Below are 56453 nucleotides of genomic sequence, written 5' to 3'. Positions count from 1 at the left end.
CACGTTCCATAATTTCTAATAAAGCCCGATAATCTTGCGTAATGATGTTCTTTTCGTTTTCTACTTGACTCAGTTTCTCTCGTAAGCTTTCATTTTCTTCTTTTAGTAGAACCGTTTCATCAAGTTTACTTTGTTTCTCTTTAAAACCCTTAAGAAATTCAATCACATCATCTAAGTTCGTCATTTCTAGAGAAGATACTTGTTCAGCTGCAACATCGTTTTCCTGTATCGGTTCGAGAGGTTGAGTAAGAGGTTCTCGGACCACCTGTGCTTTTGATTTTTCTCGCTTTATTGCCGTTCGCTTCTTCTTTGCTAAGTTTACCTCTGCTTCATATTTCTTTCGAATCGTTGAATTCCAACGAAAGCCACAGGCTGCACTTGTGCGGACCAACGCTTCTGCCACCTCTTCAAAAGCAGCCAACTGCGTACTGCCTTCCCGTATATGTCGAAGAACAGTTTCCGCAAGCAATAAGTCATCTTCATGTGACCATGCATCTTGGCGATTAGCCGTCATTGTTTAACCCCCTCTTCCTTATCCACTATTACCGTAGTAAAGTCTATGCACCTCATGAATTAAATAGACATTTATTCTATTAAAACAGAATGCCCAGCCTTGCTTTTTCTTATACAAAAAAAACAGAAAGCCTAATGGCTTTCTGTTTTATTTTGAAGCTACTTTTTCACCTTTGTACGTTCCACACTCTTTACATACACGGTGTGAAAGTTTGTACTCTCCACAATCCGGGCACTGAACCATGCCTGGAACCTCAAGCTTAAAGTGAGTACGGCGTTTGTTTTTTCTAGTCTTAGAAGTTCTTCTAAAAGGTACTGCCATTGATTACACCTCCTTCATCCATCATTTCATACGCTCTTATTCTTTATCAAAAAACTTCGCTAAATCAGCAAGTCTTGGATCAACCTGCTTTTGTTTAGCTTTGTCCGTAATCAGCTCCCAATCCTTTCCTGAAGGCGGGGCTAATACGTTAGATGGATTGTCCGCAAATACCTGGATCGGAATTTCAACAAGAATACGTTCTTGAAGAAGGTGCGACACATCTAGTTCTTCGCCAGAATAGCTGTAACAATCTTCTTCAACCAGTTCTACTGGACGAGTCTCCCCTTGAAGGACAAAGTGGGCCGTCCCTTCAATCTCAAATGGCCAATCTACATCTGCTAGCGTTCGCGAACACGGCAATGTCAATTTTCCACTAATGGTAAATTGAAATGTGTAAACGTTACGCTTAGCAACAATCGTCCCTTTAAATTGAATCGAACTTGAACCCCTTACATCTGGGTGTTCTGTCAATACCTCTTCCATCTCAACCAATTCATCGAAATGAATGGTTTCGTAGCGAGCTTGTTGAAGCTGCTGAATCGTCCATTTCATCTATAACTCACCTCTTAAGGCAACAAAAATCATTATAAAACTACAAGATTGGAATGTCAACCTTTTTTCTTTACACCAAATACTAACCCATTCCACACGCCTGTTTTATACGCTATACTAATTAGAAACAACGCTCTTATTTTAGCACGGAAAGACAATAAGTGCAAAGTGTTGAGGAGGTTCTAATTTGAAATCAGTCGGCTTAGTAGTTGAGTATAATCCTTTTCATAATGGTCATAAATATCACATTGATCAAGCCCGTATACAAACGAACGCAGAAATTGTTATTGCTGTAATGAGTGGTTCCTTTTTACAACGCGGCGAACCTGCGTTACTGGCAAAATGGCAACGTACAAAAATGGCGCTAAACGCTGGCGTTGATCTAGTGGTTGAGCTTCCTTATGCGTTCTCCGTGCAAACGGCTAAAACATTTGCCACAGGAGCCATACGAATTTTAACCGAACTTGGTTGCGATTCACTCCATTTTGGTAGCGAAGCAGGACAAATTGAACCGTTTAATACGCTTGTCCATTATATGAAGCAACATAAAACGGAATATGATTTATTTGTTCAAAAAGCTTTAAAACAGGGAATGTCTTACCCAGCGGCAAGTGCAGCTGCTTTTACACAATTAAATCAACTGGATCGCTTACTTCCTTTGTCCAAACCAAATAACATCCTTGGCTTCCACTATGTACAGGCAATCAATGAGCAACAAGCACCGCTCATACCCTACACCACAAAAAGACTTCACGCCGATTACCATGACGCAGAGATCGGTGCAGGTAGCATTGCAAGTGCAACCAGTATTCGTAATGCGATTGCTCAAGGAGATCCGTTCACACAGGTTGTTCCAGAAGAAACGGCTTTCTTGCTAAAAAAATATCAAGAAAAACACCACTTTTTCCATCAATGGGAAGCTTATTTTCCTTTCTTACAACATAAAGTGTTATCAAGTTCTTTAGCTGATATTAGCAAAATCGCTGAATGTGAGGAAGGTATTGAACACCGAGTGATTGAAACCGGCTTAACTGCTACCTCTGTGGAAGACTGGCTAACGAAATTAAAAACAAAACGCTATACACGAACACGTTTACAGCGCTTGTTTGCACACCTCTTAACGGGAACAACAAAAGAAGAACTTCAGCACATCCACAAGCAGGAACCGATGAACTATATTCGACTCTTAGGTATGACTGAATTAGGAAAAACTTACTTGAATCAGCATAAAAAGCAACTGACTGTTCCCCTCGTAACAAGACAGGCCGAACTCAAACAATATCATACTGCTGGTGCCTGTGATTTACGGACAAGTCAATGCTACTGGCTCGCTTCCAAACCAAAAGAACTAGCGACGCGGTTGCTAGACGAATACAAACAACCTCCGATCTATTTGAAAAAGCCGTGACATAGCGTCACGGCTTTTCTTCGCTTTCTTTTTGTGGAAGCCCCTTTAAGAACGCCAATGCCTCATCAAGTGTATCTATCGGAACAATAACCATATCTGTTCCAATCCGTTCAGCTGCTTCACTTGCTTCTTCAAAATTAGAGCCCGGCGCCCCAGCTTGATTTGGCACTAAAAAGAAATCGGCTCCTTCTCGATCAGCAGCGACGATTTTCTGATTTGCCCCGCCAATCGGACCGACTTGACCGTCTTCGTTGATTGTACCTGTACCAGCGATATTATACCCTTTTGTTAAATCAATTTCTTCTAATTGACTATAAATTTCAAGCGCAAACATTAAACCCGCTGATGGTCCTCCAATGGCACCTGCCGAAATGGTAACTGGAGGATTTAATTCAACAGAACGATTCGTTACAGGTCCGGAAATGCCGATACCAACCCGTCCTGCTTCAATCTGTTCCTGTTCAGGAAACTCAGAAAATGTTAATGTCCTGGTAAATCGTTCTTCCTCACGCTTAATCCCTAAGTCAACTTCATCGTCTAATTGAAACTCACTTAATTTTTGAAGCAAGTCTTCAGCTGTTTGAATCTCTTCCCCATTTACTTGCTCAATGATATCTCCTGGTTCAATCATTCCATCTGCGGACATACCATCAACAATTCCAGTCACGTATACGCCGTCGTACTCAATTGTGACATTGCCAATGTCTGCCGCTTGATAAGCTGCGATCTTCGCATCTTCTTGCGATCCAGTCATCAGCATCGTTTGTCTCATGTCGTACTCATCATCGGACATATTAGTTGGTGCTGGATAAAGCGAGCGGAAGTCGCTAAATAAAGACCAAAAAGCGAGGATCGGAGTCGCTTTAGCACTCCTGATTGTGGTTAACATAAATACCCCACTATCATCGTGAAATCCAGATTCAACTTCAACCATTCCATCAACCGTTTGTGCCATCCCTGGTTGACTATAGTAATAGGGCAACTCAAATCGTGCTAATAACAACACTACTAGAATGAGTACAAGCCATCGTTTCCATGCGAATCTTTTCTGTGGTTCCTCCATAGCCTACCTCCAATGGTCAATCATTTTCTTTATCTGTGGCAGCTGTTCTTTACATGCTTGAGCACCTTGTTCAATGAGCAGATGTGTTTCAGAAAAATCAAGAGGAGCTGAATGTTTAATAATCGGGCGAATTAAGATATCGCCTTGACTCTCTTGTTTTTTTGCGAGTTCTCGCCCCATTATATCCATTGTTTGCATGACGATTTCATGGATAGAGGGATTCACTAAATTTGATCGAAAAAAAGATACGTCTACGGCAATTACAAGGTCAGCACCCATTTCACGAACAACCGATATGGGCACCCGTTCGACAACACCACCGTCAACTAAAAGCTGTCCTTCCCTTTGCACTGGTACAAAAACACCTGGAATTGACATGCTAGCTCGAACCGCTTTTGCAATATCGCCGTCTTTTATAACCACTTTGTCACCCGTTAATAAATCAGTTGCTACAACTTGTACAGGGTAACTTAACTCAGCAAACGTTTTGCTCTTTGCGAGTAATCGTACTAGACTTTCAATTTTTTCGCCAGCAATCAACCCTTGCCTTGATACAGTAAAATCTAAATAAAACTTCCGTTTAAAAAGCTTTGCGAAAGTTTCTAATGTATCAATAGTGTGACCGACACCATACATTGTCGCAACTAAAGCGCCTATGCTGCTACCAGCTAAGTATGTAACTTCTATCCCTGCCTCTTCCAGTGTCCGAAGCACACCAATATGAGCAAACCCTCTAGCTCCTCCAGAGCCTAGGGCAAGTCCAATAACGGGTTCTTTTTGCCCCATAACTGGTCCCCCTTAATTGTACTTGTAGTTTAAATCTGTTTCAATCTTATGGTCTAAACAAACGGCTTATGCGTATATTTAAAAGGACATGCTTCAAGTTGATTGATTAGTTAGGAGGATTCCCATCATGAAAGAAGCTCGGGCTGCATCATATATTAAGACAGGCGCACTCGCATTTGCCGCTACCATCTTAGCTTTCTCACTCGTCCTTTTTCCCAAAGAAGCGCTTGAAGCATCTGGCAGAGGGCTTGACATGTGGTGGAATGTCGTTTTTCCATCTTTGTTGCCTTTTTTTATTGTATCTGAATTATTAATAGGCTTTGGTGTTGTTTCCTTTATCGGAGTGATCTTAGAACCATTAATGCGTCCCTTGTTCCGTGTCCCCGGACTTGGTGGCTTCGTCTGGGCAATGGGGTTAGCCAGCGGCAACCCTGCTGGAGCAAAACTAGCCGTACAGATGCGGCAACAAAAAAGAATTACTAGAATTGAAGGGGAGCGCTTAGCTGGTTTTACCAACTCTTCCAACCCACTTTTTATTTTCGGCGCAATCGCTGTAGGTTTTTTTTTCAACCCAGCTTTAGGAATGATTTTGGCGCTTTCCCACTACGCAGGGAATATTATGGTTGGTATCGTCCTTCGGTTTTATGGAAAAGAAGATCACCAAACCAAGTCATTGCTTCGAGAAACAAAAAAAACAACTCTCAGAGAAGCGTTTCACTCGTTGCATCAAGAACGACTAAAAGACGGGAGAAGTATCGGAAAACTATTAGGTGATGCCGTCAAATCGTCGATTCAAACCCTTCTTATGATCGGCGGGTTTATTATCTTATTTTCTGTTTTAAATAAGCTCCTTACATTAATTGGCGTGATTTCGCTACTTGCAGTCTTAATTGGCTTTTTATTTGGGATTTTTGGCTTATCGCCATCCTTAGCTGAACCTTTTATTGCTGGATTGTTTGAAATTACAATTGGGGCTCAGGCGATCAGTCAAACAACGGACTCAACTTTTCTTTCACAAATTGTCATTGTATCCTTTATCCTTGGGTTTGGCGGATTATCCATTCAAGCTCAAGTCGCAAGTATTTTAGCAGATTCTGACATTCGGTTCCGGCCCTTTTTTTATGCCAGAGTCCTTCACGGCGTATTTTCAGCTTGCTTAGCCGTTATCTTTTATAAGCTTTTTTACAACCCACAGTCAGCTGCGACAATAGCTACAGTCCATCCCTTTCCACACCCACTAATTGAAAGCTGGAACCTGTTTCAGCAACTAGCACCTTTAATCACATTTTTTGCTTTAATCAGCTATTTTATTCTTAAATGCAAATCTTTTAAAAGTGAGTTTAGTTAACGTTATAGGCTCTTTTTAAAGCTTTCTCCACACCTTTTGGGACTAAATCTTGAATACATGAACCATAACTAGCCGCTTCTTTTACGATAGAAGAACTGACAAAGGAATAGGCTGGTTTTGTCATCAAGAAAATGGTCTCAAGTTCTGGCACTAACTGTTTATTCATTGACGCGATATTGTTTTCATAGTCAAAATCAGTGCTTGACCGCAGACCTCTTACAATTGCATCAGCCTTTTGTTTTTTTGCATAGTCAACAAGCAAACCTTCAAATGTATCAATTCGCAGGTTTTTAATATGTGCTGTTGCTTCTACTAGTAGTTGCTTGCGTAAGTCGAGTGATAACAACGGTGTTTTTTTATTATTAATCGAAATCACAACAATGATCTCATCAAAGAGCTTTGAGGCTCGTTCAAATAGATCAATATGCCCGTTTGTGACTGGATCAAAGCTTCCGGAACTAATCGCTATTCTTGTCATCGTTATCCACCTTTTTATACAAGGTTATTTTTGTATCACCATACGTTTCTTCTCGTTCTTTTAGAATCGCGCCAATTGCACCCGGTAACAATGTACTTGTATCCGTTTCACATATAACAACGCCGCCGTCAGTCAATAGGTTGAAATCATGAATTAGAGCGAGAACTGTTTTTAGATGATCGCTTGCCTTTGCATAAGGTGGATCTAAAAATATCATCTGAAAGACTTGTTCTCTTTTAATTAATGCTTTTAATGCCCGAATACTATCATTGCGAAAAACACTTGCTCTTTTCGTTAGCGACGTATGGGCTAAATTAGCATGAATCGTTTGGATTGCTGCTGATTGAGAATCTACAAAAACACAGCTCGTTAACCCACGGCTGAGTGCCTCAATTCCAAGACCACCACTACCAGCATATAAATCTAGACCGTCTCCTCCATTAAAATAAGGTCCAATCATATTGAATAACGACTCTTTTACTTTATCTGTTGTTGGTCTTGTTTGTTTACCAGGTACAGCTTTTAAATGTAGACCACCTTGTTCTCCTGAAACAACTCGCACATTTTCACCTTCTTTACTATGTATAAAGCTTGATATGTTCGTACATACTTAGTTTAGCAGCACTGAACGTGTTGCGACAACCGCGGAGAAGACTTACATTTCCCCATAAGTTCTTCCTCCGGTTTCTCCTCTCCCATAGCCATGTGAAAATCATGGCAAGGCATTCTTCTTTTATTTAAAGAAGAATGCCTTTTTTTCTAGACAGGTCTGAATGGACATGCTATTCTTCAAGCATCTAGCTTAAAGGAGATTATGATGAATCAACGATTTATTAAACTGGGTCAAGGCTATGCTGATTTTTTTGAGTTGATGGAGCTCGCCTCCACTCAACAATCACGTATTCACGCTTTTATCAAGCTTCAAACAGATGATGAATTAATCTCACTCGCCATTGCTTTAAGACCAGCAGGCGAGAGTCGCTTTATGCCCATTTATATTTGTTTGGAAGGCATCCCTGTTCAGAGTAAGCGAATTGCACTATTTGATCAATTAGCCCAGTCAATGAACTACGAGACTCCCCCCTTACGTGTAAAAAGCTCAACGCAGTTTCATAATGAAGAACACTATTATCATTACCTATTAGGGTTATTGCGCCTGCAACGCATTCTTCCACCGATGAGCTAAAAATAAACCAGACATTTGTCTGGTTTAAATACCTAATTTATAATCGTATTCTTTCGCTTTGTCAGGCTTTGCGTTCTGATAGTCTGTACTTATAAAAGGGCGCATTGACGGTTGAACATCTGTAACAAAATGAAAGGAAGAAAGTTTTTTTATTAAATCCTCCACTTTGTCCTGATCACAATAAAAAACAACGTACTTCATTTTTTTTGATACATATTGAACATGTCCAAAACGTCGTAACTGCCTAGCGTATTTTAAAGAGGTCAACCACACAACGATTCCTTGACGATTTGGGTTATTCATCTATAAATTCCCCTTTTCTACTGTTCTCGTCTGTATTTTATCACAATTCTTTCTTTCCATGCAAAGTAATCAAAACCACCAGTGTGAACTGGTGGTTTGCTCTGCGGCTGGAAGCCTCTATTACCGGCCTTGGCCTCAAAGGCCCACTGAAATGGTTTCCCTCTTGCACCACATCTACTCACTGATTCTAAAGAATCTCTTATCTCTTCTTATTTTTTTTGGCCTGTAAAGGGATCATGCTCTTCAAACAAGGATAGCTGATCACTCATATAGTCTTCCTTCAGCTGATTTCGAATGTATTCTTGGATATGCTTTTTATTTCGGCCCACTGTATCAACATAGAAGCCTCGACACCAAAATTTACGGTTTCCATATTTATATTTCAAATTGGCATGTCGATCAAAAATCATTAAACTACTTTTCCCTTTTAAGTAGCCCATAAATTGAGACACATTTAATTTCGGTGGGATACTTACTAACATGTGTATATGATCAGGACACGCATTCGCTTCGTGTATCACAACTTCTTTTCGTTCGCATAAATCTCTTATTATTTTGCCGATACTTTCTTTGTATTTCCCATAAATAATTTGTCTTCTGTACTTCGGTGCGAACACGATGTGATACTTACAATTCCAAGTTGTGTGTGCTAAACTGTTCATGTCCTTCATAGGGCACGCCTCCTTCTATGATGAGATGTAGTGGTCGGGAAACCAACTCCATCTTATCACGTCGTGAGGCTTTTTTTATGACCACGCTAGAAGCTCTCTGGAACCCCCGGCAGAGCCAGGGGTTTTTAAAACCATTAAAAAAAGATGTAGCTGCTAGCCGCAACTACATCCTTTACCAGAACCACAACCCCCGCTACAGGACATTGAATCAAAGAATGGATTCCCTGTTGGAACTTTTATTGAAGTAGACACCATATGTGCTATCGTTGAACTTAACTCATTTAAGAGTGTTTCCAGTTCCGTTTCTGCTGACTTAAATGCTACAACGAATTCATCCATATCAAGTTCTCGCTTTGCTACTCTAATTTCACTTGAGATTGAGCGATAATCTGGATGATATTTTCCAAAACGCTGAACTTCTTCGTGAAGTAACTTTATGTTTTTAAACGTATCTATTTTTGCTTGTGATTCTTTGTTTTGATTCAATTGGTCGCGTGCAGCTCGATAGTTTTGAAAGATGTCTGATTGAATAACCATCTCTGCTAATTCATCTGAACCATCTAGTAAGTCCATCGTATCAATTGTTGCAATCATTGAAGCACCTCCCCTCCCCATTGTAGCACGTTCTTTTCAGATTCGATAGGGAAATTCAGATTGACATCTGCTAAAAACTTCACTATAATTCACTCGATTAGCGAGGAGGCATGTACCATGAATTTGGTTACATTTAATCCGTTCCGAACAATCGGCATTCCGGGCATTGATTATGTAAAACCGGAAAAGATGTTCGAGGAACGTCTTAAAATTGAACAAGCAGATCTTTGTTTATTTCCTGAAAATTGGCAAGCGACCAGTTTAACCTATGGCTTTAAGAAACAAATCTTTCCGAGTATAGAAAGTATTCAACTTGGTTATAGCAAAATTGAGATGACGCGAGCATTTTGGGCAGTTTGCGCAGACCATGTCCCAAAGACAGTTATCTTAGGTACAAGTAGACATACAATTGACCAAGTACTGCACTCATTTTCATTTCCTTTCGTTGCAAAGACTGTTAGGTCGTCAATGGGACAAGGCGTTTTCCTCATAAAAAACAAATCCGAATTTATCGAGTATGCGAAAAACCACGATGTTCTTTACGTTCAAGAATACATTGAAAATATTCGTGATTTGCGACTCTGTGTTATTGGCACCAAAGTCGTTACAAGTTATTGGAGAGAAAACAAGGCTTTTCATAATAATGTTGCCCAAGGTGGGGCTATTTCTTTTGACGACATCCCTCAAGAGGCAATCGATCTTGTTGAGGATATCGCCAAACAATTAAATATTAACCACGCTGGATTTGACATAATTGTCACTGATGACAAGCTTTATTTACTCGAATTTAATACGCTTTTTGGCAATCAAGGCTTTCACGAACAAGGATTACGAGCCGAAGACTTTATTTACACGTACATAAAAGAGTCTGTAACGAATTAATTCGTTACAGACTGCACGGTTTCTGTGACGGTGTTTTGCCCCATTTTTATCATTTCCATTAACATCATGGCCATACTAACATTGTTTTGCATTTTCTCGACACGTTGTGGAAACGTTCTTCCGTAGAAATACTTCGCTTCTTTCTCCATCTCATTTAACTTATCTGGCTGACGCGACAAATGGCGATACCACTCAGGATGATAGCGTAGAAACTCTCTTAATTCCGGTTGTTGAACTAGTTTCATCCGTATCTCTTCTCGCAAAATGAATTTCCTCCCTAATCTCTACGAAATGAAAATGGCGAATCGCTTTCAGGTCTACGTGTTTGTTCCTGTGGTTTTTGGAACGTCTGCATCAAGTTCTGAACATTTCCTAAAACGGAGCTAAACTGCGTTAAATGTGACTGTAAGTCTTGCACGTTCATTTTTTTTACTAAACCCATCATTTGTCCAAGAAATTCACTTGTGCCACCTGAAGTGCCTTCTTCACTTGTTGTTTGCCCTGCACCAGCTTGTTCATTTGTAGATGATTGCTCTGTCTCTTCAGTCTGCTGTTGATTTTCAGTTGGTCTTGAATACGCCTCCCATTGCTCATGAGCCGCGCCGAGAATTGACCACTCTTCATAGACATGTTGCAAAGTGCGTTTTCCACCCTGCACTTCTTTCATAATTCCAGGATGTTGTTTAACAAATTCCTTGAATTCTTTTACCGAAGGGTGCAGACTTGTTTGACTTTCCATCTGGACCATCCCCCACCTATTTAAGATCTATATAACAGTATATCGACTAGCCCAGTCCCACGTGCAACTTTTTTTGCCTTCTATGCTACACTTTTGATACACTTGTTTAGATGAATAGAATAGAGAGATGAAAAGGTGAATGACATTGAAAGTAGAAGAAAAAATCCGCCGCTATATAGAGCAGGCATCAGAGGAAGAAGCGGCTGTTTTAGAACAAATTGTTGACGGATTGCTCGCAAAACAAAAAAAAGAACAGCTTACCTACTTATCAGGCATTACTCATGCTGAAGCAAACATCCCATCGAAGGATATATTTTCTATACGCGTACCTATTACCCCACTCATCTACAATCCACTACAGATTGTTCACGGAGGAATGACTGCAACCTTACTCGATTCAGCAATGGGCGGAGCAGCAATGCAAGTATTATCAGATGACTTAACAGCGGTTACCTCACAGTTAAATATTCATTATCTACGTCCAGGGGTTGGCTCATTTTTAGAATGCCAAGCCTCCGTTGTACACGCAGGAAAACAACTGCTTGTTGTCGAAGGACATGCCTATGATGATAAGAAGCGTTTAATTGCAAAAGCAACGGGTACATTCTTTGTTATCCCGCGTAAATAAACGGTTAAAAAAGAACCCGCGCCACAAAAAAGTAGCGCGGGTTCTTCATGCTTACATTAAGGTTTAAGGAAATTCTGTGTATAGTATTCATCATAAACACCTACACCTAAGTAGTGATACTCTTGATGAAGGAGGTTGACGCGGTGACCTTCACTGTTTAACCAACCTTCTACAGCAGCCACACCATCAACATATTTCAAGGCAATGTTTTCACCTGCAACTTTAAATTCAACGGCTCCTTCATTGAAACGATCGGCAAGATTTCCCCGTCCCGGTGAAATATGGTCAAAAAACTGTTGGTCGTGCATATCAAGACTGTGGAGGTAAGCGACATTTGACACTTCTTCCGACCATTCAAAAGGATTGAGTTCGTGATGCTTGCGAATATGATTTGTGTGTTCAAAGATCTGTTGCTCATTCGCTTGTTCTACTTTCTTCTGCGCGTCTTCAGAAAGTACTGGTCGCTCAGGAATATTCCCGGTATAGCTTAAGGAATAGGGCTTCTGCATTAATAAGACATCCGCATTCATCAAACGTATCGTTGATAGCTCGTCTGTATGAACATCCATATACAGCTGTAACCAATAGTCCCCTACCTGCGTAAGCGGGCGCATTGACTGATCTTGATCAGTCAAACGAAAAGTAAATGTGCCGGCGCTAGTCTCAACAGGGACGTTGTCTTCAAACGTAAACAATGAAGACAATTCACTATAAGAAGCTCTTTCGTTTCCTAAAAATCCGCTAATCGGTGTTCCACTCGCAACGATTGAAACAACCTCACCTTGTTGAATCGCTACTTGAACATACCCATCCTCAAACTGATTGTATATCCATGATTCATAACCAAAAGCGGAAGGGTCTTTTCGATCAGGTTCACCGAGTGTTGCTCGAATTTCTTCACTTGTCCCTTCCATTAACGCTCCCAAATTTATCGTGGACTCAGCTGCGTGATCCGCATCATGTTCTTCTTTAATTGGTTCATCTTCTTCTGGTTGGCTCGTTTCTTCAGCATTCGCAAAACGATTAGGATATGTATAGCTTTCTTCTTTTAAACTCATAAATAAAGGAGATTGCTTTGCTGAAATAAATGTGCCGTTTACTGGTTTAGAAGGAATTTGATTATACTCATTAAATAACACGACCGATATGACAGAAAGTACGAGCAAGATCAGTATTCTTTTTATCAACTGCAGTAACCTCCATTCTCAGCTTAGTGATACATTCGAATGTAAACCAACGAAATCCTTTCACTAGTATTGCTGCTATCTGTCTTTTTTTGTCTTCGTGTGATGTGAAAAGATTGTCTTACCCGTTGCATACGAAAGCGTTTCATACTATGATTAAGAAGTGCGAAACAGTTAGTTGAGGAGGAAGATTTGTGAAATTTACTGAAACAGGACTTGAAGAAAACCAATTAAAGTTTTCCATTGTACACTACGCTGCAGAATCACTAGGTTTTGTTCATGCAGATCAATGGGATTACGAGCGGGCAATGTTCGATTACAAAATGGTTCACCATGAAGGTACTTTCTATCTTAGAGTCCCAGTTTATAGTGTCAAAGGGGACATCCCTACGCCTTCCACTATTGTTCAAATTATGAGCCCGATTGTAGGGAAGCACTATTACCCACATGGTGTTGAGTATGAGGGAGAAACTTTCCCACAAGCCATTATCGATAAATGTGAGAGTAAGCTTTCTTTACTTGCAAAAGCCGTTCAAAATGAACTTTAAAAAAAGAGCTGTCAATTGAGACGGCTCTTTTTTTATTGAACTAAAAGAGCGTAAACCTACTCATTTTTATTCGTTCGATCAATAATAGTGTATAAGCGAAAGGTATCATCTGAACCTTTTACAATATGAAAACGTACCGATCGCTCGATATCCTCCACTTCATCGCCTGTTAAAACCTGTACATGTTCGTCTGCATCGGCAAAGTAATCTTTTTCTTCCGGGTCAAACCACACATCATTCACTTCAAGTGAGACTAAGTTCTTCTGTGACCCCGCTTTTTGTAAATCCTCACGTAATCTGTGCAGAGCATGGTAAAAAGATGTATTTGGGATTAAATAAGTCTCTTCCAGTTCATCTGTCTTGTTTTCGTTAATAGCCAAGTGCATCGCTTGTTTGTATGCCTGAACAAAAGCAGTGATCTCCTCCACTAATGGCTCGTCCGTAACAGCTTCCAAATGATCTGGTTCACTCGGTCCACAGCTTGCTAACGTTACTATTAAAAACATCAAGCAGATGCTAACGATTACTTGTCGCAAATCTTTTCCTTTCTGTTACCTTCATCCTTTTTAAGTATAACGAACAGCTTTAAAAAGGGGAACCATTAATAGTAAGGTGAAATCAAGATGTAAACTAATACACCCGTAAAACTAACGTATAACCAAATTGGCATTGTCCACCTGGCAATACGCTTATGCCTTTCATTCTCCATGTTCCAGGCTCTCGCAACGCTCGTCAAAGCAAGAGGAACAATGGCTGCTGCAAGTACGATGTGTGTAATCAAAATGAAATAATAAAAATACATTCCAAAGCCACTACCACCGTATGCGGTCGAATCTGATAAGAAATGATGCCCAACATACGTAATTAAAAAGAATGTCGTTGTTACAAACGCCGCATAAATAAAACGACGATGTACCTTTACATTTCTTTTAAGAATAGCAATTAGCGCACCAACTAAAAATAAGAATGTAAACGTGTTAAAAATTGCATTCATTAATGGCAGGATCGTCACATCAAATGCATCAAACCCTTCAACTCCTGGTAAACCTGCTAAGACACCGATCGCACCAATCAGCACAACAGATATAATAATAATCGCAGGTTTATAATTTCGCTTTTTTACTTGTTGATTTGAACGTTCGTCCATTGTATTCACTCCTAAATCTTCTAACTAATGAACTTAGTATACTACAGTTTGCACCATTCCAACCTAGAGCACGTATTTACAATCCAGTGAACATTTTAAAAAGCTCCGCCGTTAAAGGCGGAGCTTTTGATGCTTAGTATTTAACGACACCGATCAATAACATTAGTGCAACAATTGTTGGTACAGTAACGAAAACTCCCGTAATCATAAAAACAGTTGCCCACGCATGATCTTTATCCTTCATGTGCATGAAGAACAGCAATTGTAAAAACAGCTGTACCACAGCAAGGATAAGAATAAATGGAACCGCAAAATTATTCGGAACTGCATCTGACGCAACTGCTGCAAACGCAAGAACGGTTAAGAATAGCAAGAGAACAAACACAACCATTTGTTTCTTAATATCTTTTTTCATGTCGCGCTTTTCAGCTTCTGTCATAGCACTTTTTTCAAACGGTTTGCTTAACTGATCGTCAGCCATTATTAATAACCTCCCGCTCCCATTAAGTAAACGACTGTAAAGATAAATACCCAAACAACGTCAATAAAATGCCAATATAAACTTGCAACATAGAACTTCGGAGCATTTGTTAACGTAATCCCTGCTTTTCTATTGCGGATTAATAGCAACGTAATCCAGCCTAGACCGAACAATACGTGCGCTCCATGAAGACCTACAAGTGTATAGAAAGCGGACGAAAAGGCACTTGTTGTAAACCCAAATCCATAATCATGTACGTAATGCTGGAATTCATAAATTTCAAGTCCAAGGAAGATGGCTCCAAGCGAAACCGTAATCCACATCCACACCATCATTTTCTTGAAATTGTTTTTCTTCATTGCAAACATCGCAAGCACACTTGTTAATGAACTCGTTAATAGAATCATTGTCATTAAGAAAACGAGTGGCAGTGTAAATAGCTCATTTGATGCAAGGCCATCGCCAACACCATTTCGTAAACCTAAGTAAGTTCCAAAGAAAGTGGCAAACATAATTGTTTCTCCGCCAAGGAAAAACCAAAATCCAAGAAACTTGTTTTTTCCTTCAAGCGTTGCCCGCTCCGGATGAGATGGCAATCCTTTAGTCGTATCAATTGCTCCGGCCATTATTTGCCACCCCCAAGCTTCTTAAGATCTTTTTCTACGACGCTTTTAGGAATATGATAGCCATGGTCATCTTTAAGTGAACGCATAGCCATTCCACCAAATGTTAATATACCACCAAGTCCAACAACGATCCAAGGACTAATAATCGGATTAGCCATTTCTAGCATAATTAAGCCAAATCCTAAGAAGTAGAGACCGATGGAAATAACAACTGGTAAAATTGATCCGTTTGGCATGTGAATCTCGCCAACTGGTTCCGCAGGCTTCATTGTTCCATCACCATGTACTTTTTCATAGAACAATGGATCAAGTGAACGTACCTGAGGTGTTTGCGCGAAATTGTATTCTGGAACTGGCGTTGGTGTTGCCCACTCCAATGTCCGAGCATCCCACGGATCATTAATTCCAATTACACGCTCACCTTTCATTGCTGAATAAACAATATTAATGACAAGTACAATTACGGCAGCTGACATAAAGAACGTACCAATTGTACTAATCATGTTAAATTCATCAAGTCCTTGACCACCAAGATATGTATACACACGACGTGGCATACCCATTAAGCCTAAGAAATGCTGAACAAAGAATGTTAAGTGGAATCCGATTGTAAACAAGATGAAGAAAATAACGCCCAACTTCTCATTCAACTTATGGTTGAACATTTTCGGATACCAGTAAAACAGACCTGCGAATAATGCAAGCACAATTCCTCCTACGATAATGTAGTGGAAATGGGCAACAACAAAGTACGTATCATGATAAAGATAATCAACAGGCGCCATTGCAAGCATAACTCCTGTTACCCCACCAAGTACAAATGTTGGTACAAAGGAAGACGCAAACAGCATCGCTGTATTAAACGTAATTTTTCCGCCCCACATCGTAAAGAGCCAGTTAAAGATCTTAATACCTGTTGGTACCGCAATGGTCATTGTTGCAATGGCAAAGATAGAATTCGCCACAGGTCCTATACCGACCGTGAACATGTGGTGAGCCCATACCATGAATCCTAAAAAGGCAATAATCATTGTTGCGAATACCATTGCTGTATATCCGAACAAGCGCTTTCTTGAAAACGCAGGAATAACTTCAGATATAATTCCAAACGCCGGTAAGACAAGAATGTATACTTCAGGGTGTCCGAAGATCCAGAAGATATGCTGCCAGATGACGACATTTCCTCCCGCAGCCGGGTTAAAGAACTGTGCATCAAAGATCCGCTCTAGCATCAGCAATGCCAAACCTGCCGCAAGCGGCGTAAACGCGAATAAGATTAATGTTGATGTAACAAATGATGTCCAAACAAATAGCGGCAAGCGCATCATTGTCATACCTGGAGCACGCATATTAATAATCGTTACAAGGAAGTTAATCGCTGAAATAAGCGTACCAATCCCCGATACTTGCAAACCAAGCACATAAAAATCTAGACCTAGTTGAGCTTCATTTAAAGAGAGTGGCACATATGCTGTCCAGCCCGCATCCGGTCCACCGCCAAAAAACCAGCTTGTAGAAAGCAATAAACCACCAGATAAGAAAATCCAGAAACCTAATGCATTTACAAATGGAAAGGCAACATCACGCGCACCGATTTGTAACGGTATAACAAAGTTCATAAAAGCAAATAGAAGTGGTGTCGCTGCCAAGAACAACATAATCGTTCCGTGCATGGTAATAAATTCATTAAACGTTTGTCCGCTTAAAAACGTATTTTCAGGCATAATGAGCTGGATTCGCATAAATACAGCCATTAAGCCCGCTTTTAAGAAGAAGAGCGTTCCGGCAATTAAATACATGATGCCGAGTTTTTTATGGTCAACCGTTGTTAGCCAGTCCCAAATAACGCCTTTCTCTTTCTTATAACTAGCCAATACAAGACCCTCCTTTACCCGATCTTACACTTAATAATCTGCGCCCTCTGGACGTACTTGAAGTGAACGTAAATAGTCAATTAAATCAGCCATGTCCTCATCGCTAATATCAGGGTGAGCTGGCATATTGTTTCCTTGCTTTAGTGATTGTGGATCTTTAATCCATTGTGCAAGTTTCTCATCATCATCAATGTCATAAACACCAGCAAACTTTTGACGATCCCCAAAGTTTGTTAAAGTAGGGCCTGTTGCCATTCCTTGACCACCAACAGCGTGACAAGCAATACAAGAATTCTCTTGGAACACTTCGTAGCCCGCTTCAGCGTTTGCAGCCGTTTCTTCTGCTTCAACTGCCGTCATGTCTTCTACCCACGCATCATAATCATCACGCTCAAGCGCAATAACTTTAAAATCCATTAAGGCGTGTGAAGGACCACATAATTCAGCACATTTCCCTAAATAAACGCCAGGTTCTTTTGCTTCAAGCCATAGCGCATTGGAAACACCAGGAATGTTGTCAATTTTTCCACCGAGAGCCGGTACCCAAAATGAGTGAATAACGTCCTCAGCATTTAATTCAAAAATTACGCGTTCTCCAACCGGAATATAAACTTCTTGTCCAGCTGTGAACCCTTCTTCGTAATCAAATTGCCACCAGTACTGGTGTCCGGTTACGTTTATGTATACAGAATCCTCATGTTCGCTTGGATCAGCATCAACATGAAAATCAAACGTTCCTGTAACCGTTGGTACAAATAAAATAACGAGTAAGAGAACAGGAATTACTGTCCATGTAATTTCCATTGCTGTGTTACCATGGACTTGTTTCGGTAATTCGTCATCGCCATCTTTACGACGGAATTTAACGACTATAATGAAGAAAATTGCAAACACAACAACCGATACAAACGTCATAATAACGAGTGAAAGTATCATGTTGTCATAAATCCATTGTGCCGCTTCCCCTTTTGGATCAAGCGCAGTTAGGTTCTCTTCACCAAAGCAGCCTGATAAAAAAACGAGTAAAAGAACTGCTGGTGTAAGGCGCCACATGTGGTTTTTAAACATTGTTGTTTTCCCTCACTTTCTGTGTCTTTTTGTTTTGGTCTTGTTCTACCAACGCGCGAGTAACATGCAATGAAACAAACGCTGACGAAAACGTATACATGATACGCGCGTCTCCCTTTTAGTTTCTGCTTAAACCAACTCAATATAAGCGTGAAATCCTCATTGCGTTAACCCTCATTACGATTATACCCGAAAATGTGGGCGGTTTCATCAAATTCCTTTTGTTCACATGATTTTCACATTCACAATCGTCAAAGAATGTTCGCAGCTGAAAAATTGACTTTACCCTGTTCATTTTCTTATCATGGAGGAAGTACGTTAAGACCCATACTCACTTTATCACACTTTTAAACAAGTTTATAGAAGGAAAGGTGAAACGATTGCATAAAGGATTGAAAAGGTTTGGTGTAATTTCATCCCTTGGCGTTCTTCTTGTTCTCATTCAAGGAGCCCTTGTCACCAATACCGGCTCTGGTGAAGGCTGTGGTCAAACATGGCCGCTTTGCTTTGGACAAGTGATTCCACTTGACCCTCCACCCGAAACCGTTATTGAATTTTCACACCGGCTTATCGCTGGTATTGTCGGAATGCTCGTTATAATGATGGCCATCTGGTCATGGAGAAAGTTGAAACATTTACCTGAAACAAAATTCCTATCGATTGTGTCTGTTTTTATGATCGTTTTTCAAGGTTTGCTAGGTGCAGGTGCTGTTGTGTTTGGACAGTCTGATCTCATTATGGCATTACATTTCGGTTTTTCAGCTCTTTCATTTGCCTCTGTCGTGTTGTTAACTCGACTGGCTTTTGAAGACAGTAACCCTAAAAAACAGTATGTACCAATAGTAACCAAACCATACAAATGGTTCGTTATCGGAACAACGATTTACTCCTATTTAGCGATCTATACAGGTGCTTATGTAAAACACACTGATTCAGCGCTTGCTTGCTCGGGATTCCCTCTATGTAACGGTGAGATCATTCCATCTATTTTTCATAGTGCAATTGCTGTTCAGTTGTTACATCGCAGTGCTGCCATGCTACTTGCTCTTTTACTCATTATCTTATTCATTTGGACATTAAAAACGTATCGTAAAAAAGCTGTATTAGTGACTTGTGCAAGTCTTGCTATTATTCTAGTTGCGGGACAAGCAGCATCCGGGATAGCTGTTGTGTTAACTGAAGCATCAACCATTACAATTAGTATCTTTCATGCTTTGTTAATTTCTTTACTATTCACTGTGCTTTGTTATATGGTAATGCTTGTATCACGTAATAAGAACCGTTAAAAAAAGTCCCGAAATCGGGACTTTTTTTTATTCAATTTCTATTAATAAATCTCCTGTTGCAATCGCATCTCCATCTTTCGCAAACACTTCTTTAACCGTACCGTTCTTCGCTGCTTGCACCGTTGTTTCCATTTTCATTGCTTCCGTAATCATTAAGTGATCACCTTTTTGCACCTTATCTCCAGGCGCAACAAGGGCTTTAACAACTGTACCAGGCATAGAAGCTCCAATATGATTTGGATTGTTTTTCTCAGCTTTTGGTCTTGTTACCGCAGTTGATTTAATATCCAAGTCTTGAATATTCACTTCTCGCGGTTGGCCGTTAAGTTCGAAATAAACAATCCTTGTTCCATCCAGCTGTGGATCAGAAATAGAGATGAGTTTAACAATTAATGTCTTTCCTTTTTCAATCTCAATTTCAATTTCTTCACCCAAATCAAGTCCGTAAAAGAAAGTCGGTGTATCGAGAACCGAAACATCTCCAAATCGGTCGCTGAACTGTTCATACTCCATGAATACTTTAGGATAGAGAGCATATGAAAGAACATCATGGCTTGTTACCTGTCTACCTAATTCTTCGTAAAGTTTCTCACTTAACTGAACAAAGTCTACAGGTTCAAGCTTCGCTCCTGGACGCCCTTCAATTGGTGCCTTTCCTTTAAGAATTAAGTGCTGTAATTTTTCTGGAAACCCTTGGTATGGTTTACCAAGCTGGCCTTGGAAAAATTCTACAACAGAATCTGGAAAGTCTAGGCTCTCACCGCGTTCAAATAGCGTTTTCTCTGTTAAGTCATTTTGTACCATATAAAGAGCCATATCACCAACAACTTTAGAAGATGGTGTTACTTTGACAATATCTCCAAACAATTCATTCACACTGCGATACATCCGCTTAACATCGTTCCACTTATCATACAAACCAACTGCTTTAGCTTGTTGCTGTAAGTTGCTGTACTGCCCACCAGGCATTTCATGTTCATAAACTTCCGTATGAGGTGCGTTCATACCACTTTCAAAACCGTGGTAGTACTTACGTGTTTCATACCAGAACTGATCCAATTTTTCATAGGTTTCAATGTTCATTTTCGGTTGACGGTCCTTACCAGCTAACGCATAGTATAAGCTGTTCGCACTTGGTTGTGAAGTTAACCCAGCCATGGAACTTACTGCTACGTCAACGATATCTACCCCCGCATCGACCGCTCTAGCATAGGAGAACACACCATTTCCACTTGTATCGTGCATATGCAGATGAATTGGAATCGAAACAGTATCTTTCAATTCGCTCACCAATTGATAAGCAGCTTCTGGTTTTAGTAAACCGGCCATGTCTTTAATTGCTAAAATGTGAGCCCCCGCATCTTCAAGCTCTTTTGCCATCCGCTTGTAGTAGGCTAAGTCGTATTTCGTTTTGTTCTTATCTAATATATCTCCCGTGTAACAAACGGCAGCTTCAGCAACTTTCCCACTTTCAATAACGGCATCAATTGCTGGCTTCATCGCTTCAACCCAGTTCAAACTGTCAAAGATTCGGAAAACATCAATGCCTGCTTCGGCTGATTTTTGGACAAAATCATGGATAACGTTATCTGGGTAGCTTGTGTAACCAACCCCATTAGAAGCCCGCAACAGCATCTGAAACAACACATTTGGTGCTTTTTCTCTTAAAACAAGCAGTCGTTCCCACGGATTTTCATGCAAGAAACGCATCGCAACATCAAACGTTGCTCCTCCCCACATCTCCATTGAGAATAGCTCTGGTAACAAGTGAGCTGTAGGTTCAGCAATTTTTTTCAAGTCATGCGTTCTTACACGTGTTGCTAGAAGTGACTGATGCGCATCGCGGAACGTTGTATCAGTTAGCAGCACATTTTTCTCTGCTTTTATCCAGTCGGCTAACCCTTCTGCGCCACGCTTGTCCAAGATTTGCTTCGTTCCATCTGGTAAAGCTGCACTTGAATCATAGGTTGGTAGAATGGGTGTTTCAAATAAAGGCTTCTCGCCTTTTTCTAATCCTGGATAGCCGTTAATTACCGTTTCTCCAATAAACGAAAGCATTTTTGTTCCTCTATCTTTTCGTTTTGGGAAAACAAATAATTCTGGCGTTTGATCAATAAAGCCCGTATTATATTCGCCATTTAAAAATTGTCCATGTGTAACCACATTTTCTAGAAAGGCGATATTGGTTTTGATTCCTCTGATTCGAAATTCACGTAGATTACGGACCATCTTTAACGCAGCAGCCTCGAATGTTAAAGCCCATGTCGAAACTTTAACTAATAGTGAATCGTAGTGCGGGCTTATCACAGCACCTTGAAACCCGTTCCCAGCATCAAGTCGAACGCCAAACCCTCCACTTGATCGGTATGCATTAATCCGTCCTGTATCAGGCATAAAACCGTTAGCTGGATCCTCTGTTGTTACACGGGATTGTATGGCATAGCCAAAACAAACAATCTCGTTTTGTTGTGGTATCCCAATTTCATCCTCATGTAAATCATATCCTGCGGCAATTTTTAATTGCGACTGAACGATATCAATACCTGTAATCATTTCAGTTATCGTATGTTCGACCTGAACGCGAGGATTCACTTCAATAAAGTAGAATGTACCATCTTCAGTTACAAGAAATTCAACCGTCCCAGCATTAACATAGCCAACATTTTTCATCAGCTGAACAGCAGCATCACAAATTGATTGACGGACTTCATTTGTTAATGAAACGCTTGGAGCAATTTCAACCACTTTTTGATGTCTTCGTTGAACAGAACAATCACGTTCATGGAGATGGACGATATTCCCATGTTTGTCTGCTACAATCTGGACTTCAATATGCTTCGGACGCTCCACAAATTTTTCCACGTACACTTCATCGTTTCCGAAAGCTGATTTTGCCTCTGATTTCGCTCTTTCAAAAGATTCTTTTATTTCATTTTTTGAGCGGACAATTCTCATACCTCGTCCACCGCCGCCAAGCGACGCCTTTATAATAAATGGAAAACCATGCTCGGCTGCAAACGACTCAACTTCTTCAAAATTAGCGACTGGCCCGTCACTTCCTGGAATAACCGGTAAACCAGCTTTGAGCGCTTGCTCCCTTGCCTGAATTTTATCGCCAAACATGTTTAAATGTTCAAGCTCAGGACCTACAAAGATAAGGCCTTCTTCGTCACAGCGCTTAGCAAATTCAATATTCTCTGACAAAAAGCCATAGCCAGGGTGGATTGCATCGACATCGTGCGCTTTAGCAGTGGCTATAATATCTTCAATATCGAGGTACGCATCGATTGGCTTTTTATCTTTACCAACTAAATAAGCTTCATCTGCTTTGTAGCGGTGAAAAGCACCCGTGTCTTCTTTTGAGTAAATTGCCACCGTGCGAATGTTTAATTCTGAGCACGCCCGAAAAATACGAATCGCAATCTCACCGCGATTTGCCACTAACACTTTGTTTATCGTATGTAATGCTTTCATATCGTACCAACCTTCCCTTCTCTCCCTATGTTGTCTACTTTGACTTATTTTGTTCCATTTTTCAACTAATTTGCTAAGTGCTTTACTATTTATGATAGAAAAACCGGGCACAAGGCCCGGTTTTTTTATTTTTGAATTGAACTGTCGTGTAAAAGCGCTAACTTACGCTCCAATTCACTTAAGATATGCTTACCCTTGTCTTCTTCTACAAGACCAAGACGAACAGCAAAATCTATTTCCCGCGATAAGCCAAACATCCGTGTATCTAGAACCTCTTCGTAGAGGGGGCATTGCGGCATCGTTAGATTTTCAAGTTGCACTTCTATGAGCTGGCGAATCTTCTCTGCGTCCGCCTGTAGAAGGGCAAAGGCTTTTTCGCTCTGACTTGTAACAGCATTTGTCGTCAAGATATCCCCTCCTCGCCTGAGTTTACTTCTTACTTACATAGTATCTTTGTTTTCGCTAAAATGCAATCTTTTTCACCCTTACTTAAAAGTTTCCCCCCGTGACAAAACGAAGCTAAGAGATTATACTTTCACTAGTGTTCTAACTTGGAGGGATTTGATGCAAGAGTTTGTCTTTTTTATTTCTGGTAACGTGAAAAAACCATTAACAATTGATCCGACAGTCTGGATCTTTGATGAGCGAAAAATTGATTTAAACGCATTTTTTGAATCTGGTTCTAAACTTGAAGAGGATAATGATTTAACAGAGTACACTAAGAAGATATCGGAGCAGTTTGATCGAGAAATGCTTGAAGGATCTGAGCCACCTAACCCAAATCGTGACTCAAATAAAATCAAGTTTAATCGCCAAGAATTAATAAATGGATCATTTGGCATGCCGCTTAAATCATTCATTAAAAACGCTAGTCCTTTCGAAAACGCTTCAACGATTCAAGTTGAAACCACAGACGAAACGGCACACGCTTTCCCGATTGAAAAAGGGAACTATTTCATTGCGGCATTCTCTAAAGACGGTCAACCGTTACGGAATGACGGTCCCATTCACCTTTATATTGTGGATGGTGAACAACATCAACCCATTAAGAATGTAAAACAGCTTCATTTTCTTTAAAGTAAATCAGCAGCTAGCTGCGCAAGCGCTGAGCGCTCACCTTTTACAAGTTTAATATGGCCGCTCAGCGCCTCGTTTTTAAATGTTTCCACGGCATAGGTTAACCCGTTTGTATACTCATCTAAATAAGGATGATCAATTTGTTGCGGGTCGCCCATAAGGACGACTTTACTTCGTTCACCAACCCTCGTTAATATTGTTTTCACCTCATGTTTTGTTAAATTTTGCGCTTCATCAATAATGATATATTGATCTGGAATACTTCTCCCACGAATATAAGTCAGAGCTTCAACTTGAATTGAACTCATTCCAGCCAAGATGCGATCAAGTTCGCCCGGTTTTTTTGTATCAAACAGAAATTCTAAATTGTCATAGATTGGCTGCATCCAAGGACGTAGCTTCTCTTCTTTTTCTCCTGGCAGATAGCCAATATCTTTTCCTAAGGGAACGACAGGTCGAGCAACGACTAATTTTTTGTAAAGATGAAGATCTTCTGTTTGCAACAAACCCGCAGCAAGCGAAAGCAGCGTTTTTCCAGTCCCAGCCTTTCCGACAAGCGTGACTAATGGTAAATCATTTCGTAGGAGTAATTCTAAAGCCATTTTTTGCTGTGCATTTCTGGGCTTGATTCCCCAAACATGTTCATGTTCGCCTATTAACGGTTTTATATTTTGTCCCAGCAAGTCTACTTTTCCAATCGCAGAACTGGATGTACGCATGACGTCCTTTAAAATAACAAATTCGTTCGGATAAAAAGACCCTTTCAAATCCGATACTGCCACTTGCCCATCTTTATAGAATCGATTGATAATAGCAGAATCAACAAACTGTTCTACATAGCCATCATACCCTTTATCCGTCTCAATCACGCGATCATTTAAGAAATCCTCTGTTCTTAAATCGAACGCATCTGCCTTTACTCGCACAAGGGCATCTTTACTGACTAGCACTACTTGTTTACCATTTTGCTTTTCATTTTCTTCCATTTGTAAATTTAGAGCAACAGCAATGATTCGATTGTCATTTGTCATCTCTGCAAAAACATGTTTTAGATGTTGGTACGAACGATGATTAAGCTCGATGCGAAATAAGCCACCCTGCTCCAAAATTACGCCTTTATGAAGCTTACCTCCCTCTCTCAAGTGATCAACCATCTTGGCAATCATGCGAGCATTCCGACCAATCTCATCCATGTTTTTCTTTTTTGAATCTACCTCTTCTAACACGACAGCTGGTATAACTACTTCATGGGGTTGAAATTGATATACCGCATACGGGTCTTGTAGCAATACATTTGTATCGAGGACATAAATATAGTTTGCTTTACTCAAAAAAACGCCTCCCGAAAAGTGCGTTCAGGAATATCTTGACCGATTAGGCAAGCCATCCTTTTCTTTATCGTATGAAACGAGAAAAGAAGTTAGACGAAAGTTTCTAAAGAAAAGGGATAGTTTCTTTTTTGCCTGACATTGTTTACACTAGAAGAGTGGTTCTTCTACTTTACCGCAAGGAGGTGCGGACTTTTTGGAGTCCGACTTTTATTATGAGAGTAAAATGCGTCATATGTGATTCAATTGAAACGATTGAGGATTTTAGTGTACTTGCAAAACGATTAAGAAACCGCCCAATACACACGTATATGTGCGACACTTGCCGCGACCGCATTTCTAGTCGTACGGATGAGCGCAAAGCAACAGGTCAATTTACTACACCACATACAAAAAAAGAAGAGAGCGATTGGCCATAAGCCAACGCTCTCTTCTTTTTAATTTGATGCATTCTGTTTACGATGCAAGTGCAAACGGAATCGGTAAATTCCAAGAACGATTGCGGAAATAAACAATACCGCCATAATTGGAGCTCCGAAAATAAATTCGAGAAACCATAATCCAAAACTTCCAATGACAAGCATGACGTAAACAATAATTGTTTTTAAAATGGGTAGCTTTTGAGCAAAACCTAAATTAAACACAAGCACCGCAAGAAGAGTTGTTACAACAAACGCAATAAGCCCAATCCAAGGGTTTTCATTTGTTGCTTGCAGAAGCCAAGGCATGCTCTCAAGTGGAACTGTTGCCTGAGATTGGTCCATTACACTCTCTCCCTTACTTCCTTAATTAGCTGCTTGAAGCGACTTTTCTACGTTTTTCCTCACGCTCACGTTCTGATTTGTTAAGGATTTTTTTACGTAAACGAATCGATTCAGGTGTCATCTCACAGTATTCATCGTCATTCAAATATTCCAATGCTTCTTCAAGCGTTAGGATACGCGGACGTTTCATTGTTACTGTTTGATCTTTCGTAGCTGAACGGACGTTTGTTTGTTGCTTCATTTTAGTAATATTAACAGTTAAATCATTTTCGCGGGTATGTTCCCCAACAATCATACCTTCATAGATTTCTGTACCTGAATCAAGGAAGATTGTTCCTCTGTCCTCAACACCCATGATACCATATTGAGTCGCTTTACCAGTTTCCATCGAAACAAGTACACCTTGACGACGTCCACCAACATGACCAGCAAACATCGGCTGATACGAGTCAAATGAATGGTTAATAATTCCGTACCCACGAGTTTGTGTCAAAAATTCGGTTGTATAACCAATCAACCCACGAGCTGGTACTAGGAAATCAAGACGTACTTGTCCGCTTCCTGTATTGGTCATATTAATCATTTCACCTTTACGCTCACCAAGAGATTGCATAACAGCACCTTGGTACTCTTCAGGCACGTCTATCTGCACACGTTCAACCGGTTCAGAACGAACGCCGTCAATGTCGCGAATGATTACTTCAGGTTTAGATACTTGAAGTTCAAAACCTTCACGACGCATGTTCTCAATTAAAATCGAAAGGTGAAGCTCTCCACGACCTGAAACAACCCAAACATCTGGAGATTCAGTGTCTTCAACTCGTAGACTTACATCCGTTTCAAGTTCAGACTTTAGACGCTCTTCTAGCTTACGGCTCGTAACAAATTTCCCTTCACGACCTGCAAAAGGTGAATTGTTTACGAGGAATGTCATTTGCAACGTCGGCTCATCAATACGTAATGCAGGAAGTGCGTCTTGATGTTCAATTGGACAAACGGTTTCTCCGACATTGATTTCTTCCATTCCAGATACTGCAATTAGTTCGCCTGCTCTTGCTTCGTTAATTTCGATACGCTTTAAGCCAAGGAAACCAAATAATTTAGTCACTCGGAAATTCTTAACAGATCCATCTAATTTCATAAGAGCAACTTGTTGACCAACTTTAATTGTTCCGCGGAATACTCGGCCAATCCCGATTCGACCAACATAGTCATTATAATCAAGTAATGTAATTTGGAATTGTAATGGGTCATTGCTGTTATCAACAGGAGCAGGAATGCTCTCAACTACTGTATCAAACAATACATTCATGTTTTCATCTTGTTTTTCAGGTGTCATAGATGCCGTTCCGTTAATAGCAGAGGCATAAACAACTGGGAAATCTAATTGATCCTCATCCGCACCAAGGTCAATAAATAGATCGATCACTTCATCAACTACTTCTGAAGCACGTGCAGCAGGACGATCAATTTTATTTACGACAACAATTGGAGTTAACTTTTGTTCTAGGGCTTTTTTCAATACAAAGCGTGTTTGTGGCATACAGCCTTCATAAGCGTCTACAACAAGCAACACGCCATCAACCATCTTCATAATACGTTCAACTTCGCCACCAAAATCCGCATGTCCTGGTGTATCCATGATGTTAATACGAATGTCATGGTAATTAATTGCTGTGTTTTTTGCTAAAATCGTAATGCCCCGCTCTTTTTCAAGTGCGTTTGAATCCATCGCTCTTTCTTGAACCGTTTCGTGTTGCTGAAAGGTTCCTGATTGCTTTAAAAGTTCATCGACAAGTGTCGTTTTTCCATGGTCAACGTGTGCAATGATCGCGATGTTACGAATATCTTCGCGTAAAGTCATTCTTCTCTCTCCTTCTCATATATCCAGATAAAGGTGTTCAACTGTCTAAGTATAGCACAAACTTTATCAAGTTCCTATTTTATTTCAAATTGATTCACAAATAGAGTCTCTTTTTAAAAATGTTTCCCGTTTTGTCACAGTCTAGTCTTTTTCTTTTTCATGATACAGGGTACACTATTGAATAGTGAGCAGAGGAGGTCAGTCAAGCATTGAATAAAGAAAATGTGGTATTCCTAACGCTTTCCATTATTACTGTCCTTTGTATTATGGGAATCGGTGTAGCTGTTGCTGAGAGAAGCATAATCATTGCGACTGTATCAATCGTCGGTATTGTTCTTTCAATGGGACTAGGATTTAGCCTTAGAAAAAAAAACGCCAATAGTCATAACTAACCTTTAAAAAGGCGAGCCGCTAGCGGCTCGCCTTTTCACGTCTTGCAACAATTGTATTTGTTTTTTCCTCAAGTGGTCGAATAATGGCACTAACATCTAGTTCACCAAATTGTTCCTTAGCTTCGGCTACTTTTTTTGCACCTAATTGAACAACATCAAGTGGCATCTCAAGTTCTTTCGCAAGATCAAGCGCTAAGTTAATATCTTTGTTTAATAGATTGATGGAAAAACGCGCTTCAAATTTACGATCCAGGATTGCGTCAACGGCCCAGTCCATGCTCTTAGAAAAGCCGGCACTTCTCTTAATCACATCATAAGCAAGCGCCGGGTCAACCCCCGCTTTTTCCGCCATCACATAACATTCTGCAAGTGCTGATTGATGCACTCCTATTAACATATTATTTAGCAGTTTTACGGTTGTTCCGCTTCCGCAATCGCCAACTCGAACAATATAGGATCCGTATGATTCTAACAATGGAGAGACACGCTCAAAGGCATCTTCGTCTCCGCCACACATTATCGTTAATGTTCCTGCTTCTGCTCCCATAGGACCACCGCTAATTGGTGCATCTATAAAGCTAGCTCCTTTATCTTTACACCGATTATAGGCCCATTCATTTGTAGAACGATCAACGGTTGAATGATCAATGATGATTTTTCCAGGAGCTAACCCTGCAAGTAAACCCTCTTCACCGTCATAAACGTCATAAATTGTCTCAGGCAAAGGTAGGCATGTCATGACAACATCTGTTTGTTTCATTAAATCCCTCGAGGTCTGTGCTTCTACGGCACCATATGCGATTGCCGCTTTAATTGGTCCACGGCTTCGACTTACAACATAAGTTTGATAACCCGCATCTACTAAATGTTTAACCATAGGTAATCCCATCGTTCCAAGCCCGACAAATCCCACGCTTTTCATTCAGACGCTCCTTTCTGAAGCCGATCTACCAATGTTTGATGGAGATTTGATTTTGAACAGACCATCGTACCCTTATCAAGCAAGGAAAGTGTCGATCCGTCAAAACGACTTGCCAAACAGTTCACTTCATTTAATAAAATTGCGCCACCTGCGTAATCCCATGGTGATAAGTTTAAACTGATGTATGCGTCCATTCGATCAGTTGCCACATATGCCATTTCCAGCGCCGCTGAACCGTACGAACGAGTTCCTCTACATGATTGTACTAGCTCAATTAAATTGGTTTGTAATGGATGATTTTCAACTAACCAATTCGCGTTTAAACCAATAATTGCTTCTTCTAGTGGACGTTCTTTTACCGATTCCACTTTTTTATCGTTCACAAACAACCCTTCTCCTTGAACTGCATGGAATAATTCATTTTTTATTACATCATAAACGAAACCTAGCTTACCTACACCATCTTGAAAAACACCCATGGATATGGCAAAGTTTTGCTGTTGATGAACAAAATTCATTGTTCCGTCAATTGGATCAATAATCCAGACTGTCCCGCTTAGCGATGTTAATTCTTTTGCAACTCCCTCTTCTCCTAAAAAATGATGAGTCGGGTATGTACTTGATATCTGCTGATAAAAATAAGCTTCCGTTGATTTATCCACATCCGTTACTAGATCATCCGGACCTGATTTTGCATCAATTGTAAAGGGTTGCTCAAGCGCTTTTTTAATTTTATTTCCTGCTTCTACTAACCATGTTTTTGCTTGTTTTTCTATTTCAATCCAATTAGGCTCCATGAGAACCTCCTTTAAGATAGTCTCGAACGTATTATCTCACAGAACCAATCAATAGCAAAATGGTTGGTCCTTTAGCTAAATCAAATCAAAAAAAGCGCGATATTACTCGCGCCTCAGTAAACGGATTGTTTTGTTAAATGAAGCCATTCCAACCGATAATCATTTAATAACTTTTTACTAAACTGAATTGCCTCTATGTCTTCCGCCAAAAGTGCATCGTGTAAGGACATCAATTGATAATCAATTTCAAGGCGCAAGACGGATAATCGACTTTCTGGTTGATAAGAATGATAAGACGGAAGAACTTGTTTCATCTGCGACTCCCCTTTTCGTGCGCTCTACCGAGCATATATTTTAATTTTCTGATATTATAACATATCTCCATCTCTTGTCGATAGTTAAATGTTTGTTTTTCTATTGTTTGATCTTTTTTTCTTTAGAAGCTATTCTTAAATAAGGAAGGAGTTTGATCATAATGAAGCAATTTGGATTTTCACAAGCTGATTTCGATACATTTTCCATAGATGGCTTAGAACCGCGAATGGAGGCAATTCGATCAAATATACAGCCTAAGTTTCAAGTAATTGGTGAAGAACTTCGTCAAGATTTAGAAGCACAGCTAGGGAATGAGATGTATTTACATATCGCTCAGCATGCAAGAAGAACAACGAATCCACCAGCTGATACTTGGCTTGCTGTTGCCGCTAACAAGCGTGGTTACAAAAAACACCCACATTTTCAAGTAGGATTGTTTGATGACCATTTGTTTATTTGGTTAGCTTTTATTTATGAACTGCCAGGAAAGCAAAGCATTGCAAAACATTTTCTCGAACATCAACAAAGTCTAAAAGAAACAATTCCGGCTCACTATATGGTGTCGTTAGATCATACAAAAAAGAAAGCAGAACGTTTTGATGAATTAGACCTATCTTCATCACTTGAACGGTTTCGAGATGTCAAAAAAGCAGAATGGCTCGTTGGTCAACATTTTTCACCAGATTCAGCTGTTGTAAAAGATGGTGCTCTATTAATAAAAGAAGTAAAACAAACAGTAAACAAGCTACTTCCCCTGTATAAGCTTGCTCACCAATCATTAAAATAAAAGGATAGAGGCGTTTCCTCTATCCTTTTATTTTTCCATCGTTTTCATTGGCCATTTTGATTATTTTGAAGCACGAGATACCTAATTGGTCATCCACTTCTTTAAACAACTGTTTTTCCTCTGCTTTTGAGGGAACAACCGTTTTAAATTCTTTGTAGTGAGTTCTTATAGTGCTTGCATCCACACCTTGTTCAACAACCCTTGCAATCACATCAAAAAACTCAGCGACGATGACAATCTCTTCTTGACTCCAGTCGTAGCGAATTGGTATATCCAAACAAACCATCCTTTCAACAAAAATATAGGCAAACGCTGTCGGTTTTGCTATACTCTTCTTGTTTGCTTAAAAGCAGCTCCCGCATTTTTAAAAAGTGAGGTGACCTTTAATGGGACACAATCAAGAACACACCCCTTTGTTTACAGGGTTAAAGAAATACGTCGCCCAAAACCCAGTGCCTTTTCACATACCTGGTCATAAAAAAGGAATGGGAATGGACGAAGATTTCCGCGAATTCATTGGGGACAACGCGCTCTCTATAGACTTAATTAACATTGCTCCACTGGATGATCTTCATCATCCGCACGGAATGATTCACGAGTCCCAACAATTAGCGGCCGAAGCATTTGGTGCTGATTATACCTTTTTTTCTGTACAAGGTACAAGCGGAGCAATTATGACAATGATTATGAGCGTATGCAACCCTGGGGACAAAATTATTGTGCCACGTAATGTTCATAAATCAATTATGTCCGCGATTATATTTTCTGGAGCATTGCCTATCTTCGTTCATCCAGAAGTTGATCATAATCACGGAATTGCACATGGTGTCGCAACATTGTCAATAAAAAAAGCGATTGAAACTCATCCTGATGCAAAAGCCGTTTTGGTTATAAATCCAACCTATTTTGGGTACACATGCGATTTAAAAGCGATTGTAGATCTTTCTCATCAAGCAGGTATTCCTGTTCTTGTTGACGAAGCTCATGGCGTGCATATTCATTTTTCCGATCGACTGCCAGTAAGTGCGATGGCTGCAGGAGCCGATATGGCAGCAACAAGTGTGCATAAGCTTGGCGGTTCTCTTACACAAAGTTCTGTCTTAAACGTTCGTGCAGGTCTTGTTTCGATTGAACATACAACCGCTGTAATGAGTATGCTGACAACAACATCGACTTCTTATATCTTATTAGCTTCACTTGATGTCGCAAGAAAGCATCTTGCCACCAAGGGGCAAAAGCAACTTGAACACGTCATCGAACTAGCAAATTGGGCTAGAACGGCCATTAACGACGACATAAACGGATTGACATGTATTGGTCGAGAGCGCTTGGATTCTTCGGCGACATTTGACCACGACCCAACCAAATTGTTTATTTCTTTAAAAGGATTAACCATCTCAGGGTATGAAGCAGAAGTTTGGTTAAGAGAAACCTACTCAATTGAAGTAGAGCTTTCGGACCTGTATAACATTCTTTGCATTGTTACACTGGGTGATTCAGAAGAGAAGATTGCGCTCTTACTTCAAGCATTAACAGAAATGGCTAATCTTTATCGAAAAGACGAACCATGGAGTTCTGCTTTACCAGTCCATGTTCCTAATATACCGACCTTAGCTATCTCACCTCGAGAAGCTTTTTACGCTCAGACGGAACTTATTCCATTTGAAGAAACTGCCGGTCGGATCATTGCAGAATTTATTATGGTTTACCCACCAGGAATTCCTATTTTAAGTCCTGGAGAACTAATCACGGCTGACAACCTTGCTTATGTAAAAGAAAACATTGCTGCTGGATTACCCGTGCAAGGCCCAGAAGATGACAGTCTTGCTTATTTAAAAGTCATTAAGGAACAACAGGCAATTCGCTAAAAAAAGAACCTAACTCATGAGTTAGGTTCTTTTTGTATATGATTTAGACAGATTATTTTTGTTGAACGGGTGGTTTAGCGGTTTGAGACTGACAGTGTGTACAATTCGATACGGAATAAAGGCGACTAACTTTCTCTCCTTCAAAATGTCCTAATGTCTGGCTGCAAGTTTGACACACGAACGTTCCCATACAGCATCCTCCTTCAAATTTGTAATCGCTTACGTCTTGATATACTCTATAATAGTATGACTTAATTAAAACGTCAACCTAAAATAGCATGTCACATTAAAAAAAACTGCCCTTTTTTTCAATAAAAAACCTCTTTTGTGTATGTACACAACAAAAGAGGTTTGTTTTTTATTTTAATTGGTCTGGATCAACAAAATCATACCCTTTGTCTCGCAATCCATTCACGATGTCTTCTAGTGCTGCAGATGTATGTTCACGGTCGTGCATCAAAAGGTTGCCACCTTTACCAAGCTCAGGTGCGTTCACCATGATATCAGCGATGGCTTCTTTCGTCATGTAATTGCTGTCCCAATCATAGCCGTACGTCCAGTTCATTAGCGTCATTTCTTCTTCAGCTACGACTTCACGAACATAGTCCGTATTGACTCCAAAAGGTGCACGGAAGAAGCGTGGACGCTCTCCAGTAATTTCTTCGATCTTGTCGTTTAAATCAACGATTTCAGCGCGCTGTTGCTCCTCTGATATTTCACTTAAATTAGGATGGCCCATTGTATGATTTCCAATCTCAAAACCCATTTCATAAATTTCCAGTAACTGTTCCTCTTTTTCTTCTGTATTAATGAAATGTCCGTTAACAAAGAATATCGCGGGTGCATCTACTTCTTTTAAGGTTGCGGCCATATCTACGCCGTATTTATCTGGTGCATCATCAATTGTCAATAACACAACTTCATCATCTGCACCTGAGCCCTCTATTGGCTGCACGGTCCAAAGATTTGGGTTTATTTCATAGACAATCTCAGCTGCTTCTTCCTCTACACTCTCTTCAGCCTCATTTTCATTGTCGTCTTCACTCATATCTGTGGACTCGTTCGTTTCCTCATTGCTCGCATTATCTTCCATACCTGCTTCATCGTCAGTTGAGTCAGCTGGATTATTGCTTTCCGTCGTATCGTCCCCGCCACATGCGGCTAATGTTAGTAAACACACTGCTGGTACCGCTAACCATTTTTTCATATGTACACACCCCATTTTTATTCTTTATAGATCGTAACATTTTTTTCCTATTTTCGACAATACTCTTCACTTAATTTACACAGTTTGCTTGTTAACGTGTTCGTGAATAGTTTTTATTACTTGCTTTATACTAATAAAGGTTTAAACTTAAAAAAATGTGGGTATCTAAAGTTGGTCAGCAACTTATTTTACTAATTAGTTTGGAACTAATTCATAAGATATGTTATTCTTTTTATTTCTATAGTCTAATTTGAAAGGTTGAGAAACGCTATGAAGCATACAACTTCAGTGTTCTACATTTCCGTGGCCGTCGCCATGGCTTTTATTCTTTGGGGAGTCATCTTTCCAGAAAATATGCTTTCTATTACGGAAAACATTCAAGGGTTTATTTCCACAGAGTTAGGTTGGTTCTACCTGCTCTCTGCTACATTTTACGTTGCGGTAGCAGTGTACTTAATTGTTAGTCCTTACGGAAGTATTCGATTAGGTAAACCAGATGAGAAACCAGAGTATAGTTATTTAACTTGGTTTGCTTTTCTCTTTACTGCTGGAATGGGAATAGGCCTTGTTTTTTGGGGTTCTGCCGAGCCTCTGTCCCACTACTTTACTCCAGCAAACGCTGAACCTGGAACACAACAGGCTGCAGCAGAAGCAATTCGTTATTCAATTTTTCATTGGGCCATTCACCCATGGGCGATCTACGCCGTTGTTGCATTAACTCTTGCCTATTTTCAATATCGAAAAGACGAACCAGCATTGTTTAGCTCCACGTTCCGTCCTTTAATTGGCCACCGAGTAACTGGACCAATTGGAAAAGCAATTGATGTTTTTGTTGTTTTTGCTACTATCTTTGGAACTGCAACATCACTAGGATTTGGCGCAGCTCAAATATCTGCAGGTATTATTTATTTATTCCCTTCCCTAGAGGCGATAAATGATAATGTCTTCCGTATTGTTGTCATTGCAATTGTCACCATTTTATTCTCGATTTCTGCAACAACAGGAATTGACAGGGGGATTCGAATCTTAAGTAACCTTAATGTTCGACTCGCTATTATTCTTATGGCTTTTGTATTATTACTCGGACCTACTAGTTACATAATGGGCGTGTTTACACAGGGAATAGGTAGTTATGCTCAAAATTTCTTTGGAATGAGCTTTAGTATGGATGTGTACAACCCTGATTCCTCTTGGGTTCAAGATTGGACACTATTCTACTGGGCTTGGTGGATTTCTTGGGCACCTTTTGTAGGAGCATTTATTGCTCGCGTTTCCAGAGGACGTACAATTCGTGAGTTTATTTTAGGTGTTATTGCCTTACCTTCATTGTTTGGTGCATTTTGGTTTAGTGTTTTTGGTGGCTCAAGTATTTTCTTTGAAAATGAAACGGGTGGATTGTACTCTCAGATGCAAGAAGGCGGCACAGAAATGGCTTTGTTTGCCTTACTTGAGCAATTCCCGTTAACATTCTTTATCTCACTAGTCACTGTCTTGTTGATTGCTTCATTCTTTATTACGTCAGCAGATTCTGCAACAGTAGTATTAGGAATGCAAACTACCGGCGGAATGCTCAACCCACCAAGTGCCGTTAAGTTAATTTGGGGTATATTGATTGCCGGTACAGCTGGAGTCTTACTTGTAACAAGCGAAGAAGGGTTAGACGCTCTCCAAACAGCATCCATTATTGGAGCCTTTCCTTTTGCTATCATCATTATTATGATGATCATCTCCTTATTTAAAGAACTTCGAGGTGAAAAAGCAATCTTAAGCGTAAATCGTGAACGCTTAAGACAAGAGCGTCTAGCATTACGAAATGAACGAGAAAGAGTACGACGTGAACAACAGTTACTAAAAAAAGAACGTCGTAAGCTGCAACAAAAAAATGACGAGAATAACGAGAACAAAAACGATTAATATAAAAAAACAAGGAAGTCAGCTGACTTCCTTGTTTTTTTATATTAAAGACTTGTTTGTGGCTCCTGCAATTAGGGTACTAAAACCATGATTGTTAATTAATCTTAAATTTTCCTTAAGGAGATGTGTATGGTGCAAAAAAAGGTCATTTTTTTGATTGCTTCTGTTCTTTGCATAAGTTTGTGGCTCAATGGTTGCACATACCTTTCCTCTGCATTATCCTCTCCTAAGCTTCATTCTGAGGAAGCAGACACATCTGTCACCTTACTTTTCTCTGACCCTAATGAATTAAAGAACGAAAAAACTTACTACGATGCCCTTTATGCTGTACAAAATAAACATGGTCACACAATAACAGAACTAATTATCTCAGAATCAACGAATCGTCAAGCAATCGAGTATTACTCGATTGAGACGTTTCCAACTATGGTAATTTATCAAGGAGAGGAAGAGTTGATACGTTTTTCAGGAGAACAAGAACAAGCTTTTCTTCAAACTCAATTAGAAGCTTTTTTTGGTAACTAAAAAGCCGCTTAATGAAGAGCTTCATTAAGCGGCTTTTTTAATTGTTACATTGTGTGAATTGGTGTGCCTAACGCAACTTCTGCTGCTTCCATTGTGATTTCTCCAAGAGAAGGGTGAGCATGAATCGTTAGAGCGATATCCTCTGCCGTCATGCCAGCTTCAATTGCAAGTCCAACTTCAGCAATCATATCAGAAGCGTTAGGACCAGCGATTTGAGCCCCAATCACTAAACCATCTTCTTTACGAGTGATGAGCTTCATAAAGCCATCAGAATCGTTTAAAGATAATGCGCGACCATTAGCTGCAAACGGGAATTTAGATGCTTTCACATCATATCCTGCGTCTTTTGCTTCTTTATCAGTATATCCCACTGTAGCAAGTTCTGGTTCTGAGAAACACACAGCAGGAATAGCCAAGTAATCAACAACCGATGCTTCTCCACTAATTGCCTCAGCCGCCACTTTTGCTTCATATGAAGCTTTGTGAGCAAGCGCTGGACCAGCAACGATATCACCAATTGCATAAATGTTCTTAACGCTTGTACGACATTGGTTATCAACATTGATCAATCCACGATCGGTCATGTCCAAACCAATTCCTTCAAGACCTAGTTCATCGGTATTTGGAGCACGTCCTACAGTAACTAACACGTAATCAGCTTCAATTACTTGCTCTTCACCTTTTACTTCAGCAGTGACTTTAACGCCTTTATCTGTTTCTTCAACGCCTTTAGCCATTGCTTCTGTATGGAACGTTACGCCATTCTTTTTAAGCTTTTTCTCAACAAGTTTCGCCATTTGTTTTTCGAAACCAGGCAAGATTTGCTTTGAACCTTCAAGAACCGTTACTTCTGTGCCTAAATTAGCATAAGCACCTGTAAGTTCGATTCCGATGTAACCTCCGCCAATAACAACCATTTTCTTAGGTACTTCTTTTAAAGCAAGTGCTCCTGTAGAATTGATTACGCGATCCGTGTACTTAAAGCTAGGTAATTCAATTGGACGAGATCCTGTTGCAATAATGCAGTTTTTAAACTTGTATGTGCTAGAGCTCTTTTCATCCATAATTTTAACAGAGTCTTCACCAGAGAAATAAGCTTCACCGCGAATGATCTCCACTTTATTTCCTTTTAGTAGACCTTCAACACCACCAGTTAATTTCTTAACGACAGATCCTTTCCATTCTTGAACCTTGTCAAAATCAACCGTAACGTTTTCAGCCATAATACCAATATCATCAGATGTTTTTGCTAAATGAGCACGGTGCCCTGCTTGAATAAGTGCTTTAGAAGGAATACACCCAACATTTAAACATACTCCACCAAGACTATTTTTTTCAACAATCGTTACTTTTTGGCCTAGTTGCGCCGCGCGAATTGCTGCAACGTATCCCCCTGGACCAGAACCAATTACGAGCGTATCTACTTCTTGTGCGAAATCTCCAACAACCATTTCTTACCCCTCCATTAATAATAATTGTGGGTCATTAAGCAATCGCTTAATTTGGTTAAGCGCGCTTTGTGCTGTTACACCATCAATCAAACGGTGATCATAACTGATTGATAATGAAAGCATCGTGCCCACAACAATCTCACCATTTTTTACAACTGGCTTATCTTCAATGCGACCAATTCCTAGGATCATGACTTCAGGATGATTAATAACTGGTGTAAACCATTGTCCACTAGCCGATCCCAAATTGGAAATTGTAGCTGATCCACCTTGCATTTCCGCAGCAGACAATTTACCATCGCGAGCTTTTCCAGCTAACTCATTAATTTCGTCAGCTAATTGGAAGATTGATTTGCGGTCTGCATCTTTTACAACAGGAACGACTAAACCTTGCTCTGTATCCGCAGCAATTCCGATGTTAAAGTATTTTTTGTAGACGATTTCGCCCGCTTCATCATCAATGGATGCATTTAGTGCAGGATACTTACGAATAGCTGAAGTTAAAGCTTTCACAACATAAGGAAGATACGTTAGCTTTGTTCCTTGATCAGCAGCTGTTTGCTTGTACTGTTTACGATGTGCAACAAGTGCTGTTACATCAATTTCATCTAAATGTGTAACGTGAGGTGCCGTTTGCTTCGATTTAACCATTGCCTTGGCAATCGCTTTACGAATTCCTTTAAGCGGTACACGTTCTTCAAGCTGCTCATTTGAAGCAGACGGTGCTGATGCCGCTGGTTTTGAACTTGTTTTTTCTTCGCTCTCCGTTTTCTCAGATGAAGAATCTTCTACTTGTCCACCTGAAGCATAAGCATCAATATCTTCTTTTAATACACGTCCGTTTTTACCTGAACCACTCACTTTTGAAATTGTTACACCTTGCTCACGCGCATATTTACGTACAGATGGCATAGCAATAATTCGTGAATCATCGCTATCAGAGCTGTCTTCAGACGCTTCAGCTTTAGCTTTTTCATCAGAAGAATCTTCTTTCTTGTCTTCTTTTGATGCTTTTTCTTCTTTAGCTGGTGCCTCTTCTTCCGCTTCATCAGCAGATCCATCATCAATCACGAGGATTACATCGCCAACATAGCTTGTTGTTCCTTCATCTACTTTCACTTCAAGAACTTTTCCATCTACTGGTGATGGGAGTTCAACAACAGATTTGTCGTTTTGAACTTCAAGAAGAATGTCATCTTCCTTCACTTCATCTCCTGCTTTAACAAACCACTTAACAATTTCGCCTTCGTGAATTCCTTCTCCCACTTCCGGCAGTTTATACTTATAAGCCATGGCGTAAGCGCCTCCTTCATTATAACTCGAAATCGTGCTCTATAAAAGAAAGAACGATACTAGTTCATAAAACTAGCTTCGTTGCTTTCTTTATGTTTTCTTTATTTAAAAGTTAACTACTTCTTTTGCTTTCTCTACAATAATCGTTGGGTTTGGTAACCAAGCATCTTCAACAGCTGCAAATGGGTAAATTGTATCTGGTGAAGTGATGCGTAACACAGGAGCTTCTAAAGATAGAATCGCTCTCTCTGTAATTTCTGCAACGATTTGAGATGCAATACCTGCTTGTTTTTGCGCTTCTTGAACAACAATTGCTCGGTTTGTTTTTTCAACAGAAGCAATAACTGTCTCTACATCAAATGGGCTTACTGTCATCAAATCGATTACTTCTGCTTCAATTCCTTCTTCCGCAAGCTCTTCAGCTGCTTTCATAGAAGCTTGAACCATTGCACCGTATGCAATAATTGTAATGTCTTTACCTTCGCGCTTGATGTCTGCTTTTCCAAGCTCAATCGTATACTCGTCTTCAGGAACTTCTTGACGGAACGAGCGGTACAATTTCATATGCTCAAGAAACACAACAGGGTCATTATCGCGAATAGCCGAGATAAGAAGACCTTTTGCATCGTAAGGGTTTGACGGGATAACAACTTTAAGACCAGGTGTTTGCGCCATTAGTCCCTCTAAAGAATCAGCGTGCATCTCAGGTGTTTTTACGCCACCACCAAATGGTGAACGAACCGTAACCGGCATCGTTTGTTTATTACCTGAGCGAAAACGCCAGCGTGACATTTGTCCAGCGATTGAATCGAAAACTTCGAATACAAATCCAAAGAATTGAATTTCCATAACGGGTCTATGGCCTGTTAGAGCAAGTCCAATTGCAAGTCCGCCTATTCCTGATTCAGCAAGAGGGGTATCAAATACACGATCTTCACCGAATTCTTTTTGTAAGCCTTCTGTTACACGGAATACGCCGCCATTATTTCCAACGTCTTCTCCGAACACAAGAACATCTTCATTTTTGTTAAGCTCATTACGCATGGCATCCGTAATCGCTTGTGCCATTGTCCAATTACCCATAGGTTACTTCGACTCCTTTGCCGTATACTCTTCCAACTGTTCACGAATGTTCACAGGCGGATTTTCAAACATAAATCCAAGAAGGTCTGTTACGTTTTGTTTCGGTGTCTGATCTGCATCTTTAATCGCTTGTTTGATATCTTCTTTAGCTTGTTCTACTACTTCGTTTTCTTTTTCCTCTGTCCAAAGGTCCTTACCTTCAAGGAATTTACGGAAACGAATAAGTGGATCTTTTTTCGCCCATTCGTCATCTTCATCAGACGTACGGTAACGTGTTGGATCGTCACCAGCCATTGTGTGAGCACCATAACGATAGGTTAATGTTTCAATTAACGTTGGGCCTTCACCAGCTAGCGCACGCTTACGCGCATCTTGCGTAACTTTATAAACAGCTAAAACGTCCATTCCATCAACTTGGATCCCTTCAATACCAGCAGCAACCGCTTTTTGTGCAATTGTTTTAGCAGCAGATTGTTTTTCAACTGGTACAGAAATCGCGAAACGGTTGTTTTGAACGATGAATACTGCAGGAGCATTGTACGCACCAGCAAAGTTAATTCCTTCATAGAAGTCACCTTGCGACGCACCGCCATCACCTGTGTAAGTGATTGCAATATTGTCTTTCTTTTTACGTTTTAATCCTAAAGCAACACCTGTTGTTTGGATGATTTGTGCCCCAATAATAATTTGAGGTACAACTAAATTTAAGCCATCAGGAAACTGACTACCTGCAAAATGACCACGTGACCATAAGAAAGCTTGATGAAGCGGGAGACCGTGGAACACCATTTGCGGAATATCCCGGTATCCTGGAAGAATCCAGTCTTCCTTGTCTAAAGCATAGTGTGAGCCTAACTGCGAAGCTTCTTGCCCAGCTGTTGGGGCATAGAAACCAAGACGTCCTTGACGATTCAAGGAAATCGCACGCTGATCCCAAATGCGTGTGTACACCATCCGGCGCATTAATTCTTGTAGTTGATCATCGCTTAAATCAGGCATTTCTGCTTCATTAACGATTTCACCTTCCTCATTTAAAATCTGGAAGGTCTCAAATTGTTCTTCAATTTGCTTGAGAGTTTCAGTTTTCGTACTCAATTTGTTCACCAATCCTTTCATAATAAAAAAGCGGTATGTGTTTTCTTGCTCGTATAAACAACGTAAATCAAACGCAGTTTTAGCATGCCCAAACCCTAAGGATACATAACCGCTCTAAGGGGTTATTAAACCAGACCACATATTACGATTATGAAAACGTTTATCTGTTACAAAAAAACCATTTAGCTAGTAGTACAACCCACCTTTGATTGTAAGTCTACATGATCTATAACATGAACGTCAATCCTTTTGCTTACTTAATAGATGTGTTAATTGTTTACAATGAATAAAACGAAGAAAATTGAAACTGTGTTATAGAATATGCCATGTTTTAACTAATACAGATGAAACAGACTCATAAAAAAAGAAGAGCGCTTATTCAAAGCGCACTTCTAAGTCTGAAGCCTCATAAAAGGCTTCTTTTGCATCGTTGTATGCATCGGTGTATTCATTAAATTGATTTGTTGCTTCGTCTCTTTCTTGATACACGCCATTCGTTTCTTCAATATGAGCTGTTAGCGTATCCACATCAAGCTCTTCATCTTTTAACATATCGTATAATTGTTGATCCAGATCTAATGAACGCTCATATACAGTATAAAGTGCTTGATAACTTTCATAACGATTATCCATCGCTTCTTGCATTTCATTCGCACGGTTTGTAAGCTCTTCTTCTTCTAACTCTTCAAAGTTTGAAACAGCTTTTTCAAATTCACTGTACCCATCTTCAATGCTTTCTTTCTCACTAGCGATTAACTCTCTTCTTTCTTCAACCGAGGCAAGCGCTTCATCAGATAAGCTAACGATTTCATCAAAGGAGTCCATATCAAGCTCAACGATTTGTTGATACAGTTCTGCTTCTTTTTCTTCTGCATCAATTAATGGTTGTTGTTGCTCATTAAAACCCTCATTTTCTATTTCAGCTGCTTCTTCCAAATGGTCATAGATCGTTTCAGTAGCTGTTTGACCACATGCAGTAAGTAATAAAGTGGAACATGCGAAAACAGTCAGTAAAGATTTTTTCGACAAAAACTTCTCCTCCTTCGAGTTTTTTCAACTCGTTTATATCTAATATCACAATATCGGACATGGGGATGTTTGGCAAGTATGTTCTTTCAATATTTTTGAAAAAAATGGGCATATATCCAAACATTCATCGCCCACTTGCATAGGATAGGTATTGAGTCGCCTAACTAAGCGATAATTAAAGGAGGAATTCAAGATGGGTTACGGTCCTGGATATGGATATAATTACGGGTATGATCAGTGTTGCGAACCTTACGGATATGGCAATACTTGTGGGAATGGTGGAGGAAAAGGATTCGCGTTAATCGTCGTTCTTTTCATTCTTCTTATCATTGTAGGTGCTTCTTGGTTTGGCGGGGCTGAAGAAGGTCCTGATTGCGGACCAGGTCCTGGACCAGGCCCAGGCGGTCCTGGTCACAAGAAATAAACCGGTATAATTAATAAAGGAAGAGCACATTAATAATTGTGCTCTTTTTTTGCTCTTGCGCAAAGGTTTGATAATCCTTACACTATTAAAAGATAGAACAAGGAGTGATACATATGATTACAATGGATCAGATTGTCCGAGAGGGACATCCCGTGTTACGACAAGTTGCCCAACCCGTTAACTTACCTTTAACTGTTGAAGATAAAAACACATTACAATCCATGCTTGAATTCCTAAAAAATAGTCAAGACCCAGATATTGCAGAAAAGTATGACTTACGCCCTGGAGTCGGACTCGCTGCTCCACAAATTGGCGTAGCAAAACGCTTATTTGCCGTTCATACAACGGACGAGAACGGCAAAGAATATAGCCTTGGTATTGCAAACCCAAAAGTCGTAAGTCATTCGGTTGAACAAAACGAATTGGAAAATGGAGAAGGTTGCCTATCCGTAGATCGGGAAATTGAGGGCGTTGTACCTCGCCACTCCCGCTTAACGGTAAAAGGATTCGACCAGAATGGCGATCCAATCACATTGCGACTACGTGGCTATATAGCTATTGTGTTCCAGCATGAGCTAGATCATTTAGATGGCATTATGTTTTATGATCGAATAGAAGGACTAAGCGATGCACAGAAACGACCACTTCCAGGTTTTGCGCTGTAAATGCCAGATTCTCCCTCGTTTTCTTCGTTTATTTTCGTGCACACTAATGAATAAGAACAGAACGAGAGGAGTCTTATTGTGTTAAAGAAATGGCGTGAGAAGTTAGTGAAAGGTTGTCGTAATTTATTGCCAAAGTCCATGTTACTCGATGTTTAAACTTCCGTAGCTTGGAAAAACTGAAGAGCCAACCTCTATGTCTGCATGGGGTTGGCTCTTATCTATTAAAAAACATGAAATTATAACTGTTTTCCTTTATAATAGAAAAACAACCGTTTAAAAGGAGAGGTCTACAATGATTTTTAAAGTATTTTATCAAGAGGATTTTACACAAGCACCAGTTCGAGAGCGAACATCATCTATGTACATAGAAGCGACAAGCGAGAGTGACGTGCGCTCAAAACTTGCTACAGAAAACTTTAATATTGAATTTATTACACCAGTTACGGGCGCTTATTTGGGTTATGAAGAAGCTCGCGAGGATTATAAGGTTGTGAGTCGCTAAATGAAACAAGTAAAAAACAATCAAACAGCTGTTTTCGCCCTCGGCGGAATGGGCGAAATTGGAAAAAACACATACGGCGTTCAATTCCAAGATGAAATTATCTTAATCGATGCTGGTATTATGTTCCCAGAAGACGAGTTATTAGGAATCGACTATGTTATCCCTGATTACACTTATCTCGTTAAAAATAAAGATAAAATTAAAGGCTTGTTTATTACCCACGGCCACGAAGATCATATTGGCGGTATTCCTTATTTGTTGCGTCAATTAAATATCGACGTCTACGGTGGGAAACTTGCTTTAGGCTTATTAAAGGGCAAGTTAGAAGAACACGGATTGCTTAAATCAGCAAAATTGCATCCCATTAGCGAAGATCAAGTGATTAAGTTTACAAAAACATCCATCTCTTTCTTTCGCACAACACACAGCATCCCAGATTCATACGGCATTGTTGTAAAAACACCGCCTGGCAACATTGTGCATACAGGTGATTTTAAATTCGACTTTACTCCAGTCGGTGAACCAGCTAACTTAACCAAAATGGCGAAGATTGGCGAAGAAGGTGTTCTCTGTCTTTTATCAGACAGCACAAATAGTGAAATTCCTGCTTTTACGATGTCGGAAAGAAAAGTCGGGGACAGCATTAATAATGTGTTTCAAAAAGTGGACGGTCGTATTATCTTTGCAACGTTTGCTTCTAACATTCACCGACTACAACAAGTGATTGAAGCAGCTGTCGCTCATGATCGAAAAGTCTGTGTGTTTGGTCGAAGTATGGAATCGGCTATTACGATTGGTCAAGAGCTTGGCTATATTTCCGCACCTAAACAAACGTTCGTTGAGCATTCTCAATTAAATAAGCTACCTGATAATAAAGTAACCATTTTATGTACTGGAAGCCAAGGCGAACCAATGGCCGCACTCTCTAGAATTGCATTCGGTACTCACCGTCAAATACAAATTATTCCTGGAGATACCGTTGTGTTCTCTTCATCACCAATTCCAGGAAACACGCTATCTGTCGGAAAAATTATTAATCAGCTGTATCGTGTTGGCGCAAACGTCATTCATGGACCACTAAGTGATATTCATACATCTGGACATGGCGGACAAGAGGAGCAGAAATTAATGCTTCGTTTGATGAAACCACAATATTTCCTGCCAATTCACGGGGAATACCGTATGCTAAGAATGCACAATAAACTCGCTCAAGATTGTGGTGTTAAAGAAGAAAACTGCTTTATTATGGACAATGGTGACGTTCTTGCACTACATCCAAACGAGGCAAGTGTTGTAAGCAAGATTCCTTCTGGATCAGTCTATGTAGATGGAAATGGCATTGGCGATATCGGTAACATCGTTTTACGTGACCGTCGTATTCTATCAGAAGAAGGCTTGGTTATCATTGTTGTTAGTTTAAATATGAAAGAGTTTAAAGTAACTGCTGGTCCTGATATTATTTCTAGAGGTTTTGTATACATGAGAGAATCAGGTGATTTAATTCACGAAGCGCAAAAGCTCCTTGCTAAGCATTTAAACGAAGTAATGGATCGAAAAACAAATCAATGGTCCGAAATTAAAAACGAAATGACTGATTTACTTGGACCATTTTTGTATGAACGAACAAAAAGAAAACCGATGATTTTACCTATCATTATGGAAGTATAAAAAATAAGACGCTGATAAGTCAGCGTCTTATTTTTCTTCTTTTATCCCAAGTACACGATTCACACGCTTTGTCAGCATTTTCATGCCGCCTCCACCCGCTTGAAAGTGGCGAAGCTGTCCTTCTGCGTCAAACACATAATACGCTGGAACATACTCATTTTCAAATGCATCTGTCAATTTATGCTCATTGTCAACAAAAATCGGTTGATTAATATCATGCTCAGCTGCTACTTGTTTAATTTCTTCAAGATCTAGATCTTTCTCAGAACGTGGCATATGCACAGCAATAACATTTAATTGTTCCTTATACTGATCACGAAACTCATTTACATTAGGCATTGCTTCCTTGCAAAGACCACAGCTAATGGACCAAAAGTGTATAAGCGTTGGTTTGTCTCCGAGTAAATCTTCTTTCGTTACTTGACCATTTAACCATTCTGTTGCTCCCGTTAATTCCGGCAGCTGTGAGCGTAGTTTTAAAGCCATCTTTTAATCCTCCTAAATCGTTAACAACAAAGGTCTAACACTATGGCTAGACCTTTGCTGATTTATTATCATTTATAGAGTAGCTTGTCCAGGCTTCCAGTTCGCCGGGCAAAGTCCACCTGTTTGAAGAGCTTGCAATACGCGAAGTGTTTCGTCAACATCGCGACCAATGTTGTTGTGGTTAACAACTGAATACATAAGCTCGCCTTCTGGGCTAATAATAAATAGACCACGAAGCGCAACACCTTCGTCTTCAATTAAAACACCGTATTCACGAGATACAGCGTGGTTCGTATCAGCCGCTAGCGAATAAGCAAGTTCACCAAGGCCATTATCGTCTCTAGACGTATTAATCCATGCTTTATGCGTGTGAACCGTATCAGTTGAAACGCCAATCACTTCTGCATCTAAGTCCTCAAACTCATCAAAGCGGTCACTCATTGAAGTAATTTCCGTTGGACATACGAATGTAAAATCCATTGGATAAAAGAACAATACCGTCCACTTATCGTTTTTCATGTTTTCTTCAAGGCTTACTTTAGCGAATTCTTTGTTTGGTAAAACAGCATCCATTTCAAATCGTGGTGCTTGTTTCCCTACCATACGTTTATCTGTCATCTCTCTCTATTCCTCCTTCAAAAATCCATACAGTGAATATTATAAAGGCTGATTTTTTTTGAGTCAATATTAATTAAGAATGAATGTAATTTACGTATATTCCCCCTATTCAAAATAATAATTAGTACCACAATCACTTTTTCTTTGAGATTTTCCTTCGTTTATGCTACTCTCATATTTGCTACTTAACTGATTGGAGGACTTACATTGATCCCACTAATTGAAGAATGGTTCAACCATCCACTCATTCAAACGGCTTGGCAAATTCTATTCGCCATCCTTATTTATTTTATTGTCAGAGCGATTGGACGAAAATTAATATCAAAAGCATTTCAGAAACCACGTGCAAAAGAATCGTCGGTTGCCCGTGTACAAACGCTAGAAAAATTGCTCCTTAATGTCTTTTCATATGTCTTGTTTTTTATCATCGCGTTTAATATTTTAGAATCCCTTGGCTTCCATTTAGGACCGTTACTTGCTGCCGCTGGTGTGGTTGGACTGGCGATTGGATTTGGCGCACAAGGGCTCGTAAGTGACGTTGTTACAGGCTTCTTCCTAATACTCGAGCGCCAGCTTGAAGTTGGAGACTATGTAAGTGCCGGTAGTGTAAACGGCATTGTCGAGGAACTTGGCTTCCGAACAACACAGATTCGTGCCTTTGACGGGACGCTACATTACATTCCAAACCGTAACATTACTAATGTAGACAACCATTCTCGGGGCAATATGCGTGCTTTAGTGGACTTAACAATACCTGCTAATGACAAGAATACAGAAGAAACCATTGCGATGGTTCATGAAGCACTCGAAACGTTCACTCATCCGGCTTTAATAAGCAACCCAGAAGTAGTCGGTGTCCTATCTGACGATTTATCCACGACCGTCATACGCGTTATTGCAAAAACGGAAAACATGCAACAATGGGCCGTTGAGCGTGACATTCGTAAAGCGATTCGCATGCATCATGAAACAGCCTCAAAAACGACTGAAGACTAAAAAACCTGCGGCGAATTTTGCATTCGCCGCAGGTTTTTCACTATCCTTGGTGGTTGCTTAATGATTGTTCAACACGTTCGCCAATTTCCTGAGCGGTTAATCCATCTGCGGAAATAATGCTCATATCACCTTGAGGGCTCACGCCAGCCACTTCTGGATCGCGACCAGAAACAACACAGCAATCACACCCTTGTGCATCTTCTTCATTTGAAACTTGAACAACATCATGTCCCATTGTCTGAAGCTCTTGTTCTACGTCTGATAAGCCTGTTTGCACACCAACTCTTGCCATGATGAAAACCTCCTTTAACGTTAGATCTAGTATGTCTAACATCAGAAATACTATTCACCAAAACAAACGTGTTATGGATTCTTTGAAAGAAGAAATTCCGTCATAAAGTTTACTGCGATAGAAATGGCGCCTTCTTGCGGATTAAGCTGAGGATGATGCAGTCCATATGCACTGTCCACACCGAGCCAGAACATCACTCCAGGTATTTCTTTTTGGAAATAACCAAAATCTTCACCCGTCATGGCTACCTCTGCATCAACAAAGCTAACGTGTTCGCTTGCTAGACTATAAGCTTTCAGCTCCTCCGTTAATCGTTGATCATTGTTTACTTCACAATAATTAGAGCCATAATCTATCGTTGCATCACAAGCAAAACCTGTTTCAATTCCTTTTACAAGAGCCTCAATTCGCTGTTTTACAAGCGCCATTGACTCGACTGACAAGGTTCGAATGGTGCCTTCTATCCGCGCATTTTCAGCAATTACATTTTGTTTAGTCCCACCAGTTATTACGCCGATCGTTACAACAGCTGAATCAAGTGGATTAATGTTGCGTGCAACAAGTGTCTGAAGCTGTGTAACGAGGTGAGCTGCTGAAACAACCATATCATTTGCTGTATGAGGATAGGCTGCGTGCCCTCCTTTCCCTTTTAAATCGATAAAGAGCTCTGACGTATTAGCAAATAGCAATCCTGGTTTTGTCGCGATGGTGCCAACTGGCAGATTAGGATCAATGTGCAGCGCGTAAATTTCATCCGGGTACCAATCACCGAGCGCCTTCTCAACTAAAATAGGTTCCGCCCCACCTGGTCCTTCTTCAGCTGGTTGAAAAATAAACAAAAGAGTACAACTCGGTTGCACTTCGCTGAAAGCTGCTAAAATCCCTAACGCAATCGTCATATGAAGATCATGTCCACAGGCATGCATCTTACCTGAGTGATTTGATCCGAACGGTAAATTCGTAGCTTCCACTAGCGGTAACCCATCCATATCTGAACGATAGGCCACCGTATAGTCTGATTTCCCCTTTACTCGCACAAACACGCCTGTTTTCCAGGTGCGAACTTCAATGAACTGTTGATTCATTTCTGCAATTGTTTCAAGTACGAGCCGCTGCGTTTTCACTTCTTCAAAGCCGAGTTCTGGTATCTGATGAAACTGTCTTCTTAATTGAACTAATTTGTCTTCATTAAACATTATCAAGCTCCTGCCTCATTTCTGCTAATACAGCATGAAATGTATGAACAAATTGCTCTGCTTCCTGTAATGATAGCGTCAGAGGTGGCAAGAGACGAATAATTGTTTGTTGCGTAACGTCCACTAAGATTCCCCGTTCAATCATTTTCGCCTGAATGGTTTTTGTTTCAGCTCCATTCAGCTTAGTCGGCAGTCCGATCATCATCCCTTTCCCTCGGAAACCATCCAGTAGATCAGGATAGCCCTCTTGTAGCGCTTGTAAAGATGAATGAAGAAAAGCAGCCACCTGATTACTTTGCTCTAGCACTCCTTTTTCTAATATCGAAAAAACGGTTAATCCGAGGGCGCTACTTAAAGGAGATGGAGCAAAGGTTGTCCCGTGATCACCTGGAGAAAATAGATTGTTTAACTCTGGCTTAACGACAAGCCCACCAAGTGGTAATCCCCCACCAACGCCTTTCGCAAATAGAACAATATCAGGGTCAACCGTTGTGTGCATATAAGCAAACCATTTACCTGTCCTGCCCATACCTGTTTGAATTTCATCCATACAAAAAAGCATATTATTTGCACGGCATAAATCAGCCGCTTGTTCAATAAATGCTTGACTTAATGGCACGACACCACCGGAACCTAAGACCGGCTCCATCAAGAGCGCTGCTGGCTCAAAAGTCTCAACAATTTGCTTAAGTTCACTTATGTTTTCCGCTTCCACTTCATAAACGGGTAAATTATGTAGAGGAAAATCTTGATATACGCCTTTTTGCCGTGTTAATTTAATCGCGCCTAATGTTCTACCATGAAAGCTTTGTTTTAAGACAACAATCCCTTTTTTCTTATTCCCATGAGCCTTGCTCCACTTATGTATAAGTTTAATTGTGGCTTCTGTCGCTTCAGCACCGGAATTCACAAAAAAGACTTTGCCTTTTGTTGTATAGGCACTTATTTTTTCAGCTAGTTCCACAGCAGGCTTGTTCACATACAAGTTAGAGATATGCAAAAATTTCTGACCTTGTTCGGTTAGTGTCGAAACAATATCTGGATGGGAATGCCCAACCACATTAACAGCCAAACCGGTTATTAGATCTAAATACTCTCGATTATCTTCATCGATTAAATAACTGCCCTTTCCTTCTTTTATAACAATCGGTAAGCGTCCATACGTCGACATAATCGCCCGTTGATCTCTCTCTAGCCAATTCATTTCTCTCACTCTCCCTTTACGAAAACAGCTTTGCCAATTGGCAAAGCTGTTTTTATTTATTGATCTTCGTTTAAACGACGAAGCTCCAGTTTAATTTCTGTTTTCCCTTTTGTTTTCTCATCAATTTCTTTAATGACTCTTGCAGGCGTTCCCGCTACAACGGTGTTAGCAGGGACATCTTCCGTTACGATTGCACCAGCAGCTACTACCGCACCTTCACCAACTTTAACTCCTTCAAGTATAACAGCATTCGCCCCAACAACAACACCATCTTCAATGATAACAGGCGATGCAGAAGGTGGTTCGATGACTCCTGCAAGAACTGACCCTGCACCAATGTGGCAATTCTTTCCTACCGTTGCCCGTCCACCGAGCACTGCGTTCATATCAATCATCGTACCTTCACCAACAACTGCACCGATGTTAATACTTGCTCCCATCATTATGACAGCACCTTTGCCAATTTCAACTTGATCACGAATAATCGCGCCAGGTTCAATACGTGCTTCTATGTTCTTCATATCAAGCAATGGAATGGCTGAGTAACGGCGGTCGTTTTCAACCACATAATCTTTTATTGATGCTTCGTTTTGTTCTAATACAGGCTGGATATCATTCCAGTCTCCAAAAACAACACCTGTTGAACCCGTAATAAACGTTTGAACAGCTTCACCAAATGATACGTTTTCAAGCTCACCTTTTATATGTACCTTAACGGGTGTTTTCTTTTCTGCTTGGGAAATAAATTGAATAATTTCGTTTGCATCCATCATTTTCATGTCTGTATCCTCCTTCTATTTCTGTTCATTATAATAAAGTGTCACAGGCAAAAATGCAATGAACTAGCCTAAAATCCAAATAATAAACGTAATTGAACCTAAGCTAAATAAAGTCGTCATTAGCGTAATTGTCGAGACAAGCCTTGGCTCAGCATCAAATTTTACAGCATACATCACAATTGTCGCGGCGCTTGGCATTGCTGCCGAGACGATTAAGACGTTCCGTAATAGATCATCTACAGGGAGAAAAAGTAAGATTAGATACGCAAGAATTGGTGATAGAATCATCCGGATAACTAGCGCAACACTAATACGCTCCCATTGAAACCCTTTCCACTGGATCATTGCCAACTGCATTCCTAAAATTAGCATGACTGTAGGGATCGCAGCTTCAGCGATCATGTCAATCGTTAAAAAAAGATTACTCGGTACAGGTATATCAAACACGTTAAACAACAGAGCAATCACTGTTGCATATGTAGCAGGCATTTTAAATACGGCAAGGATTGCACCAGATACAGGTGCCTTGCCTTTCGCTGCGTAGTAGACGCCAAACACATTCATAATGATTGACTGAAGCACCATAAACGAAACTGCTAATTCAAATGCTAATTGTCCATAGGCAAATAATATGATTGGCGTACCGTAATTCCCTACGTTCATAAATGCAGTTGATAAAATTAGACCACTCTCTTCGTTTACTCGTATCTTTCTTAATTTTGTATACACTTTCGTTAAATAGATTAATGCAAACATCAGCAGTAGGGCAAAGACCACCATGTATAAATAGTCAGAGTCAAGTGGAGAAAGATAAAACGTTCGAAACACTAAGCATGGCGTCATAATATAAATCGCGATACTTGAAATTGAACGAATGTCGAGCATTAATGCACGCTGGACAACAAACCCAGCTGTAAAGACGAGAAAAACAGGTAAAACAACTTGATAAAATATAGTCATTGTATCCCCCCACCAAAAAAAGAAAACGAACATGTCGTTCGTTTACGATGCAAAGTCTGTAATAAAAATCGTATGATTCATAGCTAAATCAATCGTTTCAACTGCAATGTCTTTAAAATTACCACTGGAATGCAGTACACGCACAATCGGCCTTTGTGGCAATCCGAAATTTTGTGAGGCAACAATCCCATGGTTGCCATTTGACAGAATCACCTGACTTCCGGTTGGGTAAAGCGCTATGCAATGCACAAACTCATTCATAAAGAGAAGGTTAAACCGCTTTGTTGTAAAAGCGAGCATGAACTCAAACGCATCAGCAGGCTTCATAAGTGCCTTTCCATTACGACGATGTGTCAGTCGGTCAAATACATTGGCGATCGCTACAATCTGAGCATAGGCATGGATCGAAGTCTCATCAAGTTTTCTCGGGTAGCCCGTTGCCGATATATTCTCATGATGCGTTAACGCAACTAATGCAACAACATGATCAATTTCTTCTTTTTCTTTTAAATAATTGTAGCCCCGCCATGTATGATCAAACCCTAATGGCACTTGCTGTTCATTATACGAATCAGGTAAAACTTTTCCGATATCGTGAAGCAAAGCTGCCGTAACTAAGACTTCTAGCTTTTGATCAGAGTAACCTTGACGAATCCCAATCATTGTCGAGATTAAGCCAACCATTAACGAATGCGCATAGAGACTATCATCTTCATTTCGTAAATACGACAACATCTCTTGTGTTTTAGCTGCTTCAATCACTTTTGTAATCGTATCAATAACGTGATCTTGCCATGTTGTGTTCTCGTTTTGGAAAAAACGTAGTGATTCATCAAGAAATGAGCGAGCGTAATGCTCTATTGTGTTAGAAGTAAATGACTCTTCGTCCGATGAAGGCATATCAAGCGGTAGAGCTTCTATCCCAAATTTCCGTAAACGCATCAAACGGTTTTCTGTTAAAGAAGCACCTTTACTAAGTAAAACTTGACCATCCATTGAAAAAATTTCTTTTCCCAGTGCAGTACCTGGTATGACTTCCTCAATGTTTACGTACTTCATGCCCTTCTCCTGTACTCCACGAACAGGCCTCCCATCAAAATGCAATACTTACCGAATCTTCCCATGATTATCGCTTTCATTATAGCCGACCAAACCAGAATATGAAAGAGAATGTGAAAAAAACCTTGCAAAATGATTCATGCAAGGTTTTACAATCAATTTTCAGCTTTTTCTAAGCGTGCTTGTTCATGCTCATGATGATCAACCAAAAGAATTGGTTTTAAGACAGAAACTCCTTCGCTTGAAAGAATGTCCAAGATCTCATAATTAATTTCTTCTTTTACATCATGCCATTCTGACCAGGCAACTGTCTTCGTAAAATAATAGATAAAAATATTATAACTTGACTCTCCAAACTCATCAAAGAAAATCATTACGGTATCCGTTACGACACCCGAGTGACTCATAATCAACTTTCGAATTTCTTTAACAGAATGCTCCAGCTCTGCTCGCGTAGTTTCTTGTCCAACACCAATTGAATAGTTTACACGTCTCATATTCATTTCAGACCAGTTCGTAATCGCTTCATTTGACAGTGTTTTATTTGGAACAACCACAATCGCATCTTCGAATGTGCGGATTTTTGTACTTCTAAACGTGATGTCTTCAACCGTTCCTTCAACTGATGCAGAAGAAATCCAGTCCCCTTTTTTAAACGGTTTTTCCGTAATAATAACGATACCACCGAAGAAGTTTGCGACGGTCTCTTGAGCCGCTAAAGCAAAAGCTAATCCGCCAAGACCAAGTCCAGCAATAAACCCGTTTACGTCAACTCCAAAGCTTGATAAAACCGTTACAAAGGTTAATGCCACTACCACGATTCGCAGTATATTCGAGATAAACGGCAGCAACATATGGTCATCGCTTAATTGTAGCTTTTCTTTCGTAAAGGCCATGAAAGTACCGTGTGTGGAGACATAATTGTACAGACCCCATCCACCAAGAACTATCAAACTTCCCATAAATAAATTGCCTAAAATGACACTCTCCGCTATTTGGACTCCATACACTGACAGAGCAACACGTGCACCAATAACGACAAAAAGAGCCCTTAATGGTTTTTCATAAGATAATAAAAGCTGAGTTAATAGCGTGACCCGAGCCTTTCGTGACAGTAGAAGCACAATTTTAAATAAATAGGTCGTAAAGATTTTGCGGAATACAAGAAAAACAACAAAAATCGCTATTGAGATGAGCAAGTCCATCCATGGAAATTCTGTAAAATAGGTCACAATTGTGTCCCATAAAGTGTTCATAACAAACCCTCACTTACCTGTTGAAGAATGATTATAGTTTAGCATGAACGGTCAATAGGTGCTATTGTAAAAGCAACCGTATAAAACGCCCCATTTTTGAAGAAGCAATAATTCCATCATAGAGCGGATGAACGAGCTCCCTACTAAATTCCGCTTCAAGAGGAAGTAAACCCGTCTTATTCCGTTGCCGCTCAAGCAGAGCTAGTCCTATCATCAAGGCAAAAAAGACGAGAGACCAAAAAGTTTTTTTCATTCACAGACATCTCCTAATTTACATGTTTAACTTATAGCTTGTACGTTAAAGATGTTGTTATGCCATATTTTCATCCATAATAGAATGATGCAAAAAAAGGCAATCAAATTTGGCTATTTTGTAAACAAAAAGCCAGTTCATAGTCAGCTCACATTTTCTTGTTACACTGTAATTGAATTTAATTTGGAGGGATAAACTTGAGAAAAAAAATTAGCCTATTAATGATTTTGTCGATCGCATTACTTGTTCCACAACAAGTATTTGCCCACTCACACTACGAAGCTTCAACACCAGGTGAGAATGAGGTTGTCAATGAACCGGTTAATGAAGTGACCGTAACATTCGACGGAGGCATCGCAGCTGGTGATATGACCATTACCAACGAAGAGACAAATGAAGAAGCATCTATTTCTTCAATTGAAGTTGAAGCGACTTCTATCCTTGCTATTCTTGAGGATGAGCTTGAAAATGGCTCTTATCTTGTAGAATGGGAAAACATCGGCGATGATACCCACGTCATCGAAGGAAGCTTTACATTTGAAGTAAACGCTCCTGAAGAGGTAACACCAGAAGATGAACAAGCTGCTGAAGAAGACGCTGCAAATAATGCTGAAAATGAAATGACTGAGGATGAGCAAGGTGATACGGCTTCTGAAACTGAAGAAACAGAGTCCGGCTCCGCCGTCCTCTGGATCTCCCTTGGCTTAGTCGCCTTATTTATAATAGGCCTTATCGCGTTCGCTGTATCACGTCGAAAAAAATAAATGATGAAAAGAAGGAGAGACGTGCCTCGTAAAATGTACCCTATAAAGTAGACACGAAAAAAAGTCTACCTATAGGGTACTTTTTTGTATAATGACAAGTAGACAATATAGTAGAAATTGGGGAAGCCATCATGAGTAAGAAAACATTCACGGAAAAAGAAATCAATCACTTATCCATTAACCCATATGTGAAAACTGTAAGTTCCAAGGGAATTACCTATACAAATGAATTTAAAAGCTGCTTTATCGCTGAAAAGAAAAAAGGGAAGTTCTCCAGACAGATCTTTGAAGAGGCAGGGTTTGATGTAAACATAATTGGTATGACACGTATTCATGCCGCAAGTAAGAGATGGAGCGAAGCTTATAAAAAGAATGGAGTGATGGGACTAACTGATACAAGGAAAGGCCATTCCGGGAGACCTAGAGAACGAGAGGTATCTCTTGAGGAAAAAAATGCTC

General features: G+C 40.1%; 64 protein-coding genes and 2 pseudogenes (1 of these 66 running past the window's edge). 21 read left to right on the top strand and 45 right to left on the bottom strand.

Translation table 11 applies throughout. From position 1 onward, the window contains the following. From JOC54_RS03690 to JOC54_RS03680, 3 genes are all read right to left on the bottom strand, one after another. Positions 1-514: the 5' portion of an RsfA family transcriptional regulator gene (locus JOC54_RS03690; RefSeq protein WP_204464539.1), read on the bottom strand. It extends 44 nt beyond the left edge of the window; 514 of the gene's 558 nt are visible here — the first part of the coding sequence; its start codon is at positions 512-514; its stop codon lies beyond the left edge, outside the window. A 147-nt stretch (positions 515-661) separates the two neighbouring features. After that, complete coding sequence (gene rpmF / locus JOC54_RS03685) at positions 662-835, bottom strand: 50S ribosomal protein L32 (RefSeq protein ID WP_035421072.1); 174 nt, start codon at positions 833-835, stop codon at positions 662-664. A gap of 36 nt (positions 836-871) precedes the next feature. Continuing rightward, entirely contained in the window at positions 872-1387 is a 516-nt protein-coding gene (locus JOC54_RS03680) for a YceD family protein (RefSeq protein ID WP_035421073.1), read from the bottom strand. 187 nt (positions 1388-1574) lie between these two features. Between JOC54_RS03680 and JOC54_RS03675 the strand changes: the two genes are divergently transcribed. After that, positions 1575-2795, top strand: coding sequence for a nucleotidyltransferase (locus JOC54_RS03675; RefSeq protein ID WP_204464538.1), 1221 nt, complete (start codon positions 1575-1577; stop codon positions 2793-2795). A gap of 7 nt (positions 2796-2802) precedes the next feature. Here the strand turns inward: JOC54_RS03675 and JOC54_RS03670 are convergent, their stop codons facing one another. Together JOC54_RS03670 and JOC54_RS03665 are read right to left on the bottom strand one after the other, a co-directional pair. After that, complete coding sequence (locus JOC54_RS03670) at positions 2803-3858, bottom strand: SepM family pheromone-processing serine protease (RefSeq protein WP_204464537.1); 1056 nt, start codon at positions 3856-3858, stop codon at positions 2803-2805. 3 nt (positions 3859-3861) lie between these two features. Further along, on the bottom strand, positions 3862-4644 hold the full coding sequence (locus JOC54_RS03665; protein ID WP_204464536.1) for a patatin-like phospholipase family protein: 783 nt from the start codon (positions 4642-4644) through the stop codon (positions 3862-3864). Between the two features lie 127 nt (positions 4645-4771). On the opposite strand from JOC54_RS03665, the gene ylbJ reads away from it, so the two are divergent. Beyond that, positions 4772-5992: a sporulation integral membrane protein YlbJ gene (gene ylbJ / locus JOC54_RS03660; protein ID WP_204464529.1), complete on the top strand. Its 1221-nt coding sequence runs from the start codon at positions 4772-4774 to the stop codon at positions 5990-5992. On the opposite strand, the gene coaD is transcribed toward ylbJ, so the two are convergent. Next, positions 5985-6470, bottom strand: coding sequence for a pantetheine-phosphate adenylyltransferase (coaD, locus tag JOC54_RS03655; protein WP_035421076.1), 486 nt, complete (start codon positions 6468-6470; stop codon positions 5985-5987). The genes ylbJ and coaD overlap by 8 nt on opposite strands. Continuing rightward, entirely contained in the window at positions 6451-7032 is a 582-nt protein-coding gene (gene rsmD / locus JOC54_RS03650) for a 16S rRNA (guanine(966)-N(2))-methyltransferase RsmD (RefSeq protein WP_204464523.1), read from the bottom strand. Before rsmD ends, coaD begins: the two co-directional genes overlap by 20 nt. A gap of 255 nt (positions 7033-7287) precedes the next feature. Between rsmD and JOC54_RS03645 the strand changes: the two genes are divergently transcribed. Next, complete coding sequence (locus JOC54_RS03645; RefSeq protein WP_204464520.1) at positions 7288-7656, top strand: DUF7147 family protein; 369 nt, start codon at positions 7288-7290, stop codon at positions 7654-7656. 24 nt (positions 7657-7680) lie between these two features. Here the strand turns inward: JOC54_RS03645 and JOC54_RS03640 are convergent, their stop codons facing one another. From JOC54_RS03640 to JOC54_RS03630, 3 genes are all read right to left on the bottom strand, one after another. Beyond that, positions 7681-7959, bottom strand: coding sequence for a YlbG family protein (locus tag JOC54_RS03640; protein WP_054792340.1), 279 nt, complete (start codon positions 7957-7959; stop codon positions 7681-7683). Positions 7960-8168: 209 nt separating this feature from the next. Then, positions 8169-8630, bottom strand: coding sequence for an IS200/IS605 family transposase (tnpA, locus tag JOC54_RS03635; RefSeq protein WP_204464519.1), 462 nt, complete (start codon positions 8628-8630; stop codon positions 8169-8171). A gap of 153 nt (positions 8631-8783) precedes the next feature. After that, positions 8784-9224, bottom strand: coding sequence for a YlbF/YmcA family competence regulator (locus tag JOC54_RS03630; RefSeq protein ID WP_035421078.1), 441 nt, complete (start codon positions 9222-9224; stop codon positions 8784-8786). Positions 9225-9341: 117 nt separating this feature from the next. On the opposite strand from JOC54_RS03630, the gene JOC54_RS03625 reads away from it, so the two are divergent. Next, positions 9342-10106 (top strand): ATP-grasp domain-containing protein, encoded by a 765-nt coding sequence (locus JOC54_RS03625; RefSeq protein WP_204464518.1) that lies wholly within the window; start codon positions 9342-9344, stop codon positions 10104-10106. Here JOC54_RS03625 and JOC54_RS03620 read toward each other — a convergent pair. Both JOC54_RS03620 and JOC54_RS03615 read right to left on the bottom strand, forming a co-directional pair. Beyond that, the gene (locus JOC54_RS03620; protein ID WP_200870838.1) at positions 10103-10369 is read right to left on the bottom strand and encodes a YlbE-like family protein; all 267 of its coding nucleotides are present in this window, start codon (positions 10367-10369) and stop codon (positions 10103-10105) included. The genes JOC54_RS03625 and JOC54_RS03620 overlap by 4 nt on opposite strands. A 14-nt stretch (positions 10370-10383) precedes the next feature. Next, positions 10384-10845 (bottom strand): YlbD family protein, encoded by a 462-nt coding sequence (locus tag JOC54_RS03615; RefSeq protein WP_035421080.1) that lies wholly within the window; start codon positions 10843-10845, stop codon positions 10384-10386. A gap of 145 nt (positions 10846-10990) precedes the next feature. On the opposite strand from JOC54_RS03615, the gene JOC54_RS03610 reads away from it, so the two are divergent. Then, positions 10991-11473, top strand: coding sequence for a PaaI family thioesterase (locus tag JOC54_RS03610; RefSeq protein WP_081760855.1), 483 nt, complete (start codon positions 10991-10993; stop codon positions 11471-11473). 56 nt (positions 11474-11529) lie between these two features. Here the strand turns inward: JOC54_RS03610 and JOC54_RS03605 are convergent, their stop codons facing one another. After that, on the bottom strand, positions 11530-12660 hold the full coding sequence (locus tag JOC54_RS03605; RefSeq protein ID WP_204464517.1) for a CAP domain-containing protein: 1131 nt from the start codon (positions 12658-12660) through the stop codon (positions 11530-11532). Between the two features lie 191 nt (positions 12661-12851). Here JOC54_RS03605 and JOC54_RS03600 point away from each other — a divergent pair, with 191 nt between their 5' ends. Beyond that, entirely contained in the window at positions 12852-13205 is a 354-nt protein-coding gene (locus JOC54_RS03600) for a YugN family protein (protein WP_035421082.1), read from the top strand. 56 nt (positions 13206-13261) lie between these two features. On the opposite strand, the gene JOC54_RS03595 is transcribed toward JOC54_RS03600, so the two are convergent. The 6 genes from JOC54_RS03595 to coxB form a co-directional block, all read right to left on the bottom strand. Then, the gene (locus tag JOC54_RS03595; protein ID WP_204464516.1) at positions 13262-13741 is read right to left on the bottom strand and encodes a TcaA NTF2-like domain-containing protein; all 480 of its coding nucleotides are present in this window, start codon (positions 13739-13741) and stop codon (positions 13262-13264) included. A 65-nt stretch (positions 13742-13806) separates the two neighbouring features. Continuing rightward, complete coding sequence (locus tag JOC54_RS03590) at positions 13807-14352, bottom strand: DUF420 domain-containing protein (RefSeq protein WP_035421084.1); 546 nt, start codon at positions 14350-14352, stop codon at positions 13807-13809. 133 nt (positions 14353-14485) lie between these two features. Then, positions 14486-14833 (bottom strand): cytochrome C oxidase subunit IV family protein, encoded by a 348-nt coding sequence (locus tag JOC54_RS03585; protein ID WP_204464514.1) that lies wholly within the window; start codon positions 14831-14833, stop codon positions 14486-14488. Between the two features lie 2 nt (positions 14834-14835). Beyond that, entirely contained in the window at positions 14836-15459 is a 624-nt protein-coding gene (locus tag JOC54_RS03580; protein WP_035421086.1) for a cytochrome (ubi)quinol oxidase subunit III, read from the bottom strand. Further along, complete coding sequence (ctaD, locus tag JOC54_RS03575; protein WP_204464513.1) at positions 15459-17333, bottom strand: cytochrome c oxidase subunit I; 1875 nt, start codon at positions 17331-17333, stop codon at positions 15459-15461. The genes JOC54_RS03580 and ctaD overlap by 1 nt, the downstream gene beginning before the upstream one ends. A gap of 30 nt (positions 17334-17363) precedes the next feature. Beyond that, positions 17364-18401, bottom strand: a complete 1038-nt coding sequence (gene coxB, locus JOC54_RS03570; RefSeq protein ID WP_051991860.1) for a cytochrome c oxidase subunit II — start codon at positions 18399-18401, stop codon at positions 17364-17366. 371 nt (positions 18402-18772) lie between these two features. Between coxB and JOC54_RS03565 the strand changes: the two genes are divergently transcribed. Then, a complete protein-coding gene (locus JOC54_RS03565) occupies positions 18773-19687 on the top strand; it encodes a COX15/CtaA family protein (RefSeq protein ID WP_367617763.1) in 915 nt (304 codons plus the stop codon). Between the two features lie 27 nt (positions 19688-19714). Here the strand turns inward: JOC54_RS03565 and pyc are convergent, their stop codons facing one another. Both pyc and JOC54_RS03555 read right to left on the bottom strand, forming a co-directional pair. Continuing rightward, positions 19715-23161, bottom strand: a complete 3447-nt coding sequence (gene pyc / locus JOC54_RS03560; RefSeq protein WP_204464512.1) for a pyruvate carboxylase — start codon at positions 23159-23161, stop codon at positions 19715-19717. Positions 23162-23286: 125 nt separating this feature from the next. Then, positions 23287-23568: an Fpa/YlaN family protein gene (locus JOC54_RS03555; RefSeq protein WP_204464511.1), complete on the bottom strand. Its 282-nt coding sequence runs from the start codon at positions 23566-23568 to the stop codon at positions 23287-23289. 157 nt (positions 23569-23725) lie between these two features. Between JOC54_RS03555 and JOC54_RS03550 the strand changes: the two genes are divergently transcribed. Further along, entirely contained in the window at positions 23726-24238 is a 513-nt protein-coding gene (locus JOC54_RS03550) for a peptidyl-prolyl cis-trans isomerase (protein WP_204464510.1), read from the top strand. On the opposite strand, the gene JOC54_RS03545 is transcribed toward JOC54_RS03550, so the two are convergent. Next, positions 24235-25569 carry a PhoH family protein gene (locus JOC54_RS03545; protein ID WP_035421090.1) on the bottom strand — a complete coding sequence of 445 codons (1335 nt, stop codon included), beginning with the start codon at positions 25567-25569 and terminating at the stop codon, positions 24235-24237. The genes JOC54_RS03550 and JOC54_RS03545 overlap by 4 nt on opposite strands. 212 nt (positions 25570-25781) lie before the next feature. Here JOC54_RS03545 and JOC54_RS03540 point away from each other — a divergent pair, with 212 nt between their 5' ends. After that, positions 25782-25985: a YlaI family protein gene (locus tag JOC54_RS03540; RefSeq protein WP_081765758.1), complete on the top strand. Its 204-nt coding sequence runs from the start codon at positions 25782-25784 to the stop codon at positions 25983-25985. An 18-nt stretch (positions 25986-26003) separates the two neighbouring features. Here JOC54_RS03540 and JOC54_RS03535 read toward each other — a convergent pair whose 3' ends face one another. Next, positions 26004-26330 (bottom strand): YlaH-like family protein, encoded by a 327-nt coding sequence (locus JOC54_RS03535; protein WP_035421091.1) that lies wholly within the window; start codon positions 26328-26330, stop codon positions 26004-26006. A 25-nt stretch (positions 26331-26355) separates the two neighbouring features. Beyond that, entirely contained in the window at positions 26356-28194 is a 1839-nt protein-coding gene (gene typA, locus JOC54_RS03530) for a translational GTPase TypA (protein ID WP_035421092.1), read from the bottom strand. A gap of 209 nt (positions 28195-28403) precedes the next feature. Between typA and JOC54_RS03525 the strand changes: the two genes are divergently transcribed. Continuing rightward, positions 28404-28586, top strand: a complete 183-nt coding sequence (locus JOC54_RS03525; RefSeq protein ID WP_035421093.1) for a DUF5325 family protein — start codon at positions 28404-28406, stop codon at positions 28584-28586. Between the two features lie 19 nt (positions 28587-28605). Here the strand turns inward: JOC54_RS03525 and JOC54_RS03520 are convergent, their stop codons facing one another. From JOC54_RS03520 to JOC54_RS03510, 3 genes are all read right to left on the bottom strand, one after another. Further along, positions 28606-29508 (bottom strand): NAD(P)-dependent oxidoreductase, encoded by a 903-nt coding sequence (locus JOC54_RS03520; RefSeq protein ID WP_204464509.1) that lies wholly within the window; start codon positions 29506-29508, stop codon positions 28606-28608. After that, a complete protein-coding gene (locus JOC54_RS03515; protein WP_204464507.1) occupies positions 29505-30305 on the bottom strand; it encodes an inositol monophosphatase family protein in 801 nt (266 codons plus the stop codon). Before JOC54_RS03515 ends, JOC54_RS03520 begins: the two co-directional genes overlap by 4 nt. 113 nt (positions 30306-30418) lie before the next feature. Beyond that, on the bottom strand, positions 30419-30619 hold the full coding sequence (locus JOC54_RS03510) for a YkzI domain-containing protein (RefSeq protein WP_035421095.1): 201 nt from the start codon (positions 30617-30619) through the stop codon (positions 30419-30421). A 161-nt stretch (positions 30620-30780) separates the two neighbouring features. Here JOC54_RS03510 and JOC54_RS03505 point away from each other — a divergent pair, with 161 nt between their 5' ends. Further along, entirely contained in the window at positions 30781-31407 is a 627-nt protein-coding gene (locus JOC54_RS03505; protein ID WP_204464506.1) for a YktB family protein, read from the top strand. A 19-nt stretch (positions 31408-31426) separates the two neighbouring features. On the opposite strand, the gene JOC54_RS03500 is transcribed toward JOC54_RS03505, so the two are convergent. Continuing rightward, positions 31427-31684 (bottom strand): UPF0223 family protein, encoded by a 258-nt coding sequence (locus tag JOC54_RS03500; RefSeq protein ID WP_437183507.1) that lies wholly within the window; start codon positions 31682-31684, stop codon positions 31427-31429. A gap of 109 nt (positions 31685-31793) precedes the next feature. Between JOC54_RS03500 and JOC54_RS03495 the strand changes: the two genes are divergently transcribed. Further along, positions 31794-33275: an aminotransferase class I/II-fold pyridoxal phosphate-dependent enzyme gene (locus JOC54_RS03495; protein WP_035421098.1), complete on the top strand. Its 1482-nt coding sequence runs from the start codon at positions 31794-31796 to the stop codon at positions 33273-33275. Between the two features lie 52 nt (positions 33276-33327). Here the strand turns inward: JOC54_RS03495 and JOC54_RS03490 are convergent, their stop codons facing one another. Further along, positions 33328-33465 (bottom strand): GapA-binding peptide SR1P, encoded by a 138-nt coding sequence (locus JOC54_RS03490; protein ID WP_081760857.1) that lies wholly within the window; start codon positions 33463-33465, stop codon positions 33328-33330. A gap of 168 nt (positions 33466-33633) precedes the next feature. Further along, complete coding sequence (locus JOC54_RS03485; RefSeq protein ID WP_204464504.1) at positions 33634-34482, bottom strand: polysaccharide deacetylase family protein; 849 nt, start codon at positions 34480-34482, stop codon at positions 33634-33636. Between the two features lie 270 nt (positions 34483-34752). Here JOC54_RS03485 and JOC54_RS03480 point away from each other — a divergent pair, with 270 nt between their 5' ends. Together JOC54_RS03480 and JOC54_RS03475 are read left to right on the top strand one after the other, a co-directional pair. Beyond that, positions 34753-36396, top strand: coding sequence for a BCCT family transporter (locus JOC54_RS03480; RefSeq protein ID WP_204464503.1), 1644 nt, complete (start codon positions 34753-34755; stop codon positions 36394-36396). Between the two features lie 129 nt (positions 36397-36525). Next, complete coding sequence (locus JOC54_RS03475; RefSeq protein ID WP_204464502.1) at positions 36526-36921, top strand: hypothetical protein; 396 nt, start codon at positions 36526-36528, stop codon at positions 36919-36921. 44 nt (positions 36922-36965) lie between these two features. On the opposite strand, the gene lpdA is transcribed toward JOC54_RS03475, so the two are convergent. The 5 genes from lpdA to JOC54_RS03450 all read right to left on the bottom strand — a co-directional run bounded on the left by lpdA (position 36966) and on the right by JOC54_RS03450 (position 42872). Continuing rightward, the gene (gene lpdA / locus JOC54_RS03470) at positions 36966-38372 is read right to left on the bottom strand and encodes a dihydrolipoyl dehydrogenase (RefSeq protein WP_204464501.1); all 1407 of its coding nucleotides are present in this window, start codon (positions 38370-38372) and stop codon (positions 36966-36968) included. Between the two features lie 3 nt (positions 38373-38375). Continuing rightward, positions 38376-39665 (bottom strand): dihydrolipoamide acetyltransferase family protein, encoded by a 1290-nt coding sequence (locus JOC54_RS03465; protein ID WP_204464498.1) that lies wholly within the window; start codon positions 39663-39665, stop codon positions 38376-38378. Between the two features lie 105 nt (positions 39666-39770). Further along, the gene (locus tag JOC54_RS03460) at positions 39771-40748 is read right to left on the bottom strand and encodes an alpha-ketoacid dehydrogenase subunit beta (RefSeq protein WP_035421103.1); all 978 of its coding nucleotides are present in this window, start codon (positions 40746-40748) and stop codon (positions 39771-39773) included. Positions 40749-40751: 3 nt separating this feature from the next. Then, a complete protein-coding gene (gene pdhA / locus JOC54_RS03455) occupies positions 40752-41864 on the bottom strand; it encodes a pyruvate dehydrogenase (acetyl-transferring) E1 component subunit alpha (protein ID WP_054792372.1) in 1113 nt (370 codons plus the stop codon). Positions 41865-42218: 354 nt separating this feature from the next. Then, a complete protein-coding gene (locus JOC54_RS03450) occupies positions 42219-42872 on the bottom strand; it encodes a YkyA family protein (protein WP_204464496.1) in 654 nt (217 codons plus the stop codon). Between the two features lie 283 nt (positions 42873-43155). Between JOC54_RS03450 and JOC54_RS23490 the strand changes: the two are divergent. From JOC54_RS23490 to rnjA, 4 genes and pseudogenes are all read left to right on the top strand, one after another. Beyond that, positions 43156-43227, top strand: a pseudogene (locus JOC54_RS23490) (YjcZ family sporulation protein); the annotation flags it as partial. Positions 43228-43409: 182 nt separating this feature from the next. Further along, positions 43410-43961, top strand: coding sequence for a peptide deformylase (def, locus tag JOC54_RS03440; RefSeq protein WP_204464494.1), 552 nt, complete (start codon positions 43410-43412; stop codon positions 43959-43961). Positions 43962-44253: 292 nt separating this feature from the next. Further along, the gene (locus tag JOC54_RS03435) at positions 44254-44463 is read left to right on the top strand and encodes a DNA-dependent RNA polymerase subunit epsilon (protein ID WP_035421107.1); all 210 of its coding nucleotides are present in this window, start codon (positions 44254-44256) and stop codon (positions 44461-44463) included. After that, positions 44464-46131 (top strand): ribonuclease J1, encoded by a 1668-nt coding sequence (gene rnjA, locus JOC54_RS03430; RefSeq protein WP_204464492.1) that lies wholly within the window; start codon positions 44464-44466, stop codon positions 46129-46131. A 27-nt stretch (positions 46132-46158) separates the two neighbouring features. Here the strand turns inward: rnjA and JOC54_RS03425 are convergent, their stop codons facing one another. After that, entirely contained in the window at positions 46159-46617 is a 459-nt protein-coding gene (locus JOC54_RS03425; RefSeq protein ID WP_035421109.1) for a redoxin domain-containing protein, read from the bottom strand. Between the two features lie 72 nt (positions 46618-46689). Further along, complete coding sequence (locus JOC54_RS03420; protein ID WP_035421110.1) at positions 46690-47235, bottom strand: peroxiredoxin; 546 nt, start codon at positions 47233-47235, stop codon at positions 46690-46692. Between the two features lie 207 nt (positions 47236-47442). Between JOC54_RS03420 and JOC54_RS03415 the strand changes: the two genes are divergently transcribed. After that, complete coding sequence (locus tag JOC54_RS03415; protein WP_204464490.1) at positions 47443-48231, top strand: mechanosensitive ion channel family protein; 789 nt, start codon at positions 47443-47445, stop codon at positions 48229-48231. 40 nt (positions 48232-48271) lie between these two features. Here JOC54_RS03415 and JOC54_RS03410 read toward each other — a convergent pair whose 3' ends face one another. The 8 genes from JOC54_RS03410 to JOC54_RS03375 form a co-directional block, all read right to left on the bottom strand. After that, positions 48272-48523: a YkuS family protein gene (locus JOC54_RS03410; protein WP_204464489.1), complete on the bottom strand. Its 252-nt coding sequence runs from the start codon at positions 48521-48523 to the stop codon at positions 48272-48274. 71 nt (positions 48524-48594) lie between these two features. Further along, complete coding sequence (locus tag JOC54_RS03405; RefSeq protein WP_204464488.1) at positions 48595-49719, bottom strand: N-acetyldiaminopimelate deacetylase; 1125 nt, start codon at positions 49717-49719, stop codon at positions 48595-48597. Next, complete coding sequence (locus JOC54_RS03400; protein WP_204464487.1) at positions 49712-50923, bottom strand: aspartate aminotransferase family protein; 1212 nt, start codon at positions 50921-50923, stop codon at positions 49712-49714. The genes JOC54_RS03405 and JOC54_RS03400 overlap by 8 nt, the downstream gene beginning before the upstream one ends. A gap of 56 nt (positions 50924-50979) precedes the next feature. Further along, positions 50980-51702: a 2,3,4,5-tetrahydropyridine-2,6-dicarboxylate N-acetyltransferase gene (dapD, locus tag JOC54_RS03395; RefSeq protein WP_204464485.1), complete on the bottom strand. Its 723-nt coding sequence runs from the start codon at positions 51700-51702 to the stop codon at positions 50980-50982. A 63-nt stretch (positions 51703-51765) separates the two neighbouring features. Beyond that, positions 51766-52662, bottom strand: a complete 897-nt coding sequence (locus tag JOC54_RS03390; protein WP_204464483.1) for an AEC family transporter — start codon at positions 52660-52662, stop codon at positions 51766-51768. 42 nt (positions 52663-52704) lie between these two features. Beyond that, a complete protein-coding gene (locus JOC54_RS03385; protein ID WP_204464480.1) occupies positions 52705-53721 on the bottom strand; it encodes an HD-GYP domain-containing protein in 1017 nt (338 codons plus the stop codon). 155 nt (positions 53722-53876) lie between these two features. Next, positions 53877-54977 carry a mechanosensitive ion channel family protein gene (locus tag JOC54_RS03380; RefSeq protein ID WP_054792354.1) on the bottom strand — a complete coding sequence of 367 codons (1101 nt, stop codon included), beginning with the start codon at positions 54975-54977 and terminating at the stop codon, positions 53877-53879. 61 nt (positions 54978-55038) lie between these two features. Beyond that, the gene (locus JOC54_RS03375) at positions 55039-55230 is read right to left on the bottom strand and encodes a hypothetical protein (protein WP_204464470.1); all 192 of its coding nucleotides are present in this window, start codon (positions 55228-55230) and stop codon (positions 55039-55041) included. 197 nt (positions 55231-55427) lie between these two features. Between JOC54_RS03375 and JOC54_RS03370 the strand changes: the two genes are divergently transcribed. Together JOC54_RS03370 and JOC54_RS03365 are read left to right on the top strand one after the other, a co-directional pair. After that, positions 55428-55994 (top strand): copper resistance CopC family protein, encoded by a 567-nt coding sequence (locus JOC54_RS03370; RefSeq protein ID WP_204464468.1) that lies wholly within the window; start codon positions 55428-55430, stop codon positions 55992-55994. 91 nt (positions 55995-56085) lie between these two features. Continuing rightward, positions 56086-56453 (top strand): annotated as a pseudogene (locus JOC54_RS03365) (HTH domain-containing protein); the annotation flags it as partial.

Source organism: Shouchella xiaoxiensis (assembly GCF_016907895.1).
GTDB classification, from domain to species: Bacteria; Bacillota; Bacilli; order Bacillales; family Bacillaceae_D; genus Shouchella; species Shouchella xiaoxiensis.
Note: the sequence above shows the minus strand (reverse complement) of the source record. Positions and strands in the feature narration are given on the sequence as shown.

What these genes read in the sequence shown, in the direction of transcription:
- rpmF (WP_035421072.1), bottom strand. Translation starts at nt 835, where the DNA reads ATGGCAGTACCTTTTAGAAGAACTTCTAAGACTAGAAAAAACAAACGC.
- JOC54_RS03680 (WP_035421073.1), bottom strand. Translation starts at nt 1,387, where the DNA reads ATGAAATGGACGATTCAGCAGCTTCAACAAGCTCGCTACGAAACCATT.
- JOC54_RS03670 (WP_204464537.1), bottom strand. Translation starts at nt 3,858, where the DNA reads ATGGAGGAACCACAGAAAAGATTCGCATGGAAACGATGGCTTGTACTC.
- JOC54_RS03665 (WP_204464536.1), bottom strand. Translation starts at nt 4,644, where the DNA reads ATGGGGCAAAAAGAACCCGTTATTGGACTTGCCCTAGGCTCTGGAGGA.
- ylbJ (WP_204464529.1), top strand. Translation starts at nt 4,772, where the DNA reads ATGAAAGAAGCTCGGGCTGCATCATATATTAAGACAGGCGCACTCGCA.
- coaD (WP_035421076.1), bottom strand. Translation starts at nt 6,470, where the DNA reads ATGACAAGAATAGCGATTAGTTCCGGAAGCTTTGATCCAGTCACAAAC.
- JOC54_RS03645 (WP_204464520.1), top strand. Translation starts at nt 7,288, where the DNA reads ATGAATCAACGATTTATTAAACTGGGTCAAGGCTATGCTGATTTTTTT.
- JOC54_RS03640 (WP_054792340.1), bottom strand. Translation starts at nt 7,959, where the DNA reads ATGAATAACCCAAATCGTCAAGGAATCGTTGTGTGGTTGACCTCTTTA.
- tnpA (WP_204464519.1), bottom strand. Translation starts at nt 8,630, where the DNA reads ATGAAGGACATGAACAGTTTAGCACACACAACTTGGAATTGTAAGTAT.
- JOC54_RS03630 (WP_035421078.1), bottom strand. Translation starts at nt 9,224, where the DNA reads ATGATTGCAACAATTGATACGATGGACTTACTAGATGGTTCAGATGAA.
- JOC54_RS03625 (WP_204464518.1), top strand. Translation starts at nt 9,342, where the DNA reads ATGAATTTGGTTACATTTAATCCGTTCCGAACAATCGGCATTCCGGGC.
- JOC54_RS03615 (WP_035421080.1), bottom strand. Translation starts at nt 10,845, where the DNA reads ATGGAAAGTCAAACAAGTCTGCACCCTTCGGTAAAAGAATTCAAGGAA.
- JOC54_RS03590 (WP_035421084.1), bottom strand. Translation starts at nt 14,352, where the DNA reads ATGGACGAACGTTCAAATCAACAAGTAAAAAAGCGAAATTATAAACCT.
- JOC54_RS03585 (WP_204464514.1), bottom strand. Translation starts at nt 14,833, where the DNA reads ATGGCTGACGATCAGTTAAGCAAACCGTTTGAAAAAAGTGCTATGACA.
- JOC54_RS03580 (WP_035421086.1), bottom strand. Translation starts at nt 15,459, where the DNA reads ATGGCCGGAGCAATTGATACGACTAAAGGATTGCCATCTCATCCGGAG.
- coxB (WP_051991860.1), bottom strand. Translation starts at nt 18,401, where the DNA reads ATGTTTAAAAACCACATGTGGCGCCTTACACCAGCAGTTCTTTTACTC.
- pyc (WP_204464512.1), bottom strand. Translation starts at nt 23,161, where the DNA reads ATGAAAGCATTACATACGATAAACAAAGTGTTAGTGGCAAATCGCGGT.
- JOC54_RS03550 (WP_204464510.1), top strand. Translation starts at nt 23,726, where the DNA reads ATGCAAGAGTTTGTCTTTTTTATTTCTGGTAACGTGAAAAAACCATTA.
- JOC54_RS03540 (WP_081765758.1), top strand. Translation starts at nt 25,782, where the DNA reads ATGAGAGTAAAATGCGTCATATGTGATTCAATTGAAACGATTGAGGAT.
- JOC54_RS03535 (WP_035421091.1), bottom strand. Translation starts at nt 26,330, where the DNA reads ATGGACCAATCTCAGGCAACAGTTCCACTTGAGAGCATGCCTTGGCTT.
- typA (WP_035421092.1), bottom strand. Translation starts at nt 28,194, where the DNA reads ATGACTTTACGCGAAGATATTCGTAACATCGCGATCATTGCACACGTT.
- JOC54_RS03520 (WP_204464509.1), bottom strand. Translation starts at nt 29,508, where the DNA reads ATGAAAAGCGTGGGATTTGTCGGGCTTGGAACGATGGGATTACCTATG.
- JOC54_RS03515 (WP_204464507.1), bottom strand. Translation starts at nt 30,305, where the DNA reads ATGGAGCCTAATTGGATTGAAATAGAAAAACAAGCAAAAACATGGTTA.
- JOC54_RS03510 (WP_035421095.1), bottom strand. Translation starts at nt 30,619, where the DNA reads ATGAAACAAGTTCTTCCGTCTTATCATTCTTATCAACCAGAAAGTCGA.
- JOC54_RS03505 (WP_204464506.1), top strand. Translation starts at nt 30,781, where the DNA reads ATGAAGCAATTTGGATTTTCACAAGCTGATTTCGATACATTTTCCATA.
- JOC54_RS03495 (WP_035421098.1), top strand. Translation starts at nt 31,794, where the DNA reads ATGGGACACAATCAAGAACACACCCCTTTGTTTACAGGGTTAAAGAAA.
- JOC54_RS03490 (WP_081760857.1), bottom strand. Translation starts at nt 33,465, where the DNA reads ATGGGAACGTTCGTGTGTCAAACTTGCAGCCAGACATTAGGACATTTT.
- JOC54_RS03485 (WP_204464504.1), bottom strand. Translation starts at nt 34,482, where the DNA reads ATGAAAAAATGGTTAGCGGTACCAGCAGTGTGTTTACTAACATTAGCC.
- JOC54_RS03480 (WP_204464503.1), top strand. Translation starts at nt 34,753, where the DNA reads ATGAAGCATACAACTTCAGTGTTCTACATTTCCGTGGCCGTCGCCATG.
- JOC54_RS03475 (WP_204464502.1), top strand. Translation starts at nt 36,526, where the DNA reads ATGGTGCAAAAAAAGGTCATTTTTTTGATTGCTTCTGTTCTTTGCATA.
- lpdA (WP_204464501.1), bottom strand. Translation starts at nt 38,372, where the DNA reads ATGGTTGTTGGAGATTTCGCACAAGAAGTAGATACGCTCGTAATTGGT.
- JOC54_RS03465 (WP_204464498.1), bottom strand. Translation starts at nt 39,665, where the DNA reads ATGGCTTATAAGTATAAACTGCCGGAAGTGGGAGAAGGAATTCACGAA.
- JOC54_RS03460 (WP_035421103.1), bottom strand. Translation starts at nt 40,748, where the DNA reads ATGGGTAATTGGACAATGGCACAAGCGATTACGGATGCCATGCGTAAT.
- pdhA (WP_054792372.1), bottom strand. Translation starts at nt 41,864, where the DNA reads ATGAAAGGATTGGTGAACAAATTGAGTACGAAAACTGAAACTCTCAAG.
- def (WP_204464494.1), top strand. Translation starts at nt 43,410, where the DNA reads ATGATTACAATGGATCAGATTGTCCGAGAGGGACATCCCGTGTTACGA.
- JOC54_RS03435 (WP_035421107.1), top strand. Translation starts at nt 44,254, where the DNA reads ATGATTTTTAAAGTATTTTATCAAGAGGATTTTACACAAGCACCAGTT.
- rnjA (WP_204464492.1), top strand. Translation starts at nt 44,464, where the DNA reads ATGAAACAAGTAAAAAACAATCAAACAGCTGTTTTCGCCCTCGGCGGA.
- JOC54_RS03425 (WP_035421109.1), bottom strand. Translation starts at nt 46,617, where the DNA reads ATGGCTTTAAAACTACGCTCACAGCTGCCGGAATTAACGGGAGCAACA.
- JOC54_RS03420 (WP_035421110.1), bottom strand. Translation starts at nt 47,235, where the DNA reads ATGACAGATAAACGTATGGTAGGGAAACAAGCACCACGATTTGAAATG.
- JOC54_RS03410 (WP_204464489.1), bottom strand. Translation starts at nt 48,523, where the DNA reads ATGGCAAGAGTTGGTGTGCAAACAGGCTTATCAGACGTAGAACAAGAG.
- JOC54_RS03405 (WP_204464488.1), bottom strand. Translation starts at nt 49,719, where the DNA reads ATGTTTAATGAAGACAAATTAGTTCAATTAAGAAGACAGTTTCATCAG.
- JOC54_RS03400 (WP_204464487.1), bottom strand. Translation starts at nt 50,923, where the DNA reads ATGAATTGGCTAGAGAGAGATCAACGGGCGATTATGTCGACGTATGGA.
- dapD (WP_204464485.1), bottom strand. Translation starts at nt 51,702, where the DNA reads ATGAAAATGATGGATGCAAACGAAATTATTCAATTTATTTCCCAAGCA.
- JOC54_RS03390 (WP_204464483.1), bottom strand. Translation starts at nt 52,662, where the DNA reads ATGACTATATTTTATCAAGTTGTTTTACCTGTTTTTCTCGTCTTTACA.
- JOC54_RS03385 (WP_204464480.1), bottom strand. Translation starts at nt 53,721, where the DNA reads ATGAAGTACGTAAACATTGAGGAAGTCATACCAGGTACTGCACTGGGA.
- JOC54_RS03380 (WP_054792354.1), bottom strand. Translation starts at nt 54,977, where the DNA reads ATGAACACTTTATGGGACACAATTGTGACCTATTTTACAGAATTTCCA.
- JOC54_RS03375 (WP_204464470.1), bottom strand. Translation starts at nt 55,230, where the DNA reads ATGAAAAAAACTTTTTGGTCTCTCGTCTTTTTTGCCTTGATGATAGGA.